The organism is Pseudomonas sp. EA_105y_Pfl2_R69, from assembly GCF_963970915.1.
Taxonomy (GTDB): Bacteria; Pseudomonadota; Gammaproteobacteria; order Pseudomonadales; family Pseudomonadaceae; genus Aquipseudomonas.
In genome coordinates this window covers 281130-337673 of the sequence record NZ_CAXAOO010000006.1, presented here as the reverse complement: position 1 = coordinate 337673, position 56544 = coordinate 281130, and the positions used below count along the sequence as shown (strand labels likewise).

The following is a 56544-nucleotide window of genomic DNA, read 5'->3' as shown; positions in this document are numbered from 1 at the left end:
TGAAGTCGGCTGCCGGAACGAAGGTCAGGCTGCCATCGGCGGCCACATTGACCACCCCGTTAGCCACCGCAATGGCCTGCACGCCGCCGATCAGGGCGGTGCCGTTGATGCTCTGAATGCTCAGGCCACCATCGGCGGCGCTGTCGTTGCCGAGCAGGTTGAGGCTGACCGAGCCATCTTCGTTGACGCTGAAGCTGTCATCGTTGGCCACGACCGGATCGTTGACGGCGTTGACGTTGGCGAAGCTTAGCTCGGCGCTGTTAGTCAGGCTGCCGTCGCTGACGGTATAGGTGGCGGTAGGTACCGCGCCGGTGTAGTTGGTGGCCGGGGTGAACGTGAAGCTGCCGTTGGCATTGATTACCAGGCTGCCGACACCGGCGATGTTGGCAGTGCTACCGGCGTTGTAGATGGTGGCATCACCAGCGACGGTGAACTGGGTGACGCTGAGGGCATCGTTTTCCGGGTCGCTGTCGTTATCTAGGACGTTTCCGGTGGCGGCAGTGTCTTCGATCACTGCGATGGGACCGTCATTGGCGGCCACGGGCGCATCGTTCACCGCCGCGACGTTGACGGTCACGGTGGCGGTGTTGGAGATCAGGGTGCCGTCGGTGACGGTGTAGCTGAAGTCGGCCACGCCATTGAAGTTGGCATTGGGGGTGAAGGTGACGGTGCCATCGGCGTTGAGGACGGCGGTGCCGCCGTTGCCGCTGGTGACGCTGGCAATGGTCAGGGTGTCGCCATCGACATCGCTGTCGTTGCCCAGCAGGTCAGTCGCCGAGTAAGTGACGGCGGTGTCTTCGCTGGCGACCAGGCTGTCATCGACGGCTACGGGCGCATCGTTCACCGCCGCGACGTTGACGGTCACGGTGGCGGTGTTGGAGATCAGGGTGCCGTCGGTGACGGTGTAGCTGAAGTCGGCCACGCCATTGAAGTTGGCATTGGGGGTGAAGGTGACGGTGCCATCGGCGTTGAGGACGGCGGTGCCGCCGTTGCCGCTGGTGACGCTGGCAATGGTCAGGGTATCGCCATCGACATCGCTGTCGTTGCCCAGCAGGTCAGTCGCCGAGTAAGTGACGGCGGTGTCTTCGCTGGCGACCAGGCTGTCGCCGACAGCCACGGGCGCATCGTTCACCGCCGCGACGTTGACGGTCACGGTGGCGGTGTTGGAGGTCAGGGTGCCGTCGGTGACGGTGTAGCTGAAGTCGGCCACGCCATTGAAGTTGGCATTGGGGGTGAAGGTGACGGTGCCATCGGCGTTGAGGACGGCGGTGCCGCCGTTGCCGCTGGTGACGCTGGCAATGGTCAGGGTGTCGCCATCGACATCGCTGTCGTTGCCCAGCAGGTCAGTCGCCGAGTAAGTGACGGCGGTGTCTTCGCTGGCGACCAGGCTGTCGCCGACAGCCACGGGCGCATCGTTCACTGACGTGACTGTGCCGGCGATGTTGGCTGTGCTGCTCGCTACGCCATCACTGATGGTGTAGGAGAAATTGGCGGGGCCGCTGTAGTTGGCGGCAGGGGTAAACACCAACTGGCCATTGGTCAGGGTGACTGTGCCATTGTTGACGCTGACCGAGATACCTTCGGCTATGGCCTGGCCGTCGACCGCAGTAATTGTCAGGGCATCACCATCCAAGTCGCTGTCGTTGCTCAGGACATCGATGCTGACCGTGCCGTCTTCGTTGAGGGTGAAGGCATCCGCTTGAGCGCTAGGTGCTGTGTTGATGCTTGGCTCGCCTGGCTCGTCAATTTCAGCGGCGGTGTCGGTAGTTGCCAGTTCGCCGAGCTCTTCGTCCAGTTCGCCAGTGGCGAAAGCCAATCCTGCAGTTTCGAACCCGACTGTCGCCTCAAGCTGCTGGCCCGTTTCATCGAGCATCACAAAGCTATGGCCGCCGCCTGCCGCTCCGCCAGTGCCGCCGCCGGTACCCGCGCCCGCCGCGGTTGCTTCGAGGTCGGTGGTGGGGTCGAAACCTGCGGCGAGGGCTTGTTCGAGATCGGATGCCGGCGCTTGCGCGGTTTCGACCGAGTTGGCCGGGCCCGCCTGCCAGTTGCTGTTCTGGGTAACGCTGAGCAGTTCGCCATTGGCCAGTTGCAGGGTGGCTTCGCCGCCCAGGCCTGTCAGTAGTTGTTCGCCCTGGAGCAGGCGCTCGCCTTCGAATATCTGCCGCTTAAGGCCGTCTAGGGAAACGGCAAATACTTGACCTACAAGGCTTTTGACGATGGCGACGATATTGCTCATAGATACTGCTCCGTGTACTCGTGCGTAAAAAAGGTGGCAAGGCGAGTAAGCATTGGGTTCAAATTTGGTAGATCTGTCCGACAATATTTTGTCGTCATTAATTTGGCTTATTCCATTTTGGAATTAGGGCTGTGCCAAACTATTGACCGCTTGCTCGCGATAATAAAGAATGCGCGCCGTGATGTCACTTTGATATTTAACCGACATCTTGCCGGGTTAGAAGCACTGGCTGGCAAGTCGTCTTTATCCTGCTCTAGCTCATCGCTAATCCGTCACCTGGCAGTCAGTCTGCCGAAAAGGAATTTTATTCAATGCGTTTTCTCGTTCTCGTTCCCCTTGCACTGGCAGTATCTGTGGCGGCCCATGGCCAAACCCTCACTGAGGCCATGCAGAGTGCCATCGAGGCGCATCCGGAAATCCAGGCCGGGATCAATTCGCGGTTGTCGGTAGAAGAACAGATGAAGGCTGCCAAAGGCGGTTACCTGCCCCAGGTCGACCTGTTGGCCGGTTATGGCCGCGAGTCCACCGACAGCCCCAGCACCCGCGGCAGCACGCACAACAGCGAGACCCTGACCCGCGGCGAATCGAGCCTGCGCCTGCAGCAGATGCTCTTCGACGGCTTCGCCACCAGCAGCGAGGTGGGCCGCCAGCGGGCCACCGTCAATGCCCGCGCCTATGAACTGCTGGGGACTTCCGAGCGCACCGGGCTGACCGTGGCCCAGGTCTATCTGGAGGTGCTCAAACGCCAGGAAATGGTGCGTCTGGCCGAAGACAACCTGCACAGCCACGAGCGCATCTATGACCAGATCAGCCTGCGCAGCCAGCGCGGCGTCGGGCGCATGGCCGACCTCGATCAGGCCGAGGCGCGTCTGGCCCAGGCCCGCAACAACCTGATTACCGAGCAGACCAACCTGGCCGATGCCCAGGTCAACTACTTCAGCGCCGTGGGCCGCGATGCCAGCGAGCTGAGCCTGCCCCAGAGCCTGCTCGCGAGCTTGCCGGAGAGCCTGCCGGCGGCCCGCGAGGAGATGCTGCAGAACAACCCCTTCCTCAGCTCGGCCGAGGCCGATGTGCAGGCCAGCGAACAGCAGTATGAAGCGTCGAAGTCGACCTTCTACCCGCGCTTCGATGCCGAGCTGTCGCGCAGCATGGACAACAATCTGGACGGCACCGCGGGCCATAGCAACGAATGGCGGGCGATGGTGAATATGCGCTACAACCTGTTCGCCGGCGGCAGCAACAAGGCCGATCTGCAGTCCAAGGCCCACCAGGTCAATCAGGCCATGGACATTCGCAACAACGCCCTGCGCGTGCTCAACGAAGATCTGGGTCTGGCCTGGAATGCCCTGCAGAACGCTCGCCAGCAGCTGCCGATTGCCCAGCAGTACGTCGACTACAGCAGCCGGGTGCGCGAGTCCTACCAGAAGCAGTTCAGCCTGGGCGACCGTACCCTGCTGGATCTGCTCGACAGTGAGAACGAACTGTTCACCGCCGCCCGCCGTCTTGAAGAGGTGCGCTTCACCGAACTGTTTACTCAATACCGGATCAAGGCCACCATGGGCTCCCTGCTCAAGAGCCAGGGTGTGGTCGCGCCAATCGCCGCTGCACCGCTGGACGAGGTCAAGGCCAACGTCAGCTTGCCCGGCCTTAACTGAGCCCAGTCGTGGATGAGTAACCCCAGTGGCAGTAGACCTTAGCCAGACCCAGACCCGTAGCGATCCCCGCGATCGCTACGACGACCCTCTGCTGGACAGCCTGCTGTCGCTGTGCAGCCTGCACCAGAAGTCGGTCAGCCGTGCCATGCTCACGGCCGGCTTGCCGCTTCCGGAGCAACGCCTGAGCCCCGAACTTCTGGCCCGCGCCGCCGCGCGCGCCGGCTTGCAGGGACGCTGGTTGCGCCGCGGGCTGGACAAGATTCCCGAGCTGGCGATGCCGGCCCTGCTGCTGCTGCGCGAGGGGCGCAGCGCCTTGCTGCTGGGCTGGGACGAGCAGGGCCGTGCCCGGGTCATGCCCAGCGAGAGCGAGGGCGGTGAGGTGCGGGTCCGTGCCGAGGTGCTGGCCAAGGACTACAGCGGCCAGGTGTTCTTTGCTCAGCCGTTGCACAAGTTCGACTTCAACCGTGGCGAGCTGATTCCGCGCGCCACGTCCTGGTTTCGCGACACCCTGAAGCGCTCGCGCTGGCTGTATATCGATGCCATCGCGGCGAGTTTCCTGATCAACCTGATCGGCCTGGCCACGCCGCTGTTCGTGATGAATGTGTACGACCGGGTGGTGCCCAATCAGGCCGAAGCCACGCTCTGGGTCATGGCCATTGGCATCACCGGGGTGTTTCTCTTCGACCTGTTGCTCAAGACCCTGCGCGGTCTGTGTTTGGATCTGGCGGGCAAGAAGACCGACCTGATCATCAGCGCCACGCTGTTCGAGCGTATCGTCGGCATGGCCATGAAGTTTCGCCCGGCGCGGGTCGGCAGCTTCGCCCAGAACATCCACGAGTTTCAGAGCCTGCGCGATTTCCTCGCCTCGCTGACCCTGGCCAGCGTGATCGACCTGCCGTTTACCCTGCTGATTCTGGCGGTGATCGCCATGATCGGTGGGCATCTGGTGTGGATCCCGATTCTCGCCTTCCCGCTGGTGGCGCTGATCGGCTGGGCCTTGCAGCGGCCCCTGGCGGAAACCATGCAGCGCAGCATGGCTCTGGCCGCCGAGCGCCAGTCCAGCCTGATCGAGAGCCTGGCCGGGCTGGATGCGGTCAAGGTCAACAACGCCGAAAGCGAGCGCCAATATATCTGGGAGCAGACCATCGGCACCCTTAGCCGCCTGGAGCTGCGCGCGCGCATGCTGTCCAGCCTGGCGATGAACTCGACCATGCTGCTGCAGCAGCTGGCCGGGGTGGTGGTCATCGTGCTCGGCGTGTACCAGATCATGGCCGGCAACCTGAGCATGGGCGGCCTGATCGCCTGCTATATGCTCAGCAGCCGCGCCCTCGGCCCGCTGACGCAGATTTCCGGCCTGCTCACCCGCTACCAGCAGGCCAAGGTGACCCTGGACTCGGTCAACCAGATGATGGAGTTGCCCCAGGAGCGCCACGAGGACGAGCGCCCGCTCAAGCGCAAGTCGCTGCAGGGCGCGGTGGAATTTCGTCAGGTGGATTTCCACTACCCCGACCAACAACAGGCCGCGCTGCAGAAGATCAGTCTGGTGGTCAGGCCCGGGGAGAAGATCGGCATTATCGGTCGTAGCGGCTCGGGCAAGAGCTCCCTGGCCAAGCTGATCGTCGGCCTGTACCAGGCCGACGGCGGCAGCCTGCTGGTGGACGGCATCGATGTGCGCCAGCTGGATGTCAGCGACCTGCGCTACAACATCGGTTACGTGCCCCAGGATATCCAGCTGTTCTCCGGCACCCTGCGCGACAACCTGGTGTCTGGTGCGCGTTACGTCGAGGACGAGCTGGTGTTGCAGGCCTCCGAACTGGCCGGCGTGCACGAGTTCGCCCGCCTGCACCCCAAAGGCTATGAGCTGCAGGTCGGCGAGCGCGGGCAGAATCTTTCCGGCGGCCAGCGGCAGAATATCGCCCTGGCCCGGGCCCTGTTGCTCGATCCGCCGATCCTGTTGCTCGACGAGCCCACCAGTGCCATGGACAACAGCGGCGAAGAGCGCCTCAAACAGCGTCTGGCGGCGGTGATCGGCAGCAAGACCCTGCTGCTGGTCACCCACCGCGCCTCGATGCTCAGCCTGGTGGATCGCCTGATCATCGTCGACCGTGGGCAGATCATCGCCGACGGTCCTAAGGGGAGCGTGATGGAAGCGCTGAAGAAGGGGCAGATCAGTGTCAGCTAAACATTCGGGCAAAGGTCTGCGACAAACCCTGGGCGCTTATTTCGGCAGCCGCGATGCCATGGGCGACGAGCCCCTGCCGGAAGTCAGCAAGGCGCTGATCGAGGATGCACCGCGGGTGGTGCGCCTGACCATCTGGAGCCTGATCGCCTTCTTCGTCTTCTGCCTGCTGTGGGCCCATTTCGCCGTGGTCGATGAAGTGACCCGTGGCGATGGCAAGGCGATTCCGTCCTCGCGTCTGCAGAAGATCCAGAACCTGGAAGGCGGCATCGTTGCCGAACTCTTCGTCCGTGAGGGGCAGATCGTCGAGGTCGGCGATCCACTGCTGCGTCTGGACGACACCCGTTTCGCGTCCAACGTTGGCGAAACCGAAGCCGATCGCCTGGCCCTGTTGCTGCGCGTCGAGCGTCTGAGCGCGGAAGTGCAGGGGCGCGAACTGCTGGTCAGCGACGAGGTGCGGGAAAAGGTACCGCGCCAGGCCGACAACGAAATCGAGCTGTTCAACAGCCGCAAGCAGCAACTGCTCAACGAGGTGGCGGGGTTGGAGGAGCAACTGATCCAGCGCCAGCAGGAGCTGCGCGAGTTCGCTTCCAAGCAGCAGCAGTTTCGCAACAGCCTCGAACTGCTGCGCCAGGAAATTCGCATGTCCGAGCCGCTGGTGGCCGATGGCGCGATTTCCCCGGTGGAGGTGTTGCGCCTCAAGCGCGCCGAGGTCGAGAGCCGCGGCCAGATGGACGCCACCACCCTGGCGATGCCCCGGGCCGAGGCGGCGATCAAGGAAGTCGAGCGCAAGATCGACGAAACCCGTGGGCGCTTTCGCAGCGACGCCCTGACCCAGCTCAACGAGGCGCGCACCGAGCTGAGCAAGATCCAGTCCACCGGCAAGGCCCTCGAGGACCGAGTCAACCGCACCCTGGTGATCTCGCCGGTACGCGGCATCGTCAAGCAGCTCCTGGTCAACACCATCGGCGGAGTGATCCAGCCCGGCAGCGATCTGGTGGAGATCGTGCCGCTGGGCGAGAACCTGCTGGTCGAGGCGCGCATCCGTCCCCAGGACATCGCCTTCCTGCACCCCGGGCAGGAGGCCATGGTCAAGTTCACCGCCTATGACTACACCATCTACGGCGGGCTCAAGGCCGAGCTGGAGCAGATCGGTGCCGACACCGTCACCGACGATGACGGCAACAGCTTCTATGTGATCAAGCTGCGTACCAACAGGAGCCACCTGGGCAGCGAGGCCAATCCGCTACTGATCATTCCCGGCATGGTCGCCTCGGTGGACATCATTACCGGCAAGAAGAGCGTGCTTAATTACCTGCTCAAGCCGATTATCCGCGCCCGCGCCGAGGCCCTGCGCGAGCGGTAGGGCGGATCTACGTAGGGTGCGCTGTGCGCACCAGGCGCTACCGAATGTTCTTGGTGCGCACGGCGCACCCTACGGCATGTCTATTCGACAAACAGTTGCTGCACCACCGAGAAGTCCTGCTTGCCCTTGCCCTGCTTGAGCAGCAGGCGGTACAGCTGCAGGGCCAGCGCGCCCATGGGCGTGCTGCTGCCGCTGACCTGGGCGGCTTCCTGGGCCAGGCCCAGGTCCTTGGCCATCAGCTCGGCCATAAAACCGCCCGAGTAGCCCCTGGAGGCCGGGGCGTTTTCCATCACCCCGGGCCAGGGGTTGTACTTTTCCAGGGTCCAGTTGCCGCCCGAGCTCTGGCGCATGATCTCGGCCAGCACGCCCGGCTCCAGGCCGCTGGCCACACCCATGGCCATGGCTTCGGCGGTGGCGATCATCTGCACCGCCAGCACCTGGTTGTTGCACACCTTGGCCACCTGGCCGGCCCCGTCGGGACCGGCATGGAAGATATTGCTGCCCATGGCGGCGAAGATGGCGTGAGCCTTGGCCAGGGTGGCGGCCGCGCCACCGACCATAAAGGTCAGGGTGCCGGCAGCGGCCCCGGCGGTGCCGCCGGAAACCGGCGCGTCGAGCATCTCGATGCCCAGTGCACTGGCGGCCTGGTGCACCCTGCGCGCGGACTCCGGGGCGATGGTCGAGCACTCCAGCACCAGGGTGCCGGGCTTGAGGGCGGTGAGCAGGCCAGCGTCGCCCAGATACAGCCCCTCCACATGGCGGCTGGCGGGCAGCATGCTGATCACCACCAGGGCGTCCTGGGTCGCCTCGACGGCGCTGGCGGCCGCTAGGGCACCCTCGGCGGCCAGCTCATCGACGGCGGCTGGGACCAGGTCGAATACCTTAAGGACGAAGCCGGCCTTGAGCAGGTTGCGGGCCATGGGCAGGCCCATGTGGCCGAGGCCGATAAAAGCGATCTGGGTCATGGTTGTTGCCCTCCTCGTAGGGTGCGCCGTGCGCACCAGGATTCCATTGTTTGGGGTGCATGGCCTAGGCGGCCCCGCGACACCCTACAGATCCGCCAATGGGTGCTCGCCTTCCCAGACCGCTTCGAAGTGCGCCTCGATCACCTCGTCGGCGATGGCCGCCACATCCGGCCAATGCCAGCGGGGCGTCTGGTCCTTGTCGATCAGCCGCGCGCGCACCCCCTCGGGGAATTCCGGATGGCGGCAGCAGTTCAGGCTGAGGGCGTATTCCATGCGGAACACCTCGGCCAGGGACAGGCGCTTGGCCCGGCGGATCTGCTCCCAGACCAGGTGCCCGGTCATCGGGCAGCCACCATTGAGGGTCTTGGCCGCGCGCGCCAGGAGCAAGTCGCTGTCGCCCTGCAGGGCGCTCAGCGCACGCCAGGCGTGGGGCAGGTCGGCCTGGTCGAGCAGGGCGTCGATGCGTGCGCGGCGCGGCAGCCACTGGGCCTCCGGTAACGCGTCGCGGGCTTCGGCCTCGAGGGCCTGAAGCAGGCTGTGCAATTGTAGTTGTGGCTGCTCCAGCCAGTTCAACTGCACCAGGCCTTCGAGCAGGGCGTCCTGCTGGTTGTCGAGCAGGAAGCGGTCGGCCAGGTCCAGGTCCAGGGCGTCGCGGCCGTTGATCCCGCTGGCGGTCAGGCCGAGGAACAGGCCGAGCTTGCCCGGCAGGCGGGCGAGGAACCAGCTGCCGCCGACATCGGGGTACAGGCCGATATTGATTTCCGGCATGCCCAGGCGGCTGCTGGGGGTGACGATGCGGATGCCCGCGCCCTGCATCAGGCCCATGCCGCCGCCCAGCACATGGCCGTGGGCCCAGCAGATAAAGGGCTTGGGGTAGCTATGGATGCGATGGTCGAGGCGGTATTCGTCGGCGAAGAAGCGCCGCGCCAGGGGCGGCACCTGTCCCGGGTGTTCGCGGCACTGTTGTACAAGCTGCACCACATCGCCGCCGGCGCAGAAGGCCTTGGGCCCGTTGCCGCGCAGCACTACACAGGCGATGCCCGGATCGGCCGCCCACTCCTGCAGCTTGGCGTCCAGCGCCTCGATCATTGGCAGCGACAGGGCGTTGAGACTGCCGGGGGCATCCAGGCTGGCGATGCCGATGCGCATGCCATGCAGGCTGGGGCGTTCGTCGAAAATCACGTTCATCATCAAGGTTCCTGGTGCGCAGGGCGCACCCTGCGGGAATAGGCTTATTTATTGCGCCACTGCGGCTCGCGTTTTTCCAGAAAGGCGTTGACCCCTTCGCGGGTGTCGTCGGCATCGAACAGGTCGACGAAGCGCTCGCGTTCCTCCGCCAGCCAGGTGTTCGGGCTGCGTTCGCGTGCGCCCTGGATCAGCGGTTTGATGGTGCGTACCGCCACCGGGCTCTGCCGCGCCACCTTGGCCGCCAGCAGCAGGGCGTGGCCGCGGGACTCGCCGGTGTCGACCACCTGCTCGACCAGGCCGATGCGCAGGGCGGTTTCCGCATCCAGGCGTTCGCCACAGAGAATCATGCGCTTGGCCCAGCCTTCGCCCACCAGCCAGCTCAGGTGCTGAGTGCCGCCGGCGCAGGGCAGCAGGCCGACGGTGGCCTCGGGCAGGGCCATTTGCGCCTGGCGCTCGGCGATGCGGATGTCGCAGGCCAGGGCACACTCCAGGCCGCCCCCCATGGCATAGCCGTTGATCGCGGCAATCGACACGCCGCGGAAATCCCGCAGCGCCTCGAAGGCTTCGCCGAAGCGCCGGGCCATCTCGCGGGCACGGGCCTTGTCGCCATCGGCGAACAGCTTGAGGTCGGCCCCAGCGCTGAAGAACTTGCCGCCCTGGCCGGTGATCACCAGGGCGTAGATGTCGTCGTCGTGGTTGAGGTGCTCGATCAGCTGCTTGAGGCCGATCAGCGAGTCGCGGTCCCAGGTGTTGGCCGGCGGCTGATTGATGGTGATTAGCGCGGTATGGCCGTGCTTTTCCACGGTGAGCTTGTGGGTCAGGTCGAACAGGCCGGGGTGGTAGGCCTCGATGGCGTGGCTCATATATATCCTCGTAGATTGTGCTCCCCTCTCCCTCTGGGAGAGGGGCTGGGGCGGCCCGCGTAGGGTGAGGGTGGTGCGTGTCCCCCTCACCCTAACCCTCTCCCCGGAGGGGCGAGGGGATAAAAGCTACAAAAGGCGATCAAGCATGCCGCCTTGGTCGAGCAGGCGGCGGGCGATGATCACCCGCATGATCTCGTTGGTGCCCTCCAGTATCTGGTGCACGCGGCTGTCGCGCAGCCAGCGTTCGAGCGGGTAGTCGTTGAGATAACCATAGCCGCCATGTAGCTGCAGGGCCTCGTTGCACAGGTTGAAACAGTGGTCGGTGGCGAAGCGCTTGGCCATGGCGCAGTACAGACTGGCTTCGCCATGCTGCTGGTCCAGCTTGTGCGCGGCCAGGCGCACCATCTGTCGGCTGGCGGTCAGATCGGTGAGCATGTCGGCCAGCTTGAACTGCAGGGCCTGGAACTCGCTGAGCGGCTTGCCGAACTGTTTGCGTTCGTCCACATAACGCAGCGATTGTTCCAGCGCCGCCTGGGCCGCGCCGAGGGAACAGCTGGCGATATTGATACGGCCGCCGTCCAGGCCCTTCATGGCGTAGACAAAGCCCTGGCCCTCGGGGCCGATGCGGTTGCCGGCGGGGATGCGCACGCCTTCGAAACTGATGGTGCGGGTCGGCTGGGCGCGCCAGCCCATCTTCAGTTCGTTACGACCGTACTTCACCCCTGGGCTGTCGGCCGGCACCAGAAAGCAGGAAATGCCCTTGGCTCCACTGTCCTCGCCGCTGCGCGCCATGACGATCAACACCTCTGTGCTGCCGGCACCGGAGATAAAACACTTGCTGCCATCGAGCACATAGTCCTCGCCGTCGCGCCGGGCGCGGGTGCGCAGGTGCGCGGCATCGGAGCCGGCGTCCGGCTCGGTCAGGCAGTAGGAGGCCAGCAGCTCGCCACTGGCCAGGCGTGGCAGCCAGGCATCCTTGAGCGCCTGTTCGGCGAAGGAGGCGAGCATCCAGATCGCCATGTTATGGATGGTGATAAAGGCGGTGGTGGCGACGCAGCCCGCCGCCAGTTGCTCGAAAATCAGCGCCGAGGACAGCCGCGACAGGCCCAGGCCGCCATCCTCCTCCTTGAGGTAGAGGGCCAGGTAGCCCTGTTCGGCGGCGCGCCTGATCACCTCCAGGGGGAAGTGGTGGTCGCGGTCCCAGTCGCCGGCATGGGGGGCCAGTTCCCGCGCGGCAAAGGCGCGGGCGCTGTCTACCAGCAGGCGTTGTTCATCGCTGAGTTCGAAATCCATAAGTCCTCATTGCAGGGTCGCGGGCTGTCCGCCGGCGCGCCGTTCGGCTTGCCAGGCGGCGAGGCTGGGTGCCGCCTGGGAGCCGTCGAGGCGGTCGACGATGCTGAAGTAGTCCTGCTTGAGCGGGTCGCGCATCACCTCGGCGCGGCTCTTGACCTGGACGACATACACCGTCTGCGCGTTCTGGTGATCGAAGGCACGCCACTCTTGCCGGTCCTTGAGTAGCTGATAGCTGTGGTTTTCCAGGGCCTTGATCAGCGTTTCGCTGTCCAGGCTCTTGCTCCGCTGCACGGCGTCGGCCCACTGATAGACGATGCTGTAGGCCGAGGCCGCGGAGCTGGAGGGGTACATCTCGTAACGCTGGCTGAAATCCTTGACGAAGGCTGCGCCGCGGGCGGATTTCTCCAGGGCCGGTACGCGCCAGGTCCAGGGTTCGGTGCCGAGCACGCCCTGCATGATCCCCGGACCGGCTTGTTCGACCATATGCTGGGTCAGGTTGGGCGCGACGATCTGCATGCGCGAGGTCAGGCCCAGGTTCTGGGCGATGCGCATGGCGCGCACCAGATCCTCGCCGAACAGTACCAGGACCAGCACCTGTGCCTGGCTGGCCGCGGCCTGGGTCAGGGCGTTCTGGTAATCGGCCATGCGCGCGCCGGGGAAGGGCACCTTGACCCCCGGGTGCTTGCCCTGGTCCGTACTGCCGGTGGTCTGGCGCAGCGAGCTTTCCGAGGTGTGACCCCAGGTGTAATCGGCGGTGACGTAGAAGTAATCCTTGTTCGGCAGGTGCTTGCTCAGGTAACCGCCGAGGGCGTGGGCGCTCATCCAGGCGTTGTTGCACTCGCGGAACATATAACGATGGCCGTCCTTGCCGGTGGTGTCGTTGGAATAGGTGAGGGTGCCGAAGTACAGCAGGCCATGCTTGGCCGCACGCTTGCCGGCGGCGATGGCCACTGCGCTGGAGGAGCCGCCAAACAGCATGGCCGCGCCTTCGGCGGCCAGTTTATCGACATTGCGCTCGGCCTTGGCCGGGCGCGAGGCGGTGTCCTTGCTGGACAGGCGCAACGGCCGACCGAGCACACCACCGCGCTCGTTGAGCTCGTCTATGGCCAGCAAGGCACCGCGCATCTGGGCCAAACCTTCTTCCTTATAAGGGCCGGTACGCGGGTAGTTGAGACCGAGGGTGATCGGTTCGGCGGCCTGGGCAACGGCAGTGATCCCGGCCCATAGGGCCAGGGTGGCAGTCAGTCGTTTCATTGCAATCCTCCATGTTCTAGTTAGGCCTGACCGACTGTGAGGCCAGGGCGAGCAGGGAGGCATTGTCTTTTGGTCTAAGGGACCGGGTATTGCAGTGCGTCAATAGAGGATCAGGTTCTCATTTCAGCTGGATGGTCATATTGCTGCCGACGATGGAGTCTTCATCGAACCAGCGGCTGGTCACTGTCTTGGTTTCGCTGAAGAAGCGCACGGCCTGTTTGCCATAGGCATGCAGGTCGCCGTAGAAGGAGCCTTTCCAGCCGGTAAAGGAAAAGAATGGCAGCGGTACCGGCACCGGCACGTTGATGCCGACCTGGCCGACTTGCACCGCGTGCTGATAATGCCGCGCCGCGCCGCCGCAACGGGTGAAGATCGAGGTGCCGTTGCCGTAGGGGCTGGCGTTGACCAGTTCGATGGCCTGTTCCAGGCTGTCGACTTCCATGCACACCAGCACCGGGCCGAAGATTTCCTCGCGGTACAGGCCCATCTTGGTGGTGACGCCGCGAAACAGCGTTGCGCCGATCCAGTTGCCGTTGGGGTAGCCCTCGACCGCACAGTGCGAGCCGTCCAGCAGGCATTCGGCACCTTCCGCCTTGCCCTCGGCGATCAGGCGCAGCACGCGCTGTTTGGCCTGTTGGCTGATCAGCGGGCCAAAGGCGGCGTGGCCGTCGGTCCAGTAACCGGGTTGCAGATCGGCCATCTGCGCCTGCAGCTCGTCGATCCACTGCTTCGATTCGCCGACGAACACCGCCACGCTGATCGCCATGCAGCGCTGCCCGGCCGCGCCGCAACTGGCCCCGACCAGGTTGCTCAGCACCTGCTGCTTGTTGGCGTCGGGCATGATCACCATATGGTTCTTGGCCCCGGCGAAGGCCTGCACGCGTTTCAGGTGGGCGGTGCCGGTGCGGTAGATATGCTGGCCCACCGGCACCGAGCCGACGAAGGAGATGGCGCGGATATCCGGGTGGGTGAGCAGGCTGTCGACCACCTCGCGCGCGCCGTGCAGCACCTGCAGCACGCCTTTGGGCGCACCGGCCTCGATAAACAGCTCGGCCAGGCGGTTGGGGGTCAGCGGGTCCTGTTCGGACGGCTTGAGAATAAAGGTGTTGCCGGCGGCGATGGCCAGGGGAAACATCCACAGCGGGATCATCGCCGGGAAGTTGAACGGGGTGATGCCCACGCACACGCCCAGCGGCTGAATCCAGCTGGCAGTGTCGATATCGCGAGCCACGTTCTCCATGGTCTCGCCCATCATCAGGCTGGCGATATTGCAGGCTTGCTCGACCACCTCGATGCCGCGCCAGACATCGCCCTTGGCATCGGCCAGGGTCTTACCGGTTTCGCCGGAGAGGATCTCCGCCAGCTCGTCGTGGTGTTCTTTGAGCAGGTGCTGGTAACGCAGCATCACCCGCGCACGGTCGGACACCGGCACTTCACGCCAGGTGAGAAAGGCCGCCTTGGCACTGGCAATCGCCGCTTCGATGTCTTCGGCGGTGGCCTTGGGTGCCAGGGCCAGAACTTCCTGGGTGGCCGGGTCGGTCACTTCGATAAATTCGCGGGTGCGGCTTTCGCGCCATTCGCCGTCGATCAACTGCGGGATTGCCTTGGCCATGGTGTTCTCCACGCTGTTGTTTTGTCAGTGTTATAGCTGCCTTGTTGGGCTTTGTGGATTGACGATCTTGGGCGATGGATGGACTATCTTGGGATTGAATGGCTAGCTTGGATGCACTCCGGGGCGATTTCTCCCGGGTGGCATCCGGGTGATCGAGGAGGCGGATGAACGCACCAGTCGATACTTCCAACTGGCCATTACCGGCTAATGGCGTGCGTTTTATCACCCCGCCCAGGCTGCGTCGCCTACTGGCTAGGCATCCCCTGGCGCAGGGCTGTTATCCCCAGGCCCTGGGGTTTTACCCCGAGGCGCTGGGCCATCGCATGCAGCGCCTGGTACCGGAGGACCATCTGCTGATCTACTGCCGCGCCGGGCAGGGCTGGCTGGCAACGAAGGATGGACGATTAGCTGTCAGTGGTGGCGATCTGCTGTTGTTGCCCAAGGGCGTCGCCCACGCTTACGGCGCGGATCCGCACAAGCCCTGGAGCCTGTACTGGGTGCATTTCGACGGCGAGCTGGTGGCGGACTTTCTCAAGCCTCTGGGCAAGGGCCCTCTATGGCGTATCGGTGTGCAGCCGCGCCTGCTGGCCGAGTTCGACGCGCTGCTCAACCTGCGCAAACAGGGCCTTAATCTGGCCCACTTTATCCATGCCGCCCACCAGTTGCAGGCGCTGCTCACCTCGCTGGCGGTGCTGCCGGCGCGGGCCACATTGAAATCCGGGCGGGTGCTGGACGTTGACGCGGTGCAGGCGGTGATGCGCGCCCACCTGCATGACTCGCTGAACCTCGATGAGCTGGCCGCGCAGTTCAAACTGTCGCGCTTCCACTTCGCCAAAACCTACCGCGCCCTGACCGGGCACGCGCCGATCCAGGATTTTATCCAGCTGAAAATGGCCCACGCCTGCCGCCTGCTCGACGAGGGCGAGCAGGGCATCCGTCAGGTGGCCGAGCAGTTGGGTTACGAGGACGTGTATTACTTTTCGCGGCTATTTCGCAAGGTGGTGGGTATGGCACCCAGTCATTACAGGGCGCTGCATCAAGGCTAAGTCAGGCGTTTTCAGGGGCAGGCGGCGCTTTCGGCCAAAAGCAGCCGGTGGACACACAACCGACAAAGCGGTAGCTTGCGATTGACTGGATCTTGCCACCTACGTCAACCTGCGATTTTAATTAGCGAGTGGAAACTAAATATGTTAACTACGGCGTATTAAAAATTGACTCTTAAAAGCTATAGCCGCAGAGGCTATGGCACCTAAAGTATAACCGTTAAAGTAATCAAGCGATTTGATGAATTTTCCAGAAACTCAAAGAACAGGAACTTTAGCTGAGTTTGACGTGGCACGGCTATTTCTATCTTGGAGCTGGAACGTAGGGCAAGATCAAATTGATATAGGATACGACCTATTCGTAACTCCAAGTCATAGTCTTTATAATGGCGGTCGATTCCTTGCCCAAATCAAGGGCACAGCAAAGACTACTGGTAAAAACTCTGTTCGCGCCCCCGTTTCGAAAAGCAGACTCCGCCAGTATGCAGAGTCTATCATTCCTGTATTTATTATTCGTGTGACACCTGAGGGCAGGTTCTACTGGCTTCACGCTCAACCTTGGACACGGGCAAATGAGCATCGACTGTTAGGTAGTGGAAATATAAGCATTGAGTTCGAAAGCACACAATCCCTCGATCATCGCTCAGAATTTGAATGCTACCTAAAATCAGTACTAACAGTTACTGGCCGCGAAGCGCAGGGCGAAGTGTTACTTCCTGAGTCGCTAAATAGTCGATCAAGTATTAATACTCAGCAGGCTCTTGGATTTCTGGCAGAGTCTGAGGTGTCAGAAGGCTTTATCAGTAAACTTACCTTCACTCCAACTCAAAATCCAGAAAATTTAGAAAAGTTCAAGGACGCGTTGTTCTTTGGCTTGCCACGAACTTTTGAGGTCGAGAAATTTAACATATCTGTACCTCCTTCTCTCAATAACCCTTATGAAGAATTTGGAAAAGGGGCTATATCAATAAATTCCATCGGCTCTACGGCCGGAAAAATTCGACTTATCCCTGGCCATAAACACTCAATCACCACGACAGAATTATCGATTGACGCCGAGCTTTTTAATGGAAGCCTTGGAGCTGCTATAACTAATGAGCAAAAGGCCAGCATTCTAGATATTTGTGTTCGCTTCAAGATCAATAAAAACAACAGCCTCACACCAAACGCTAGATTTAGCTTTCGAATGCCCCACATCTCCGATATGCCAATAAAAGATGTGGACTATCTAAGCCACGTTCATTTATGGGCAGAGCAGGCTCTAGCTCGCAAGAGCTTTACTTTAGAGGTGGAAATATCGGGACAAAGACTTCCGCTACCCTTCCCGGCGGAAATTCAAGAGTCGGCCATGGAGTTTATACATCTGGCTCACACCCTAGGGAAAATTCATTTGATAGCAAGAACCACTGGATCGAAACTCCGTGTCCCGAACGAATTTTCGATATCACGAGCAGATATTAACAATATTAATTGTGCCTTTTTATTGCTTCGAGGCGATCAACAACAAACACTTTCTTCTCTTTCGATAGAGCTTGAGCCAAGTGAAAAAATTGAATCATCCAAAAAGACTTCGCTTTTTGGCGTCAAGATCATAACGTTTAATCTTTTCGACCAAGAGCTTTGCAAAATCCCAACTAGATTCGACTTAATTGATTATCAAGTTAAAAGAATTCCGAATTCTACAAAAACGCTGGTAACTTCAGGTAAGCACGGAAAAGCACTGATGTCATTTGCGGATGATTACTCTGAAGATCTAGAGGGGGCTTGGTTCTCAACTAAAAAAACCTGATTTCCTACTCATTCTGACTGACAGCTTCTGGTCGATTCTGTTGAAAAAGTCGATGTTTGAGAAAACCGAAAACAATAGGTGGCATAAAACAATAGACCACGGTTTTCGGGAGCATTAATCGTTGTGTCTCCTGTTTTCTTCACAAGTCCGCACAACCCCATTGTTGGGCTTCGCTGCGCTCAACCACAACCTACGCGGCTAAGCGCCGTTCGCCTTGACTTGCCCCGGTGCCTTCCTTAGCGTGCCGTCTTCGTTGGTTTAAGCAGGACACAGGCATGAGTGCCGCAGATAACGTCAAACTCGAAGCCGGCTGGAAAGCGGCCCTGCAGGATGAGTTCGAGAAGCCCTATATGCGTGAGCTGGGGGATTTCCTGCGTAGCGAGAAGGCGGCGGGTAAGGAGATTTATCCAGCCGGTTCGCTGATCTTCAATGCGCTCAACTCCACCCCGCTGGCCCAGACCAAGGTGGTGGTGATCGGCCAGGACCCTTACCACGGCCCGGGTCAGGCCCATGGTCTGTGCTTCTCGGTGCAGCCGGGGGTGAAAACCCCGCCGTCGCTGGTGAATATCTATAAAGAGCTCAAGCGCGACCTGAATATCGATATCCCCGGCCACGGCAACCTGCAGCACTGGGCCGAGCAGGGCGTGCTGCTGCTCAATACCTCATTGACGGTGGAGCATGGCATTGCCGGCTCCCATGCCAAGATCGGCTGGCAGACCTTTACCGACAAGGTGATCGAGGTGGCCAGCCAGCAGCAGGAGCGCCTGGTGTTTCTGCTCTGGGGTGCCCATGCCCAGAGCAAGGAAAAACTGATCGATGTCAGCAAGCACCTGGTGCTGAAATCGGTGCACCCTTCGCCGCTGTCGGCGCACCGCGGCTTTATCGGTAACGGTCATTTCAGCCGCTGCAACAAGTTCCTCCAGCAGCATGGGCTGAGCCCGATCGACTGGCGCTTACCCGAGGCCTAACAGCCTGTTAAGTAGCGTCACACTGCTGCTCGGCAAGGTCTCTGCGCAGGTCGCGCAGGCGATGACTCAGGCGCTCGCGCTGGGCTTCGTCGCTGCTGCTTAGTAGCTGGCTGAACAGCGTGGCCAGCGCCTGGCGTGAGCGGCCATAACTGGCGCGATACTCGTCGCTGTAGAAGCGCTCGCGTTGTTGCAACAGGCGGGTCAGCTGCTCGGCAAAGTCGGCGTTGTCGCGTTCGGCGAGGGTCTTGCGCAGCTGCGTCTGCCAGCGTTGACGGTTCTCCAGCCACAGGCGGTTCTGTTCCCCTAGGCCAGTGGCCCAGTCGGCGATATGCGCTTTCTGGGCACTGTTCAGGCGGCCCAGCCAGGGCCGCAGACGTTCCTGCATGCGCTCGCCGCGTTCGCTGATCTGGATGGCCAGGGGTGGGTCGAGAAAATCCTGGCGATCTTCCAGATTGTCCTCGTCGAGGGCGGCATAGAACTCGTCGACCTGCCGCTCGCTCAAGCCCTGCAGCAGCTCGATGGTGGTGGGAGTGATCTCGACGCCGATGCGTTTCAGTGCGGCATCGAACTGAGCGAACTGTTCAAGCAGCTGGGTGCTGTCCGGCTGCGCCTGGATAAGGATGCTTTCGGTGCTGTGCAGCCAGTCGATATAACGCGGCAACTCGATGCTGCAGTGCCACTGCAGGTGCCTCTGTAAACGGGGTTTGAGCCAGGCCTGCTGCTGGCGGTCGAGGTTCAGGTAGTCGTTCAGCCGCCAGGGCAGCAGCCAGTCCAGGTTGCGATAGGCCAGGTCGATGCGGCTGCAGGCTGTGGTCAGCAGGCTCAGGCAAAGCACTAGCAGCAGGGGTTTCATGGCGGGCCAGGGCGCGACGGTCATACACTATGCCTCAAGGGTCCAGGCTCTGAGAGTACCCCCGTGGCATGTGCCTGCGTGGCTGCGGACATATCCGTTAAACAAAAACTGGCCTGGGTGCAGGCAAAAAAGAACCCGCACAAGGCGGGCTAAACGTGGTCGAAATCAAGCTGATAGTCGCGCGCCGAGAGCGATAAGCCCTCAGCGGTTAGCTGCGCTGCCAGAGCCTGAACAAGGGTTCGGCCAGGAACATCACCAGAAACAGGCGCAGCACCTGCAGGGCGGTGACCAGCGCCACCGAGAGGTGCAGGGCTTCGGCGGTCAGGCACAGTTCGGTGATGCCGCCGGGCATCATGCCCAGGCTCAGCGAGGTCTGATCCTCGCCGGCCAGCCAGCCCAGGCCTTCGGCCAGCAGCGCGGCGCTGAGCATGGCCAGCAGGGTGAACAGCACAATGCGGGCGAGAAAAACCGGCGCGCTGCGAAAGAAGGCGCGGTCGAAATGACAGCCCAGGGCGCAGCCGATCAGCCACTGGCCGACCTGGCCCAGGCCATCGGGCAGACCCAGGTGCAGGTCGAAGGCCACACTGGCCACTGCGCAGACGGTCAACGGGCCGAGCATCCAGGGGTTGGGTTGGCCCAGACGCCCCCATAACCAGGCCAGCAGCGCGCCAGCCGGCAGCAGCACTGCCAGCCAGGGCCAGCTTACTGCCGCAGGCGCTGGCGGCGCGATGGGCGGCAGGCTCCAGGTGAAGATCGCCGGAATCAGCAGCACCACCATCAGCAGGCGCAGGCTGTGGGCGGCGGCGACCTTGGCGGTATCGGCGTTATGCCGCAGGGCCAGGTTGACCATCTCGCTGGCACCGCCAGGCATGCTGGCAAAGAATGCCGTGGCGCGGTCCAGACCTGCGCGGCGCAGAATCAGGATGCCGATCAGACTGAGCAGCAGGGTACCCAGGGCTCCGGCGATGATCACGCCGAAGTGATCGAGCAGCTGGCCCATCACCTCGCTGGTGAAATGCAGGCCGATGGCGCTGGATACCAGCCACTGGCCGGTCTTGCGTCCGCCCGGCATTTCGGTCACCAGCCAGCCGCTGCAACGTACGGCGATCACCGCCAGCAGCGAGCCGATGATCCACGGCAAAGGCCAGCCGATCAGGCTGGCCAGATAGCCGCCTAACAGGCCGACCAGGGGCGTGGCCCACCAGCTTTGCCGGTGGGCCAGGGCAGGCAGCTTAGGCATTGGCCAGCTGCGTTTTACGTCGTGCACGCCACCAGCGCAGGCCCGGCAGGCCCAGCATCAGGGCGGTGAGGGCCCACAGGCAGAGGCTGATTGGGCTGTTCCAGAGAATACTCAGCTCGCCGGCGGAGATCGACAGGGCGCGGCGCAGGTTGTCTTCCATCAGCTCACCGAGGACGAAGCCGAGAATCAGCGCCGACAGCGGGAAGTCCAGCTTGCGCAGGATATAGCCGAACACACCGAGGCCGACCATCAGCACCAGGTCGAAGGTGGTGCTATGCACCGCGTAGACGCCAACCATGCTGATCGCGGTGATGGTCGGTACCAGTACCCAGTTGGGCACGCTGAGCATGCGCGAGAACAGGCCGACCAGGGGGATGTTCATCACCAGCAGGATCACGTTGCCGATAAACAGCGAGGCGATCAGGCCCCAGACCACGTCCGGCTGCTGTTCGAACAACAGCGGGCCGGGGGTGATGTTGTACAGGGTCAGGGCACCGATCATCACCGCGGTGGTACCCGAACCCGGGACGCCGAGGGTCAGCATGGGGATCAAGGAGCCGCAGGCCGAGGCGTTGTTGGCCGCTTCCGGGGCGGCCAGGCCGCGCAGGTCGCCGTCGCCGAACTTGCCGCCCGGGCCGGCCATGCGCTTCTCGCTCATATAGGTCATGGCGCTGGCGATGGTCGCGCCGGCACCGGGCAGGGTGCCGATGACGAAGCCGGCCACGGCGCTACGCACCATGGTCCAGAAGGTGAAGCAGAACTCCTTGAAGTTGAACAGCAGGCGGCCGCTGGCCTTCACCGCTTTCTGCCCGCTGTGAGTTTTTTCCAGCATCAAGAGGATCTCGCTGACGCTGAAGAAACCGATCACCACGATGATGAACTGGATGCCGTCGGACAGGCTGACGCTGCCGAAGGTGAAGCGGTACACCCCGGTGGTCGAGTCCACCCCGACCGTGGCCAGGGCCAGGCCGATCAGGGCGGCCATCAGGGTTTTCACCGGTTTGTCGCCGACCATGCCGCCCAGGCAGGCGATGGCGAAGATCATCAGCACGAAATATTCGGCAGGGCCGAAGGCCACCGCCCATTTCGCCAGCAGCGGGGCGAACAGCACCACGCCGCAGGTGGCGATGATGCTGCCGATAAAGGAACTTACGGCAGACAACGACAGGGCGATGCCGGCCTTGCCCTGACGGGCCAGCGGGTAGCCGTCGAGGGTGGTCATCACTGCCGCGGCATCGCCCGGCACGTTGAGCAGGATCGCCGAGATGCGTCCGCCGTATTCGCAGCCCAGGTATACGGCCGCCAGCAGGATCAATGCGGTTTCCGGCGGCAGGCCGAGGGCGAAGGCCAGCGGCAGCAGCAGGGCCACGCCGTTGATCGGACCCAGGCCCGGCAGCAAGCCGACGATAGTGCCGACGAAGGCACCGAACAGGGCGACCAGCAGGTTGGTCGGCCGGGTGGCGACATCGAAGCCCTGCATCAAGAAATTCAGCGTTTCCATTTTTCAGCTCTCCACAAAGGCTTCGAACAGGCCGAGGGGCAGCGGCACATCCAGCAGGTAATCGAACAGGCCATAGAGCAGCACGCCCATCAGCACGCCGCTGATGGCGCAGGGAATCAGGCGGCCGGTGAACAGCAGGCCCAGGGTGAAGGCGGCCAGGGCGGTGCTGATGATAAAACCGAGCACTTCGAACAACAGGGCGTAGGCCAGCAGGGACAGCACGCACAGCGCGGCGCGTACGGCGGCACCGGGGTTCCAGCGCTGTTCGAGCAGGCCGGGCTGGTACAGCAGCCAGAGGCTGCCAGCGGCCATCAGCGCCAGCAACAGCAGCGGATAGGCGCGCGGACCGACCGGGTCATAGGCGAAGGGTGCCTGGAAGCCCCAGGCGAGAACGGCGAGGCCGGCGCAGAACAGCAGCCAGATCGCGGCGAACAGGCGAACGTACATGGCGGATTACCTAGTCGAAGGTCAGGGAAAGACCGTGAAACCGTAGGATGGGTTGAGCATCGCGATACCCATCGCACAGCCCCTATTGATGGGTATCGCTGCGCTCAACCCATCCTACGAATTGCGGCGTGGGCGTTATTGCATCAGGCCGAATTCGCCGGCCAGAGCCTTGTATTCTTCAACCTGCTTGAAGACCAGGGCCTGCAGTTCGTCGCCGGTGACCGCCAGCGGCAGCAGGTCGCGCTGCTCGCGCAGCTTGGCGAAGTCTTCGCTGGCCAGCAGGGTGTCGAACTGCTGCTTCCACCAATTGAACTGCTCGTCACTGACTTCCGGGCCCATATAGAAGCCGCGGATCACCGGCCAGCTGATGTCGTAGCCCTGTTCCTTGGCGGTGGGGATCTGCGCCAGGCTACCCGGCAGACGCTCATCGGAGAGCACGGCGAGGATGCGTACTTTCTTCGCCGCCAGTTGCGGGGTGACTTCGCCGAGGCCGCTGGAGGTGACCTGGACATGGCCGCCGAGCATGGCGGTGAGGGTTTCGCCGCCGCCTTCGAAGGCCACGTAACGCAGGTTTTTCGGATCGATGCCGGCCAGGCGGGCGATCAGTGCGGTCTGCATCCAGTCCTGGCCACCGATGGTGGCACCAGCGCCGAAGACGATGCTCGATGGGTCTTTCTTCAACGCCTGTACCAGGTCGTCGAGGTTCTGGTAGGGCGAGTCGGCGCGCACGGTGATCGCGCCGTAGTCGGTGCCCACCGCCGCCAGCCAGCGCACGCCGGTTTCGTCGTAGCGACCGAACTTGCCCTGGGCCAGGTTGAGCAGGGAGCCGCTGGAGAAGGCGGTGATGGTGCCCGGATCATCGGCGCGCTGGGCGATCACCGCGTTATAGGCCACCGCGCCGACGCCGCCGGGCATATAGGTGACGCGCATCGGCTTTTTCAGCAGGCCTTGGTCTTTCAGGCCGCTCTGGGCCAGCTTGCAGGTCAGGTCGAAACCGCCGCCGGGCTTGGCCGGGGCGATGCATTCGGGGCGCTTGGGTTCGGCAGCCAGCAGCTGGCCGGCGAAGGCCATGCAGGCGGTGGCCAGGGCGATGCGGGTAAAGGCAGTTTTCATGCTGTATTCCTCTGAACTCTTATTGTGGTTTACCAGATCGGCAGTGTGTAGCCGACGATCACGCGGTTCTCGTCCGCATCGCGGGCGAAGTCGGAGCGGAAGCTGGCGTTGCGCAGGCGTACGTAGACATCCTTCAGCGCGCCGCTTTGCACCACGTACTTGAGCTCGATATCGCGCTCCCACTCGCCGCCGCTGGCGGCGCTGCCGGCGATCTGTGCGTCGGTGCCCTTGATATAGCGGGTGAGGAAGCTCAGACCGGGCAGCCCGAGCGCTGCGAAGTTGTAGTCGTAGCGGGCCTGCCAGGACTTCTCGTCGGGGTTGGCGAAGTCGTTGATCTGGACGAAGTTGACCAGGTAGGGGTCGCTGCCGTCGATATAGGCATAGCCGGTGTCGCCGCTCATCTTCTGGTAGGCGAGGCTGAATTTGTGGCCGCTGTGGGCGTAGCTGAGCATGCCGTTCAGGGCGCGGTTGTCGACCTTGCCGGCGTTGGCCGCGCCGCTGTCGTCGCTGAGCATCAGGCGCAGGTCGGCGGCCAGGGTGCCGCCGCCCATTGGGTAGCTGGCGAGCAGGTTGAAGAAGTTCTGCCGGTAGATGTCGTCCAGCTCGGCATGGAAGTATCGGCCTTTCAGGTTCTGGTTGAACTGGTAGTCGAGGCCGGCCAGGTCCAGGTGATCGGCAGTGGTGCCGCCGGCGAAGCGGCGATTCTTGCTGTTGAGCACCAGCTCCTCGGAGTTGGTCGAGGCGCGGTCGATGACCTTGTCCAGGCGGCCGCCGGTGAAGGTCAGGCCGTCCAGCTCGCTGGAGGTGAGCAGGCCGCCTTCGAACACCTGGGGCAGCAGGCGGCTGTCGCTGGCCTTGACCACCGGCAGCTCGGGGATGTGCGAGCCGTAGCGGAACTCGGTGGCGGAGACCTTGACCTTGGCGGTCAGGCCCAGGCGGCCGAACTGGTCGGGGGTGCCGCCATCGTCCTGTACCGGCAGCAGGTCGGTGCCGGTGCGGCCGCCACCGGAGTCGAGCTTGACGCCGAGCATGCCGAGGGCATCGAGGCCGAAGCCGACAGTACCTTCGGTGTAACCGGATTGGATGTCGAGGAGGAAACCCTGGCCCCATTCTTCGCGCTTGCTCTGGCCGTCGCCTTCGCGGAAATCACGATTCAGGTAGATATTGGTCGTGGTCAGGCTGGCCTTGCTGTCGGCCACGAAGTCGGCATGGGCGGCAGGGGCGAGCAGGGCCGTGGCTACGGCTAGACTGAGCAGATGAGCAGGCGGCAGGGCCTGGCGGGATGCGTTGAGCATCTTGTGGTCTCCATTGTTGTTTTTGTCACGACTGCGCACCACTGCGCGAGTCGTTATGGTCGGTGGATCGAGCCACCTGAAACCGATCCTAGGGGGTCAAGCTTTCGCCAGGCTTTCAGCTTGAAAGAAAGTTGGCGGGGCGTTCGTAGGGTCTGTTGCCGTTTCATCGCGAGCCGCGTTGCCGCGAGAAATGGCCCCCGGTTAGGCGTAGGACGCAGGTAATGGTTATTCCCTTGCCAAGTCCTGCAACAACAGCGGGGGCCATTTCCCGCGCAACCCAAAGGGCCGGGCCTGTTTTTGCGCGATACTGCGTTTCTCGACACTCATTTGGAACAACCAAACTTCGTGTCTCGTGCCTTGCCTCGCGCAAAAACAGGCTCCGGCGCGGCCGTGAATGAAATGGCAACAGACCCTAGGGGCCTTTGCGCCGTTACACTGGCTGCATAACAACAAGTGTGTGGAGTGCTATTACTGTGCGAATCCTGCTGGTCGAGGACCATTTGCCCCTGGCCGAAAGCGTGGCCCAGGCCCTGCGTGGTGCCGGGCTGAGCGTGGACATGCTGCATGACGGCGTGGCCGCCGACCTGGCCCTGGCCAGCGAGGACTATGCCCTGGCGATCCTCGATATCGGCCTGCCGCGCCTCGATGGCTTTCAAGTGCTGGCGCGCCTGCGCGAGCGCGGCAAGACCCTGCCGGTGCTGATGCTGACGGCCCGCGGGGAGGTCAAGGATCGGGTCCATGGCCTTAACCTGGGGGCCGACGATTACCTGGCCAAACCCTTCGAACTGAGCGAGCTGGAGGCGCGGGTCAAGGCGTTGCTGCGGCGTAGCGTGCTCGGTGGCGAGCGTCAGCAGCGCTGCGGCAGGCTGCTGTATGACCTGGATACCCGGCGCTTTACCCTGGGCGATGCGCTGCTGACTCTGACCTCGCGCGAGCAGGCCGTGCTGGAGGCGATGATCGCTCGACCCGGGCGGGTGATGAGCAAGGAACAGCTGGCCGCCCAGGTGTTTGGCCTGGACGAGGACGCCAGCAGTGACGCCATCGAGATCTACGTGCATCGTTTGCGCAAGAAACTGGAAGGCGGTGGGGTGAAGATCGTCACCTTCCGCGGTCTCGGCTATCTGCTGGAGGCGGTCGGTGAGTGAACACTGGCGGCGCTCGGCCAACGAATCGGGCAGCTTGCGCGGCCGCCTGTTGCGGCGGCTGGCGATGCTGTTGGCGCTGATCCTGATGCTTAGCAGCCTGAGCGCCTACTGGAGCGCCCGCCAGGCTGCCGACACGGCCTATGACCGCACCCTGCTGGCCTCGGCCCGAGCGATTGCCGATGGTCTGTACACCACGGCCGAACGGCTTAACGCCAATGTACCCTACGTGGCGCTGGACACCTTCGCCTACGACAGTGCCGGACGCATCTACTACCAGGTGCTGGATGTGCAGGGCGCGCTGGTTTCCGGTTATGAAGACTTGCCGCCGCCGCCGCCGGGCACCAAGCGCACCGAGGATTACCCGGCGCTGGCGCGTTTCTATGACGGTGAGTTTCGCAACCAGGGCGTGCGGGTGGTCAGCCTGCTGCAGCCGGTCAGCGAGCCGGGGGTCAATGGGGTCGCCGAGATCCGCGTGGCAGAGACCCAAGGCGCGCGCGAGCGCATGGCCCGGGAGCTGTTGCTCGGCACCCTGCTGCGCATGGGTTTGCTGGCCTTGAGCGCCTTGCTGCTGGTATGGCTGGCGGTCACCGTCGCCTTGCGCCCGCTGGAAACCCTGCGTCGCACCGTGGCGGCGCGCGCCAGCGACGATCTACGGCCGCTACCGGATACCCAGATGCCGCGGGAGTTGCGCCCGCTGATCGATGCGCTCAACCAGTTCAACGATCGCCTGCGCGGCCTGTTCGAGCGGCAATCGCAGTTTATCGCCGATGCGTCCCACGAACTGCGCACGCCGCTGGCGGCGCTCAAGGCGCGGGTCGAACTGGGCCTGCGCGCGCAGGAGGCGCACGTCTGGCGCAGCACCCTGGAGGAGGCTGCGCAGAACACCGACAAGCTCACCCAGTTGGCCAACCAGCTGCTCTCGCTGGCGCGCATCGAAAGTGGCGCGCGGGCCATCGCCGAGGGTGGCGCGCAGCGCCTGGATCTCAGCCAGCTGGCCCGCGAGCTGGGGATGGCCCTGGCTCCCCTGGCCCACGCCCGGGGCATCGCCCTGGCGTTGGAGGCCGAGCAACCGGTGTGGGTCAGCGGCGAGCCGACCCTGCTCAATGAGCTGCTGTGCAATCTGCTGGATAACGCCCTGGCCCATACCCCGGCAGGCGGTAATGTGATTCTGCGGGTCTTGCCCGCCGGATTGCTGGAAGTCGAAGATGATGGGCCGGGGATTCCGCCGCAGGAGCGCGAAAAGGTCTTCGCGCGCTTCTACCGGCGCAGCAACAAAGGCTCCGGTGCCGGCCTGGGGCTGGCCATCGTCGGCGAGATCTGCCGCGCCCACCAGGCCGTTATCAGTCTGCACGAGGCGCAGTCCGGTGGTTTGCTCGTGCGGGTCGAGTTCGTCCTGAGCCCTTCAGGGCGACAGGCTTAGGGGCTGTTGCATCTCCAGCAGATATTGGGCGACCTTGCCGCTTTCCTGCAGATGCCTGAGGCCGCGGTTGAAACGTTCGATCCGTTCGGCGTTGCCTGCAATCCGCCTGGACAGCAGCAGGTGCAGGCTGTCACTGCGCAGGGGCTTGGGGTGGAGGCTCAGCTGGGCGCGCTCGGCGGCGCTGAAGTGCTGGTGCAGCAGGTCGAAGCCGACCACCTTGTCCATCGGGAACAGGTCGATGCGGCCGGCCAGCAGCTGACGAAAGGCGGTTTCGTCGCTGGTGACGCGATTGACCCGCAACGCGCCGCTGGCCTCGGCCTGCTCAAAGGCCGCACCGTAGTCATAGCCACGGGTGCCGGCCAGGCGTCGACCATGCAGGTCGGTCACCTGTTGCCAGTCGAAGACGTAGTTCTTGCGGTGAAACAGGTAGTAGCCGCTTTCCACTACGGGGTCGCTGATAAAGAATTTGCTTTCGCGCTCGGCGCTGCTCAGCCATACGGCGCTGCCGTCGCGTTTACCCTGTTCGGCCAGTTGCAGGGAGCGCGCCCAGGGGTGGAACTCCCAGTCGACGGCGATACCCTCCAGGGCAAAGGCTTCGGCGACGATGCGCGAAGCCACGCCGCTGTGCGCCAGTTGTTCGCCCAGGTAGGGCGGCCACTCGCCGTTGGTCAAGCGAACCCTGTCTGCTAGCGCGGGGCCAGCGCAGAGCAGGGTAAGCACGAGGACAAGGAGTGGGCGCATATGCATCTGGCCTATGGCGAGCGTCAACCGAGTTTAGTGGCCTTTGTGGCGAGTTCAACTAATCAGTTTTGCTGCCGGCGGCTCGGATACTGCGCGACTGCTCCGCGCGATAGTCGACTGTGAAGCGTCGCCGCTTCTGCCTCAGAACCTCAGTCAGCCTAACCCGGGTTAACCCATACGCCGCACAGCCCACTGGCTGCATTAGGCGACATGCGGAGTCATGGCCTATTGCAGCATGCTCATGGCTGCTTCCATGGCAGCAGATAGGTCTTCATCGTCATTGAGGTTCTGGCTAGGGTCCAGGCCCAGCTTGTGGAAGGCTGGAATCTGGCTCCAGTCCAGCTGGGTATAAGGGTGCTCGCTGCCCAGGTAGCTTTGCAGGGTGGCCACCTGGACTATATCGACATAGTCGACCTTGGCGCTGTCGCGGCTGAAGTCCAGGTACTGGCTCGGAATCATGGCGATCTGCTCGGGGAATTCCCAGGTGCGCAGGATCCGGTCGCCGATAATCGGATGAATCTGCTCGATCACATGGTTGAGGCTGATTGAGTCGGCGAGCAGTTCGCTGTGGTCTTCGGCGTAAGTCAGGATCGGCAGCACGCCGATCTGGTGGACCAGGCCGGCCAGGGTCGCCTGGTCCGGTAGCAGGCGGGTGTAGTGCTTGCACAGGACGTGGCAGATGCCGGCGATTTCCGTGCTCTTGTTCCACACTTCGCGCATCTTGCGGTCGACCACATCGCTGGTGGCCTGGAACATCTGTTCCATGGCCAGGCCCGTGGCCAGGTTGCAGGTGTAGTTGATTCCCAGGCGGGCCACCGCCATCTGCAGGTCGGTGATTTCCCTGTTGGTGCGCAGCAGCGGGCTGTTGACCACCTTGACGATGCGCGCGGTCAGCGCGGCATCGTTACCGATCACCTTGCTCAGTTGGGCGATGCCGATGTCCGGATCTTCGGCGGCCTCACGAACCTTCAGGGCGACTTCCGGCAGGGTAGGCAGCACCAGGTCATCGTTGTCGATGGCCTGGATCAGTTCCTTCTGGACTTTCTCGGCAAGCTTGCTCATGGCAATTCTCTTTAAAGACTATCAATCAGTGTAGTAAGGGTCGCAGAACGTGCGCCGGGTGACGGTTAGCGCTGGATTTCGCGGTCTGTATCCAGGGTATAGGGCAGATCCAGCAGGCTCAGGGGCGGGCCCTCGGCTGAGCCGAGACGGATTCGGCCATCCTGTATGGCGTCTTCCTGCAGCACGGCGAGCAGCTCGATGCCCTTGTCACCGCGTGCGGCCAGCACCACTTCGCCGACGCTGGAGTTATGCACCGGGGAAAACAGTGCGGTGGCAGGCTCGGGCAGCTGTTCGTCGGCCAGGCTCAGGCGATACAGGCGGCGTTTGAGTTTGCCCAGGTACTGCATGCGCGCAACGATTTCCTGGCCGGTGTAGCAGCCCTTCTTGAAGCTGACGCCGCCCAGGGCCTGCAGGTTGAGCATTTGCGGAATAAACAGTTCGCGGGTGCTGCCCAGCACCTGGCCGATGCCGGCACGTACCTGTGCCAGTAACCAATCGTTGAGCGAGGCTTCGGCCAGCTGGCTGGCCAGTCGCGCCTGCAGCGCTGCGGCCTGTTCGACCGGTACCCAGAGTTCGGCGCGGCCGTCGGCCAGGCGCAGGGCCAGCAGCTGGTTGGCCTGGGTCACGCTGTCGGCCTCATGGGGGAGGTCCAGGCCCAGGTCGCGCAATGTGTCGTCTGCGCCGCTCAGGCCGAAGCGCACCCAGGCGTGGCTTTCGTCGCCGAGCTTGGATTTGCTGAATGCGGCATATTTCTGCAGGTCCGCCAGTTGCGCAGCCAGCAGCTCGCCGGCCATCGCCAGCAGGTAGCCGTCGCTGACCTGGACGATGCGAAAGCTCGATTGCATGCGGCCCTTGGGGGTGCAGCGTGCGCCCAGGCTGCAGTGCTTGTCGTGCAGATAGTTGAGGTTGCAGGTGACTTGCCCCTGCAGGAACTTGTTGGCGTCCGGGCCGCGCACGGCGAGGATGCCTTCGTGGCTGAGGGGGCAGAAAAACGCGGGGTCGGCCATGGGTAATAGTGGGTCGCTGGCTAAAAGTTAGGGGAGCATCATAAAAGCAGCCACAAGCCTCAAGCTACAAGCTTTAAGTAAAAGCCCAGAAAAAGCTCACGGCGCGGGCTGACACCTTGCCTGGGCAGCGTGCGGCGGACTGTTATACTGCGCGCCTTATTTGTCGCCCGCCATCCGTGGCGGCCACCCTTCGGGCCGTCGCTACGCGACGTTAAAAATGGTTCCATACCATTTTTTATGGCCTGCCATCCATGGCGGCCACCTTTCTGGCCGTCGCTACGCGACGTTAAAAATGGTTCCATACCATTTTTTCAAGGAGCAGTTCCATGGTCGACTCGGTTGAACTCAATCGTCTTTTTTGGCACAGCCGGCGCGGCATGCTGGAACTCGATGTGCTGCTGGTACCCTTCGTCAGGGAGGTTTACCCCAATCTGGACGCCGAGGATCGCGAGCGTTACCGCAAGCTGCTCGAGTGCGAGGATCAGGATATGTTCGGCTGGTTTATGCAGCGAGCCGAGCCCGAGGATGCCGATCTCAAACGCATGGTTCGGATGATTCTGGATCGTGTCCAGCCCAAGTGAGGCTTTCGAGTGCCGCTGGCAGCCCTCGCGGCTGTTGCTGGCCTTCTATGCCCTGATTCTGCTGCTGGCCCTGCTCAGCCTGTGGCTGGTGGATATTGCGCCATGGGCGCGCGGGGTTGGCATGGCGTGCTGCCTGGGCCACGCCGCTTGGGTCGTGCCGCGGCAGTTGCTGTTGCGTGGCCCCCATTGCCACAGCGCTTTGCGCCATGTGGCCGAGGGCTGGCAGCTGTATAGCGACGCCGCGGGTTGGCAGCCCATCCAGTTGCGCCCGGACAGCCTGGCGTTGCCGCTGATCATCGTGTTGCGTTTTCGCCTGGCCGGGCAGCGGCGGGTGCGGACGCTGTGCATTGCCCGGGACAGCTTGCCGGCCGATGCTCACCGGCGCTTGCGCGTGCGCCTGAAGTTCAGTCGCCGTAGGTGGGCGGCACCAATATAGTGTCGCGGGCTTCGGCCAGCAGCTGCGGATAGTCGAGGGTGTAATGCAGACCGCGGCTTTCGTGGCGCTGCATGGCCGAGTGGATCATCAGTTCGGCCACCTGGGCCAGGTTGCGCAACTCGATCAGGTCGCGGCTGACCTTGTAGTTGCTGTAGAACTCGTGGATCTCGTCGAGCAGCAGGCGCACGCGGTGCTCGGCACGCTGCAGGCGCTTGTTGGTGCGCACGATGCCGACGTAGTCCCACATAAAGCGCCGCAATTCGTCCCAGTTGTGCGCAATGATCACGTCTTCATCCGAGTCGGTCACCTGGCTGGCATCCCAGCAGGGCAGGTTGTCGGGCTGCTTGATCCGCTCCAGTTGCAGGAGGATGTCGGCCGCGGCCGAGCGGGCGTAGACAAAGCATTCCAGCAGCGAGTTGCTGGCCATGCGATTGGCCCCGTGCAGGCCGGTAAAGCTGGTTTCGCCTATGGCGTAGAGGCCGGGTATGTCGGTGCGTCCCTGTTGGTCGACCAGTACCCCGCCACAGGTGTAGTGGGCCGCGGGTACCACCGGAATGGCTTGCCGGGTGATGTCGATGCCGAAGGCCAGGCAGCGCTCATAGACGGTGGGGAAGTGGGTCTTGATGAATTCGGCGGGTTTGTGGCTGATGTCCAGGTAGACGCAATCCACGCCCAGGCGCTTCATTTCATGGTCGATGGCGCGGGCGACGATGTCACGTGGGGCCAGTTCGGCGCGCTCGTCGAAGCGCGGCATAAAGCGCTCGCCGTTGGGCAGTTTGAGCAGCGCACCCTCGCCGCGCAGGGCTTCGGTGACCAGGAAGCTCTTGGCCTGAGGGTGGTACAGGCAAGTGGGGTGAAACTGGTTGAACTCCAGGTTGCCGACCCTACAGCCTGCACGCCAGGCCATGGCGATACCGTCGCCACAGGCCCCGTCGGGGTTGCTGGTATACAGATAGACCTTGGCCGCGCCACCGGTGGCGAGGATTACGAAGCGTGCGCTGAAGGTGTCGACCTCGCCGCTGGCGCGGTTGAGTACATAGGCCCCCAGGCAGCGCTGGCCCTCCAGGCCGAGTTTGCGCTCAGTGATCAGGTCGACCGCCACCCGTTGCTCCAGCAGTTCGATATTGCTGCGCTGTGTGGCTTGCTCCAGCAGGGTGTTGAAAATCGCCGCACCGGTGGCGTCGGCGGCGTGAATGATGCGCCTGTGACTATGGCCGCCTTCGCGGGTCAGGTGGAATTCGAAGCCGCCGTCTTCGCGGGCGGTCTGGTCATCGCGGGTGAAGGGCACACCCTGGTCGATCAGCCATTGGATGGCCTCGCGACTATGCTCTACGGTAAAGCGCACGGCATCTTCGCGGCACAGGCCGCCGCCGGCGTTGAGGGTGTCGGCGACATGGGATTCGACCGTATCGGTGTCATCCAGCACGGCCGCCACGCCGCCTTGTGCCCAGTAGGTCGAACCGTTGGACAGGTTGCCTTTGCTGAGCACGGCAATATGCAGGTCGGCAGGCAGGGTCAGGGCCAGAGTAAGGCCGGCTGCACCGCTGCCGATGACCAGAACGTCGTGTTGGTAGTGTTGGCTCATGTCCGGATTCCGCAAGAAGCGCCCCTGGGGTCTGTTGCCGTTCTAGCGTAAGCCCCAGGGCTTCGCACGGTCGTGATGAAACGGCAGCAGGCCCTAGTATATAGAGGGGGGCGGCGGCACAATAGCCGGCTTATGACCAAGCGTGGTACTCGGGAACTTTTTTACTCTTTCAGGTTCCATTGGCGGTCGTTAGAGCGGAAGTCGCCCTGCATCGAGGCGCTTCCGTAACGGGTTTGCAGTTACATATGTGGCCTGCAGACGATTCAGACTATCCGCGCAGCAAGGGGAGGCCTCTTGCTGCGCTGTTCCGTGCAGGGCTGAAAAAGAGTCCTGCAGGACAGCTGTTTGAAGGAGAGAACTTTTGCGTAAAGCCCAGGTCTATCTTGGCAGATCGATTCGCTGGTTGGCGTTACGCTCCTTCGAACCCAACGAGGAGTATTCATGCTAGCCCAAGAAGAGGATCAGCAGCTTGTCGAGCGCGTACAACGCGGCGACAAGCGAGCATTCGATCTGTTGGTGCTGAAGTATCAGCACAAGATTCTCGGGTTGATCGTGCGTTTCGTGCATGACACCCATGAAGCACAGGATGTGGCGCAGGAGGCCTTCGTCAAGGCTTATCGGGCGCTGGGGAACTTTCGCGGGGACAGTGCTTTTTACACCTGGCTGTACCGCATCGCCATCAACACGGCGAAGAACCATCTGGTGTCGCGCGGTCGGCGGCCCCCGGATAGCGATGTAAGCGCCGAGGATGCCGAGTTCTATGATGGCGATCATGCCCTCAAGGATATCGAATCTCCGGAGCGTGCCTTGCTGCGCGATGAGATCGAGGCAACCGTGCATCGCAGTATTGAGCAGTTGCCAGAAGATTTACGTACGGCTCTAACCTTGCGTGAGTTTGATGGTCTGAGTTACGAAGACATTGCGAGCGTGATGCAGTGTCCGGTTGGTACTGTGCGATCGCGGATATTCCGTGCTCGTGAGGCCATCGACAGATCCCTGCAGCCCTTGCTGCAGGATGCCTGAGACACGGCGTCAGCCGAAGAGAGGAACCGCCATGAGTCGTGAAACCCTACAGGAATCGCTGTCCGCGGTGATGGATAACGAAGCCGACGAACTGGAAGTGCGTCGGGTCCTTGCCGCCAGTGATGATGCCGCATTGCGTGCAACCTGGTCGCGTTACCAGATTGCCCGGGCGGTCATGCACAAGGAGCTGCTTGAGCCGCGCCTTGATATTGCCGCGGCAGTTTCTGCCGCATTGGCCGACGAAGCATTGCCGACGACGGCTGCCAAACCGGCTGGCCCGTGGCGCTCCATTGGTCGCCTTGCGGTCGCTGCGTCGGTGACCCTGGCCGTACTGGCTGGCGTGCGTTTGTATAACCAGGATGAACTGACCGGTGCTCAGCTGGCGCAGCAGGCTGCGCAGCCATCGCTGGTACCACAGGTGAGCGGGGCGGCCATGCTGGCGGGCTTCAATAGTGAAGCGGATGAGGTCGCACCGGCTGCCGGTGCGGTCGGCCAGGGGCAGCCGGGCTGGCATGAACAGCGGCTGCCGGCTTATCTGCGTCAGCATGCCCAGCAGGCTGCGATGAAAAGCAGTGAAAGCGCATTGCCCTATGCGCGGGCGGCGAGCCTGGAAAGTCGTTAAGGAGGCGCATGCGCTTTGTTCCCTTTGCCGTCCTGTTGATCGTCGGCTGCCTGGCATTGCCTGCTGTTGCTGCCGATGCCCAGGTTTGGTTGCAGCGTTTGGCCGTGGCTGAGCGCAGCCAGGATTTTCAGGGATCCTTCGTCTACGAGCGCAGCGGTAGTTTTTCAACCCACAGCATCTGGCATCGGGTTGAGGAGGGCGGTGTGCTGCGTGAGCGCCTGTTGCAGCTCGATGGTTCCGCGCAAGAGGTGCTGCGGGTCGATGGGCGTGTGCGCTGTGCCAGTGGTGACCTGGCCGACCAGTTGGTCGACAGTCAGTTATGGCCGGCTCGTGCGCTGAATGCCGAGCAGTTGGGGCAGTGGTACAACCTGAGCGTGCTGGGCAAGTCCCGTGTGGCTGGCCGTGCCGCTGTGGTATTGGCGCTGGTGCCGCGGGATCAGCATCGCTACGGCATCGAGTTGCACCTCGATCAGAAAACGGCGCTGCCATTGAAGTCCTTGCTGCTGAATGACAAGGGGCAGTTGCTGGAGCGTTTTCAGTTCACCCTTTTCGATACTGCCGCACCCTCCGCCGAGATGCTTGAGCCGGGTGCCGGCTGTCGGCCGGTGCGTCTGCCCGAGGCACCGGCGGTGGCGACCGATACCTGGACGTCCGAATGGTTGCCGCCGGGTTTCAGCTTGAACTCCACCACTGTGCGGCGCAGCCCCGCCTCCGACGAGCCCGTTGCCTGTCAGGTCTATGGTGACGGTCTGGCACGCTTCTCGGTGTTTATGGAGCCGCTGCGTGGCGCGGCGGTGGGAGATCTACGCACTCAGCTTGGTCCCACCGTTGCCGTTTCGCGGCGCTTGAAAACCAGTGATGGCGATGTAATGGTTACCGTGGTGGGCGAGATCCCTCTGGGTACGGCAGAGCGTATTGCCTTGTCGATGCGTATGGCCGAGTCGCAGGCTGAACCATGATAGAAGAGCAGGGGCGGGTGGTGGCCGTGGAGGCCGGTGCGGTATGGGTGGAAACCCTGCGCAAGAGCACCTGCTCCAGTTGTGCGGTCAAGGCCGGCTGCGGTCAGGGGTTGCTTGATCAGCTTGGTGCGGGTGGTCGGCGCGGTTATGTCCGGGCATTGACCGACCTGCGCGTTGAAGTTGGCGATGCCGTGGTCATAGGGGTGCGCGAGGATCTGCTGGTGCGGGGTTCCTTGCTGGTCTATCTGGTACCTTTGTTGGGGCTGTTCGCGGCCGGGGTGTTGGCCGAGCAGTTGGGATTGAGCGAGCCGCTGGTGATTTTTAGCGCCCTGCTCGGCCTTTTCGTTGCTTGTCTGGCGGTGCGCTGGCGCAGCCGTCATACGGCGGGCGATCCGGCTTTACAGCCGGTCGTGCTGCGCGTCTTGCTGGCAGGTGCTGCCGTCGCGTCCTAGGTCCTTTGCTTGTTTTCGATGGGGAGTTGTATGTCGATGCCTGGCTTGAAAACGTCTTTTACCGCGCTTTGTGCTCTGTTGCTGATGGGGCAGGCGCTGGTCGCACAGGCGAATCTGCCTGACTTTACCGAGCTGGTTGAGCAGGCCTCGCCGGCGGTGGTCAATATCAGTACCCGGCAGAAGATGCCGGAGCGTGTGGCGACGGGCAGTGGGCAGTTGAATGTGCCTGACCTGGAAGGGCTGCCGCCGATGTTTCGCGAGTTCTTCGAGCGCAATATCCCGCAGGTTCCGCGCAGCCCCGGCGGTGGTCGTCAGCGTGAGGCTCAGTCCCTGGGCTCGGGCTTTATCATCTCTGCCGACGGCTATGTGCTGACCAATAACCACGTGATTGCCGATGCCGATGAGATCATCGTGCGTCTGTCCGATCGCAGTGAGCTGGAGGCCAAGCTGGTCGGTACCGATCCGCGCAGCGATGTGGCCTTGCTCAAGGTTGAGGGCAAGGGCTTGCCGACCGTCAAGTTGGGCAAGTCGGAAGACCTCAAGGTTGGCGAATGGGTGCTGGCGATCGGCTCGCCCTTCGGTTTTGATCACTCGGTGACGGCCGGTATCGTCAGCGCCAAAGGGCGCAGCCTGCCCAACGAAAGCTACGTGCCCTTTATCCAGACCGATGTGGCGATCAATCCGGGCAACTCCGGTGGTCCGCTGTTTAACCTGTCCGGTGAGGTGGTGGGTATCAACTCGCAGATATTCACCCGTTCCGGTGGCTTTATGGGGCTGTCTTTCGCCATTCCCATGAGTGTGGCGCTGGATGTGGCGGATCAGCTCAAGAGCGATGGCAAGGTCAGTCGCGGCTGGCTGGGGGTGGTGATTCAGGAAGTGAACAAGGATCTGGCCGAGTCCTTTGGTCTGGAGCGGCCGGCCGGTGCCCTGGTTGCTCAGGTGCTGGAAGATGGCCCAGCCGCCAAGGGCGGTCTGCAGGTGGGCGATGTGATCCTCAAGCTGGACGGCAAGCCGATCATCATGTCGGCGGATCTGCCGCACCGTGTGGGGGCCTTGAAGCCCGGCAGCGTGGCTGAGCTGGATGTGGTGCGCGATGGCGCGCGCAAGACATTGAAACTGGCCGTGGGGGCGTTGCCGGAAGATGGTGATGCCCTGGCCAGTGCTGCTGCTCCGGGAGTCGAGCGCAGCAGCAATCGCCTGGGGGTCAAGGTCGTCGAGCTGACCGCCGAGCAGAAGAAGAGCCTGGATCTGAAGGGCGGCGTGGTGATTTCCGAGGTGCAGGAGGGGCCGGCGGCCCTGATCGGCCTGCGTCCGGGGGATGTGATCACCCACCTGAACAACCAGGCCATCGACTCGGCGAAAACCTTTGCCACCGTTGCCCAGGCACTGCCAAAGAATCGCTCGGTATCGATGCGTGTGCTGCGACAGGGGCGTGCCAGCTTTATCACCTTCAAGCTGGCGGACTGATTGCCCGATCAAAACGGAAGGGGCGGCTTAGGTCGCCCCTTTTGCATGGTGGGTAAGTGTTCGCTGGGTGACCGTCAGCCGGCAATCGGGTACAATTCGCGGCTATTTTCGGCGGGCAGTCGCCTGCGGCCTTTCTGAGTGTTGACCCGTGAGTGATTTGAGTCATATCCGCAATTTCTCCATCATTGCCCACATTGACCATGGCAAGTCGACTCTGGCTGACCGTTTTATCCAGATGTGTGGTGGTCTGGCTGCCCGCGAAATGGAAGCCCAGGTGCTGGACTCCATGGATCTGGAGCGTGAGCGCGGCATCACCATCAAGGCTCATAGCGTTACGCTCTACTACAAGGCCAAAGATGGCATCACCTACCAGCTGAACTTTATCGACACCCCCGGTCACGTCGATTTCACCTACGAAGTCAGCCGCTCTCTGGCGGCCTGCGAGGGGGCGTTGCTGGTGGTCGATGCCGGTCAGGGCGTCGAGGCACAGTCGGTCGCCAACTGTTACACCGCCATCGAGCAGGGGCTCGAGGTCATGCCGGTGTTAAACAAGATCGATCTGCCCCAGGCCGACCCGGACCGGGTCAAGGAAGAAATCGAGAAGATCATCGGCATCGATGCCACCGATGCAGTGACCTGCAGTGCCAAGACCGGCCTGGGTGTCGATGAGGTGCTCGAGCGCCTGGTGCATACCATTCCGGCTCCGACCGGGAATATCGAAGACCCGCTGCAGGCCCTGATCATCGACTCCTGGTTCGACAACTACCTGGGTGTCGTGTCTCTGGTGCGGGTGCGCCACGGGCGGATCAAGAAGGGCGACAAGGTGCTGGTCAAGTCCACCGGCAAGATCCATCTGGTGGACAGCGTCGGTGTGTTCAACCCCAAGCACACCGCCACAGTCGATCTGAAGGCCGGCGAAGTGGGCTTTATCATCGCCGGCATCAAGGATATTCACGGCGCGCCAGTGGGCGACACCCTGACCCTGAGTTCGACTCCGGACGTCGACGTGCTGCCGGGCTTCAAGCGCATCCAGCCGCAGGTCTATGCCGGTCTGTTTCCGGTCAGCTCCGACGATTTCGAAGACTTTCGCGAGGCCCTGCAAAAGCTCACGCTGAACGATTCCTCGCTGCAGTACACCCCGGAAAGTTCGGACGCGCTGGGCTTCGGCTTCCGTTGCGGCTTCCTCGGCATGCTGCATATGGAGATCATCCAGGAGCGCCTGGAGCGCGAATACGACCTGGACCTGATCACCACCGCACCGACGGTGATTTTCGAACTGCTGCTCAAGACCGGCGAGACGATCTACGTCGATAACCCGTCGAAACTGCCGGATCTGTCGTCGATCGAGGATATGCGCGAACCGATCGTGCGGGCCAATATCCTGGTGCCGCAGGAGCATCTGGGCAACGTGATTACCCTGTGCATCGAGAAGCGCGGCGTGCAGCATGACATGCTGTTCCTCGGTTCCCAGGTGCAGGTGACCTACGACCTGCCGATGAACGAGGTGGTGCTGGACTTCTTCGACCGTTTGAAGTCGACCAGCCGTGGTTATGCATCGCTGGATTACCACTTCGATCGCTACCAATCGGCTAATCTGGTCAAGCTGGACGTGCTGATCAACGGTGAGAAGGTCGACGCCCTGGCGTTGATCGTGCATCGTGACAACGCGCACTACAAAGGTCGTGCGTTGACCGAGAAGATGAAAGAGCTGATTCCGCGGCAGATGTTCGATGTGGCAATTCAGGCCGCCATTGGCGGGCAGATTGTGGCGCGGACCACCGTCAAGGCGCTCAGAAAGAACGTGCTGGCCAAATGCTACGGCGGTGACGTTAGCCGTAAACGCAAGCTGCTGGAAAAGCAGAAGGCTGGTAAGAAAAGGATGAAGCAGGTCGGTAACGTGGAAATTCCACAAGAAGCCTTCCTTGCCGTGCTCAGGTTGGATAGTTAGGTCCTATGTCGCTAAATTTTCCGCTGTTGCTGGTTATCGCTGTCGCTGTCTGTGGTGCCTTGGCGCTGTTCGATCTGATCTTTCTGGCCCCGCGCCGGCGAGCAGCCATCGCGACTTATCATGGCCAGGTCAACGAGCCCGACGAGACGGTAGTGGATCGCCTGAACAAGGAGCCGCTGCTGGTCGAGTACGGCAAGTCCTTCTTCCCGGTCCTGGCCATTGTCCTGGTGTTGCGCTCCTTTCTGGTCGAGCCGTTCCAGATCCCATCCGGTTCGATGAAACCGACCCTGGAAGTGGGCGACTTTATCCTGGTCAACAAGTTCGCCTACGGTATTCGCCTGCCGGTACTCGATACCAAGGTGATCGAGGTGGGTGATCCGCAGCGCGGCGATGTGATGGTGTTCCGCTACCCCAGCGAGCCTAATATCAACTACATCAAGCGTGTGGTCGGACTGGCTGGCGACCATGTGGCCTACAGCAGCGATAAGCGCCTGTTTATCAATGGTGAACCGGTGGCCCAGCAATTACTGGGCGAGGAACCGGGCAGCCTGGGCAGCGCAGTGTTGTATAACGAAAAACTGGGCGAGGCCGAGCACCAGATCCGTAAGGAAATGAAGCGCTACCGGGTTGAGCCGGGCCGTGAGTGGGTGGTGCCGCAAGGGCATTACTTCATGATGGGCGACAATCGCGACAACTCCAATGACAGCCGTTACTGGAATGATCCGGCGATTCCCAAGGCCCTGTGGGGCATGGTGCCGGATCAGAATATCGTCGGCAAAGCCTTCGCGGTGTGGATGAGCTGGCCCGATCCCAAGTCGCGCAACCTGCCCAATTTCTCCCGTGTCGGCCTGATTCACTGACGCGTCGACAATTTTGCGACGCTGTTAAATGCAGCGTCGCAGGCTATATATAGTCTTGTCCCCAGCCTTGATGGCTACCGGATAACTCAAATACTTGGGGTTAAATATGAAATTTGCGCGTTCGCAAAAGGGTATGTCGATACTGGGCTGGTTGATGGTGCTGGCCTTGGTTGCTTTTCTAGCCAGCGCGGCATTCAAGGTATTGCCGCATTACTTCGACTATATGTCGCTGGAGAAGATCATCACCGCAGTGGAGACCGACAGTGCGTCGCAAGTCGGCTCGGTGGGGGAATTTTATAGTCACGTCGAAAAGGGCATGTCGGTTAACAGTATTCGCGACCTGAAGTTGAAGGATGCGCTTAAGGTAAAGCTGGAAAACAACGAATTTCGCGCGCACTTGAAGTACGAAAAACGTGAGCCGCTGATCCAGAATATCGACCTGGTGGTGCGCTTCGATAAAGAATTTCGTGTGCGCATGCCGTGAGTGATTCCCTGGCCCGCCTCGAGCGTCAGCTCGGCTACACGTTTAAAGACCAGGAGCTGATGGTCCTGGCCCTGACCCATCGCAGTTTTGCCGGGCGCAATAATGAGCGCCTGGAGTTCCTCGGCGATGCCATTCTCAATTTCGTCGCCGGGGAGGCGCTGTTTCAGCGTTTTCCGCTGGCCCGCGAAGGGCAGTTATCGCGTTTGCGTGCGCGCCTGGTCAAGGGCGAGACCCTGGCCATCCTGGCCCGTGGTTTCGACCTGGGCGAGTACCTGCGCCTGGGCTCCGGGGAGCTGAAGAGTGGCGGTTTTCGTCGCGAGTCGATTCTTGCCGATGCCCTGGAGGCGCTGATCGGTGCCATCTACCTGGACACCGGCATGGATGCAGCACGGGAGCGGGTGTTGGCCTGGCTGACCACCGAGCTGGACAGCCTGACCCTGGTCGATACCAACAAGGACCCGAAAACCCGCCTGCAGGAATTTCTGCAGTCGCGCGGCTGCGAGCTGCCACGTTATGAAGTGGCGGACATCCAGGGCGAGCCGCACTGTCGGACATTCGTGGTCGAATGTCAGATCACCTTACTCAATGATAAAACCCTGGGGCAGGGTGCCAGCCGGCGTATCGCCGAGCAGGTGGCGGCCGCTGCCGCGCTGATCGCCCTGGGTGTGGAGAATGGCAATGACTGATACACCTGTTACACGCTGTGGCTATGTCGCCATCGTCGGCCGGCCCAACGTGGGCAAGTCGACGTTGCTCAACCACATCCTCGGCCAGAAGCTGGCGATCACCTCGCGCAAGCCGCAGACCACCCGGCACAACATGCTCGGGATCAAGACCGAAGGCAGCGTGCAGGCGATCTATGTCGATACCCCTGGCCTGCACAAGAACAACGAGAAAGCACTCAACCGCTATATGAACAAGAACGCCTCGTCGGCGCTGAAGGATGTCGACGTGGTGATCTTCGTGGTCGATCGCACCCGCTGGACCGACGAGGATCAGATGGTGCTCGAGCGTATCCAGTACGTCGAAGGTCCGGTGATTCTGGCGATCAACAAGACCGACCGCATCGAAGATAAATCCGAGCTGATGCCGCACCTGGAGTGGCTGGCCAGCCAGTTGCCGAAGGCCGAGATCGTGCCGGTATCCGCGCAGCACGGGCACAACCTCGATACCCTGGAAAAACTGGTGGGCGAGCACTTGCCAGAAGGCGTGCATTTCTTCCCGGAAGACCAGGTCACCGACCGCTCCAGCCGTTTCTTCGCCGCTGAACTGGTGCGCGAGAAGATCATGCGCCAGCTGGGGGCCGAACTGCCGTATCAGATCACCGTGGAAATCGAGGAGTTCAAGCGCGACGGGCGCATCCTGCATATCCATGCGCTGATCCTGGTCGAACGTGACGGCCAGAAGAAGATCATCATTGGCGACAAGGGCGAGCGGATCAAACGCATCGGCCAGGAGGCGCGCAAGGACATGGAGGTGATGTTCGACTCCAAGGTCATGCTCAACCTCTGGGTCAAGGTCAAAGGCGGCTGGTCGGACGACGAGCGTGCCCTGCGCTCCCTGGGTTACGACAACATCTGAGTTGCCCACGGGCGCGCCCTTGCGCCCGTCACTTCGAGTCACCATCGGCCATGCTTGCAGACAGTCAACCTGCCTATGTTCTGCACAGCCGCGCTTACCGTGAAAGCAGCGCGCTGGTGGACTTTCTTACTCCACAGGGCCGCCTGCGTGCGGTATTGCGCGGGGCGCGGGGCAAGGCCGGCAGTCTGGCGCGGCCGTTTATTCCGCTGGAAGCCGAGTTTCGCGGGCGTGGCGAGCTGAAGAATGTCGGCCGTCTCGACCCCGCCGGTATCCCCAATCTGCTGGTGGGCGAGGCGCTGTTCAGCGGCCTGTACCTCAACGAGCTGCTGATTCGCCTGCTGCCCGCCGAAGACCCCCATCCCGCCGTGTTCGAACATTACGCCATGACCGTGCTGGCCCTGGCCGAAGGTCGTGCTCTGGAACCTTTGCTGCGTTCTTTTGAATGGCGTCTGCTCGACGAGCTGGGCTATGGTTTCGCCCTGGATCTCGACAGCGAAGGCCAGCCCATAGTCGCCAGCGGCCTGTATCGGTTGCACAGCGAAACCGGCTTGGTGCCGATTGGCCAGTTGCAGCCCGGTGCCTTTCAAGGGGCCGAGCTGTTGGCCATGGCCGAAGCGGATTGGACTGCACCCGGTGCCCTGGCCGCCGCCAAACGCCTGATGCGCCAGGCCCTAGCCCCCCATTTAGGCGGCCGACCGCTGGTCAGCCGCGAACTTTTCATGACGCTCAAGGAGCCGAACCGTGACTGATGCCAACCGAATTCTGCTGGGTGTGAACATCGACCATGTCGCCACCCTGCGCCAGGCCCGCGGGACCCGTTACCCGGATCCGGTCAAGGCCGCACTGGACGCCGAGGAGGCGGGTGCCGACGGCATCACCGTGCACCTGCGCGAGGATCGTCGGCATATCCAGGAGCGCGATGTACGCCTGCTCAAGGAGGTCATGCAGACGCGGATGAACTTCGAAATGGGCGTCACCGAGGAAATGCTCGCCTTCGCCGAAAGCATTCGCCCCGAGCACGTCTGCCTGGTACCGGAAACCCGCCAGGAGCTGACCACCGAGGGCGGTCTGGATGTGGCCGGGCAGGAAGCACGGATTCGCGCCGCGGTCGAGCGCCTGAGCAAGATCGGCTGCGAGGTGTCGCTGTTTATCGACCCGGATCCGCAGCAGATCGAGGCCTCCAAGCGCGTCGGCGCACCGGCCATCGAACTGCATACCGGCCGCTATGCCGATGCCCATAGCCCCGAGGAAGCGGCGCGCGAGCTGGCGCGGATTCGCGACGGCGTGGCCTGCGGCCTGCAGCACGGCCTGATCGTCAATGCCGGGCACGGCCTGCACTACCACAACGTCGAGCCGGTGGCGGCGATTGCCGGGATCAACGAGCTGAATATCGGCCACGCCCTGGTGGCTCATGCGCTGTTTGTCGGCTTTAAGCAGGCGGTGGCGGAGATGAAAGGGCTTATCGTCGCAGCGGCCAATCGCGGCTGATTGTTTTCGGGCGGTTTGTGGCTGCGATCTCTTATCGGTGCTGAAACCGTCCCGCACTATTACTACAGTGTTGAGTATTGCCTCTAACGCTACCCATTGAATGCCCGTATCAGTTGCGCGGCCAGTGCTTCGATTGCGTTGTCGCTGTTGCCACCGCGAAGCAGTTTGATGTGGTACTTGCCCAAGGGTAACAACCCCTGTTCCTCGCCTAGGCATTTCAGCGGTGGCTTGATCAGGCTGCGAGGGAAGGGTGCCACGGCCAGGTCGGCAATCATTGCTGCTTCCTGCCCGGCATACTGCTCGCAGGAGTATGCGATGCGGTATGTCCGCCCACTGCGGTCGAGGGCATCGAGCGCGGCTCTGCGCCAGGCGCATCCGTGATTGGACAGCGCCAGTGGCAGGGGCGAGCGCAGTACGGCCAGGCCGCCATCACGACCTGCCCAGACCAGGTCCTCGGAATGGATGACCTCGCCGAGTGAATCGTCCAGGCCTTCGTTGCCGGTTTCGATTAGGGTCAGATCGAGCTCTCCTGCATCCAGTTTCGCCACCAGATCCACGCTACGACCCACGCATACCTCAACCAGCACGGCGGGGTGGCTGCGGGCGAACATACTCAAGACGCTTGGCAGCACACGGGTGGCGAGATCGTTCGGGGTGCCAAAGCGCACCTTGCCAGCCAGTGCGGGAGTCAGGAAATGCGAGACGGCCTCTTCGTTAAGTTTGAGCAGGCGTCTGGCATAACCCAGGAGGATTTCGCCGTCTGGTGTCAGCGTGACCCGCTTGGCTTCGCGGCTGAACAGGCTGCATCCGAGGGCCTCTTCGAGGCGCTTGATCTGCATGCTGACCGCTCCCGTACTGCGATATATCTGGGCGGCCGTGCGGGTAAAGCTGCCACTTTCGGCGATACCGACAAAGGTCTTGAGTACGTCGCTTTCCAGCAGTGGCAAGGCCTGCGGTAATAGCGGAGGCGTCAGTTCACTTAATTCGTTCATTCAGTTTCGCTAAACAGTTGGTTTCGTATTAGTCGTTTGATTGAACGTTAGGGGCAATACATCCTCTTTGCAAGTCAATGCCGGGCATTGCAAAACGAGGAGTACCCAAATGAATAAGCTGAAAATCCAGTGCGACCATCGTGAGCAAAAAGTCAAGGCCGCCGATATGCCGGAATTCTATATGCCGGCAATGTGGCCATTCGATTTACAGAATGCCATTGTCGATTGGCTGTCGGCATGGCGTTGGCGTCGCCAGATGCGCAAGCTGTTGCAGCAGGACGCACAGGGTCTGGTTCGCTTGGGCAGCATCCGGGCTACGGTCGCGCAGGGTGCTGGCGAGTCGCTTCGGGTGATCGCCGCGCGTAAAAACAGACTCCGCCGAGAACGCGAAAACCCCTAGGGTTTTCGCGCGATCACGACTGCGCGGCTCGGTGCCGGCAAGCCTTCCACAGTGCGGCTATGGTCGGCCGGGTCGAGGAACTCTGGCAGCGACTGAAAGCGCATCCACTCGGTCGAGCGCTGTTCATCCACCGAGGTGGTGCTGACATCCACGCAGCGCACATCGACGAAACCGGCGCGGCGCAGCCAGAGTTCCAGCGCCGGCACCGAGGGCAGGAACCAGACGTTGCGCATCTGTGCGTAGCGATCTTCGGGCACCAGCACCTGCTGGGCATCGCCTTCGACCACCAGGGTTTCCAGCACCAGCTCGCCGTCCTTGACCAGGCAGTCCTTGAGGTCGATCAAGTGATCGATAGGCGAGCGGCGGTGATACAGCACGCCCATGGAAAACACCGTGTCGAAACCTTGCAACTTGCCGGGTAGCTCCTCGAACGCCAGCGGCAGATGCCAGGCGGGCAGGTCGGGCAGGTAGTTCTTCATCGCCAGAAACTGGCAGAGGAACAGCCAGTTGGGGTCGATGCCGACCACGCTATCGGCCCCGGCCCCGAGCATGCGCCACATGTAATAGCCGTTGCCGCAGCCCACATCCAGTACCCGTTTGCCCTCGAGCGCCAGGTGCGGGGCGACCCGCTGCCACTTCCAGTCCGAGCGCCATTCGGTATCCACCTGCACGCCGAACAGGTCGAAGGGGCCTTTGCGCCAGGGGATCAGGCCCTGCAAGGCGCTTTTCAGTGCGGCGCGGGTGGGGGCGTCGCAGGTGCCATCGAAGCTGAAGCGGTGCAGCAGCTCCAGGTGTTCGACCTGCAGTTGCGGCAGCGCCTGTACCGCGCCGTACCAGCGCGGCAGGTCACCATGGCCGACCGTCAGTTTGGCGTCGATCTGCCCGGGCACGTCGGCCGCCCAGTCCTGCAACGGGGTGCCGGCCAGTTGTGCTTGCAGGGCGTCGAGGTCGAGGCGGCCGATCATGGCAGGGCAATCAGGGAGGCGAAGTTCAGGCACTGGAACCAGGGCACCACCTGGCTGAAGCCGGCGGCCAGCAGGCGTTCGCGGTGCTGTTCCAGGCTGTCCGGCAGCATGACCTTTTCGATCGCGCTGCGTTTCTGCGCGATTTCCAGTTCGCTGTAGCCGTTGGCGCGCTTGAAGGCGATATGCAGCTCGCCGAGCAGGTCGTGCTGCGCCTGGTCCTCGAAGCGCAGCTTTTCCGAGAGGATCAGTGCGCCGCCGGGCAACAGGGCCTGGCGAATCCGCGTGAGCAGGGGCAGGCGCTGTTCGGGCTGGATAAACTGCAGGGTAAAGTTCAGCGCCACCAGCGAGGCCGGCTGGAATTCCAGGGCGAGGATGTCGGCCTCGAGCACCTCGACCGGCAACAGCTCCTGGAACATCGAGTCCTGGGCGTGCAGGTATTCGCGGCAGCGCTCGACCATGGCGCTGGAGTTGTCCACCGCGATCACCTGGCAGTCTTCGATCTGCACATGGCGGCGTAGCGCCTGGGTCACCGCGCCCAGGGAGCAGCCCAGGTCGTAGAGCACGCTATGCGGTTGGGCGAACTGGCCGGCGAGCACGCCGATATTCTCGACTATGGTCGGGTAACCCGGCACCGAGCGCTTGATCATGTCCGGGAACACCCGCACCACATCCTCGTTGAAGGCGAAGTCGGGCACCTGGGCCAGGGGTTGGGCGAAGAGGCGGTCGGGCTGTTTGGTCACGGGGCTGCGCACTGGTCGAGAAAGGCCGGCATTTTAGCCAAGTGTGGCGTTAAGCCAAACCATGATTACCTCAATTGGTCGGAAAAGAATTCGCCGGCTCCCTGCAGGGGGCCCAGTGGATTGCGCTTGACTTCGTAGCGGCGGATATTCGGCTCGCCGTTGCTGAGCTTGTGCACCAGCACCCCATCCACCAGTACGAATACCGAGCGGAAGATCCAGCCCTGCAGTTCACTCTTCTTGCGGAAATTGAAGGCGTCGGCCCAGAAGTTACCCACCCGCTGGGTGTCGGTCTTGTTGAACTCGAAGGAATAGCCGATGCAGCGGTCCTTGGCTTCCAGGCAGCGCAGCAGGCCTTCGGGCAGGTAGTCGATGGGCACATTGGGCTGCACGAACATCAGGCGGATGTCGATAAAGGAGAGCATCTTGCCATTGCCCTCCGCCAGAGGGTCGAAGCCCAGGGCGAAGAGTTCGGCGCGGGTGGTTTTCCCGGGGACGGCCTGGGCGTAACGTATTTCAGCATCCAGATAGTCGTTGAACGGGGAAAGGGCTTCTTCCTGCTCGCTGGGTAGGAGGCTGCTGCAACCCGAAAGCAAGGTCAGCATGAGGAATAGGCCAACTGCATACCCAGTGTCCGTCATGTTGGTTTTCCTGAGTGAAGGGGTGTCTCTTTTCTATAGTCGATATCTCGCCGCTCTGCCTGTTAAACCGATCACGCTGCTGAGTTTGACTGCCGGCGGCATGACCTCCACTGACGGCCTGTTGGCGCTGCGTCGCGGCCGTCCCGTGGCGGATAAGCGGCGGCGATAGTGCAAGGCGCGGCGGCAACCCGTGGGGCAATGCCGGCGCTGCCGGGTTATTTGACCGTGATGGTGCAATCGAATTGTTGTGCCGGCACCACACCCACTTCCCAGGGGCGCTGATAGGTCAGCAGCAGGCGTCCTTCGCCAGCCTGTTTGGCCTGGAAGCGCCAGGTCGAGCGCCCGGCGCTGCCGACCAGGCCGGCGTCTTCCGGGTTGCTGTAGACCTCGGGGCCAAGGCTCTGCAGGACGCTGGCGGCGGAGTCGCGGACCAGCCAGCGAAAGCCGGTGGTGGGGTTGCTCGGCATCTGCAGAATCAACTGCTGCCCGCTGTACAGGGTCAGTGGGCATTTGCTCTGCTGGTTCTGTTGCAGGGTTACGCTGCTGGGCTTGTGCGCGCAGGCGCTCAACAGGGCGAGGCCGAGTAACAACGGCAAGCGGAGGGCGGTCATGGTCAACTCCAAGCGACGGTCAATGCCTGCCAGCATAGCCGTGCAGATTGGCGGGCGTAACCCTAGGGTCTGTTGTCGTTTCATCGCTGCCGTGAATGAAATGGCAACAGACCCCCTAGCTCTAACTCTAGCCCTGGCCAAGGGCCGCGCTGGGCAGGCGCAGGCGCTGGGCGCACTCCTCGATCGCCGGGGCGAATAGCGCAAAACACTCGCCGGCTGCCAGCTGTACCTGTGGGGCCGCAATCAGGTCGTGCTCGATACGCTGCAGGAGTTGCTGCAATGGGGTCGTATTGTGCGTCTGGTCGAGCTTCTGGCAGAGCTGCCGCATCTGCTGTTGCAGCCCTGCCGGGCAGTGCTTGTAATTGGTCGCCCGCACGGCCAGGCCGCGCAGGCGCGCCAGGTCCTCGAGTACCCGGCAGGCCTGGCCGAGGCCGCCCAGTTCGCTGGTCGCGGCCAGGCACAGGCGCTCCTCGAGCTGCTCGATAACCCCCAGCAGGCCTTCGATCAGTTGGCAGTGGGCGGCAAAGTCGGCCGGGTTGCGCCGCAGTCTGGGCCAGTCTTCCTGCAGTGGGGCCAGCTGCAGGCTGGGCCCGGGCCAGTTCAGCCAGAGCTGATCGAGTTGGCGGGCGATGGCGTTACGTTGACTGACGCTGACGATATCCTGTTGCGCCCCCAGGCCGCGGTGTTTCTGCAGATGCTGTAGCAGCTCGAGGGCACGCTGCAGGGTGGTACTCTGCAGCGTCTTCAGGTGTTGGTAATGGCGCTGGCTGGCGCGCCTGTGCAGCCACTGGCCCAGTAGATAAAGGGCCAATGCCAGTGCAACGGCAATACTGAGTTCCATGGCAGGACTCCTCGAATCGGCAGGCAGCACGAAAAGCGTGCATGCCGGGTCTGCAACTCTCCTGCCAGTTGCAACAAACCGCGCTGCAGCGCGCTATTGGGGCGGCATTGCACGCTGTCGTTGCGTCATTTTCGTGCGCCGCTGCTTATGCATGGCTAATTTGGTGCGTGCTTTTCGCAGATTTGCCCCCGAACTGTGCCGCGGCGCGCACCGGTGCGCCTGCGCCTTGTTCAGGCCCGCCGTGCTGCGCCGTCGGCCCCTGCAGCCCGCTGGTCGGTGGGGGTTACGGCTGGCCGCGCAACTGGTTAAAGTGCCAGCACACCCCCGCGGATTGCCGTAGCGATGCTCAAAGCCCGTCTGCTGCGCCTGGATGATCAGGCTCACGAACATACCCACGATCACCATCAGTTGGTGCTGTCGCTGGCCGGGCGCGCGGAATTCGAGGTCAATGGCCGTGGCGGCGAGGTGTGTCGCATGCGTGCCTGTCTGGTGCCGGGCGATGCCGATCATCAGTTCGCCGGCATCGGCGATAACCGCATGCTGATCATCGACCTGAACGAGCAGGGCACCTCCAGCGAAGACCTGGAGTTTCTCACCCACCTGTTCGAAACCCCGCGTTATCCGCAACTGGATGCCGATTTCCAGAACCTGCTGAACTACGCCGGGGCCGAACTGGGGCGCTACGGTTCCGACCCCATGCTGGCCCGTGCCCTGGGTGGCGTTCTGCTGCGTGCCCTGCACCTGCGCCTGTTCGGCGAGCAGCGTGCGCGGGTGCCGGGGCCGCTGAACCTGGAGCGTCTCGACGGCTATATCGGCGAGCACCTGGCACGGCGTATCAGTGTCGCCGAACTGGCCCAGGTGGCCTGCCTCAGCCCCAGTCATTTCCATGCCCAGTTCAAGGACAGTGTGGGCCTGACGCCGCACCAGTATCTGCTGAAAACCCGACTGGACCGGGCGGCCAGGCTGTTGCGTGAAAGCGGCTTGCCGTTGATCCGCATCGCCGAGGAGTGCGGTTTTTCCAGCCAGAGCGCCCTGACCACGGCCATGCGCCGTTACCTGGGGCTGACGCCGAAGCGCCTGCGCGGCGCGCAATAGGTTTTTGCCCTGTCACAGCCATTGGCCCGGGGTTTATCGCTGCCGGGCGGGGGCATTGTGCACTTGGCTATGCTGAGGTAGTCGGCTAGTCAAGCGAGGACGTCGCCATGAGCCACAAGCACCAGAACCTGCTGCATTCGATCTTCCAAGGGGGCTTGCCCAGTAATATCCACTGGCGCGAGGTCGAGTCGCTGCTGCATCACCTGGGGGCCACCGTCGAGCCCATTCTGGGGGCGCGCTTTCGGGTGGTGCTGAACCAGCATGAGTTCTTTCTGCATCACCCGCACAACAGCAATGAGTGCAGCAAGCAGGAGATCAAGCACCTGCGCGATTGCCTCGCCCAGGCGGGTGTCACGCTGGCCGCCTACGAGGGCAAATAGTCGTGCGCGGTTGCCTGCCGTGCCGACTAATGACGCCGAGCCTTGCGGATGCGCAAGGCGATAGCGCCGATAATCAGCAGGGCCAGGGGCCCGAGCAGCATCGCGGCCAGTTGCGGCGACAGGCCGATACCCAGGCTGTGTGCGCCCTCGACGCCGAGCTTGAACAGGCTTAGCAGGTAATAGCTGATGGCGATGATCGACAGGCCTTCCACCGCCTTCTGGATCTTGATCTGGGTGTTGGCACGGCTGTTGAGGCTGCGCAGGATCGCCGAGTTCTGTTCTTCCACCTCCACCTGTACCCGGGTCTGCAGCAGTTCCCCCAGGTTGGCCACGCTCTGGCCAAGGCGCAGCAGGCGCTGTTCGGTCACCGCGCAATAGCGCACTGTGGGTTTGAACCGTCGTTCGATGAAGATGCCCAGACGCTGGCAGTCGCCGACATGGCTTTCGCGCAGTTCGCCGATGCGTTCGAAGACCAGTTGCGCATAGGCCTCGGCGGCGCTGAAGCGTTGCCGATGGACGGCTGTGGCGCGCACCAGGGTGGCCGACAGCAGGGCGATGTCGCCGAGCAGCTGCTTGGGGTTGCTGGTGTCGGGCGCGGCGTTGCGTGCGGACAGACTGGCCAGTTGCTGGTCGTAGGCCTTGAGCTGGCGGTCGACGTCCTGGGCCACCGGCAGGGTCAGCGAGGCCATCATGCGGTAGGTCTCGATCTCCAGCAGGCGGCGGATCATGCGCCCCAGGCGGTAAGCGTTCAGGCGGCGGTTGACCAGCAGGATGCGATTGAGGCCGTTTTCGCAGAGGCGGAAATCGCTCCAGACGGTTGCATCGCCGCCGCCGATCTGGGAACCAGCCGGGTCCTTGAAGCCGTAGCGGGCGCTGTGACCCTGCCACTGCTGCTCGGCCTCCACCAGGATCTGCACCGCGTTGATGATCAGCCCCCGGTGCGGCTCGATCAGCGCCTGCAGGGCCTGGGGCAGGGCGGGCCAGAACTCGCCGCCGGCCTGCTTGGGTTGGACCAGGGTCAGGGTGAAGAATTCGGCATGCCGTTCCCATTTCAGCGCGCAGCCCTGTAACTGGCTCAGGCCCTGGGCAGTGCCATTGGGCTGGGGCTGTTCGGCGCTCTGCGGCAGCGCCGCGATGATGGCGCTGCCGACCTCATCCTGATCGAGCAGGGCAATATGAAAGACATGGGCCGGCTCGTTGAAATACAGCGAGGGGCGGGCGTGCAGTTCGTTGTGCAGGGCAGTTCGTTGCGGATGCATGGCGGGTCTGTGCGGCCGGAAGGAATGCAGCAGTGACGCAGCCGGCGCGGAGGGTGTCACCAGATGGGCCTGGTTTCGCGATTATTCAAACAATCGTTCGCGATTAGTTCCCGGGCCTGGAGTATTGCGCAAAAACTCCAGAGCTTTCAGCAAGAAGCTGTCATGGCTGTGCAACTAAATTCTTCCATCCACTGGCGCAGTGCGCAGGATTTGGCCCAGTTGACATTGGTCAGACCAGCGATGTTGCGCTAGACCCATAATAAACAGTCTCCACAAGAGGATGGGCGTGATGTTTAAAGCCAGTCACGTCTTGCAGGACGAGTTCCTTAACCGGATCTCTGCCGCCAAGGCCGCCGATTTTTTCCCTGTCATCAGCGCCAACTACAGCGTTGACGAGGCAGCCTATCTCACTGAGCTCTTGCAGCTCGCCGATCCCGGTGACGCCGGCATCGAGGCTATCCGCCGCGGTGCCCGTACCCTGATTCAGGACGTACGTAGCCGGGACAACGCCGTCGATACCCTCGACGCACTGCTTCGTCAGTACAGCCTCGACACCCAGGAAGGGCTGATGCTCATGTGCCTGGCCGAGGCTTTGCTGCGTGTACCCGACGCCGCCACTGCCGATGCGCTGATCCGCGACAAGCTGAGCGCCGCCGAGTGGGAACGTCACCTCGGCCAGAGCGACAGCGTGCTGGTCAACTTCGCCGCCTGGGGCCTGGTGATGACCGGCAAGGTAGTCGATCCGGAAACCGCCGATGGCCGGCCGAAAAATGTCCTTGGCAAGCTGATCAAGCGTTCCGGCGAGCCGGTAATCCGCGCCGCCATGAATCAGGCCATGAAGCTCATGGGCAAGCAGTTCGTGCTTGGCCGCAATATCGCCGAGGCGCTGAAGAACGGCCGTGGCGAGCGCGAAAAAGGCTACACCTACTCCTTCGATATGCTCGGCGAAGCGGCGTTGACCGCCGAAGACGCCGAGAAGTACATGGCCGATTACCGCAAGGCCATCGACACCGTTGGTGCCGAAGGGCAGGTCGGCCCGGGACCGAAGCCATCGGTCTCGATCAAGCTGTCGGCCCTGCACCCGCGCTACGAAGTGGCCCAGCGCGAGCGCGTGCTCACCGAGTTGTTCGCCAATGTGCTGGAGCTGGCGGTGCGGGCGCGCAAGCTGGGCGTCGGCATCTCGGTGGACGCCGAAGAGGCCGATCGTCTCGAGCTGTCCCTGGAACTCTATGAAAAGCTATTGCGCGATCCGGCTCTCAAGGGCTGGGGCGAGTTCGGCCTGGTGGTGCAGGCCTATTCCAAGCGCTGCCTGCCGGTGCTGGTATGGCTGACCCTGCTGGGCAAGGAACTCGGCGAGAGGATGCCGTTGCGTCTGGTCAAGGGGGCCTACTGGGACACCGAGATCAAGCAGTGCCAGGTCCAGGGGCTGGACGGCTACCCGGTGTTCACCCGCAAGGAAGGCACCGACACCTCCTACCTGGCCTGTGCCCGTTACCTGCTCTCGGAGTTCACCCGCGGGGTGATCTATCCGCAGTTTGCCAGCCACAACGCCCACACCGTCAGCTGCATCCTGGCGATCGCCGCCGAGCACCAGCAGCCGCGCGAGTTCGAGTTCCAGCGCCTGCATGGCATGGGCGATGCGCTGTACGACACCGTGCTGGAAAAACACGGCAAGACCGTGCGCATCTATGCCCCGGTCGGCGCGCACAAAGATCTGCTGCCCTACTTGGTCCGCCGCCTGCTGGAAAACGGCGCGAACTCCTCGTTCGTCCACCAGTTGGTCGACCCGAGCGTGCCGGTGGAGTCCCTTCTCGATCACCCGGTGACGCAACTTCGCAAGTTCAAAACCCCGAGTAATGACAAAATCCCTCTTCCGCCTGCGCTGTTCGGCCCTGCGCGGAAAAATTCCCAAGGCCTCAATATGAATATTCACACCTCGTGGACTGAGCTGGAGCGTGCCTATCAGCCGCACCTTGCCCGTCAATGGCAGGCCGCGCCGGTCATCAACGGCCAGCGCCTGAAAGGCACCGCCAATAGCGTGCATTGCCCCTATGAGCTGAGCAAGCAGGTCGGTAGCGTCGACTTCGCTACGGCCGCCCAGGCCACCCAGGCCCTGGATGTCCTGCACGCGGCCTGGCCGCGCTGGAATGCCACCGCCATCGACGCCCGCGCCAGCATCCTCGAGCGTCTGGCCGATCTGCTTGAGGTCAACCGCGCCGAGCTGATGGCGCTGTGCACCGTGGAAGCCGGCAAGTCCATGCAGGACGGTATCGACGAAGTGCGCGAAGCGGTGGACTTCTGCCGTTACTACGCCCAGCAGGCGCGTCTGCGTCTGGGCCGCGAAGAGCTGGTGGGACCTACCGGCGAGCGCAACGAGCTGTTCCATGAAGGCCGCGGCATCTTCGCCTGCGTCAGCCCGTGGAACTTCCCCCTGGCGATCTACCTGGGGCAGATCGCTGCCGCCCTGGTCGCCGGCAACTGCGTGCTGGCCAAGCCGGCCGAGCAGACCAGCCTGATCGCCGCCCGCGCCCTGGAACTGATGTTCGAAGCCGGCCTGCCGCAGGATGTGATCGCCTTCCTGCCGGGCGACGGTGCCACCCTGGGCGGCGTGTTCTGTCGCGATGCACGGGTCGCCGGGGTGTGCTTTACCGGCTCTACCGGTACCGCGCGGATCATCAACCGTCAGCTGGCCGAGAAAGATGGCCCGATCGCCGCGCTGATCGCCGAAACCGGCGGGCAGAACGCCATGATCGTTGACTCCACCGCGTTGCCCGAGCAGGTGGTCAAGGATGCCGTGCAGTCGGCCTTTACCAGCGCCGGCCAGCGCTGCTCGGCGCTGCGCGTGCTTTATGTGCAGAACGACATCGCCGAGCGCGTGCTGGATCTGCTCAAGGGCGCGATGGCCGAACTCAAGGTTGGCCCGACCCACCTGCGTGAAAGCGACGTCGGCCCGGTGATCGACGCCGAGGCCCGCGAAGGCCTGCTGGCGCATATCGACCAGCTCAAGGCCGAGGGTAAGCTGATTGCCGAAACCGCTTTGCCGGCCGGCCTGGACGGTCACTTCGTCGCTCCGGTGGCCTTCGAGATTGGCGGCATTGATGAGCTGAAGAAGGAAAACTTCGGTCCCGTCCTCCACGTCGTGCGCTTCGAGGCGCGCGAACTGGAGCAGGTGGTGGCCGCCATCAACGGCACCGGCTTCGGTCTGACCCTCGGCGTGCACAGCCGCAACGAGGAAACCGCCCAGCGTATCGAAACACTGGCGCGGGTCGGCAATCTCTACGTCAATCGCAACCAGATCGGTGCGGTGGTCGGTGTGCAACCGTTCGGCGGTTGCGGCCTGTCCGGTACCGGGCCGAAAGCCGGCGGGCCGAGCTACCTGCCGCGCTTCGTCAACGAGCGTACCGTCTCAATCAACACTACCGCAGTGGGCGGCAACGCCTCGCTGTTGTCGCTGGGCGACGACTAACCCGTAGTTTAGGGACGGGCTTACAACGCCTGTCCCGCCGCCGGCCTGCGTGCGCTTGGCTGGTGGTTTCAAGGCAGTGGCCACATACCGTGGCCGCTTAAAACTAGAGTCACGGCCCGAGCCGTGCCAACACGAGAACAACAAGATGAACGAGCAGAACGTTTTTGTTGTAGGGGTGACCTTCGTGGTCTACCTGGTACTGATGCTATGGCTGGGCCTGGTGGCCTATAAGCGCACCAGCAACCTGTCCGACTATATCCTTGGCGGCCGCTCCATCGGCCCAACCACCGCGGCGCTGTCGGCTGGCGCTTCCGATATGAGTGGCTGGCTGCTGCTGGGTCTGCCGGGCTATGCCCTGGTGGCCGGTTTCGAAGCCACCTGGATCGCCATCGGCCTGCTGGCCGGTACCTGGCTCAACTGGTTGTTCGTAGCCCAGCGTCTGCGCGTGTATTCGCACATAGCCAACGACTCGGTAACCATGCCGTCCTACTTCGAAAACCGCTTCAACGACAAATCCCGCGCCCTGCGTGTGGTGTCGGCGATCTTTATCTTGCTGTTCTTCCTCTTCTACGCAAGCTCCGGCCTGGTGGCTGCGGGCAAGCTGTTCGAGACCGTGTTCGGCTTCAACTACCAGATCGCCGTTGTGGTCGGCACCCTGGCCGTGGTCTCCTACACCCTGTTCGGCGGCTTCCTTGCGGTGGCCTGGACCGACGTGGTGCAAGGCCTGCTGATGGCCGCGGCGCTGGTGCTGGTACCGGTATTCGCGCTCAATGCCGTGGGCGGCGTGGATGCCGCGCATATGGCCATTCAGGCGAAAAACCCGGAACTGCTGACCTTCTTCAACGATGCCAAGGGCGAGCCGCTGGGCATCATCGCGATCCTTTCGCTGCTCGGTTGGGGCCTGGGCTACTTCGGCCAGCCGCACATCCTTGCTCGTTTCAAGGCGATCTCCGACGACAAGGACATCCCGACTGCCCGCCGCATCGCGGTGAGCTGGACCGCCCTGACCCTGGTCGCCGCCCTGGCCATCGGCTGGATTGGCGTCGGCTATCTGGAAACCGACCTGGCTGACGCCGAAACCATCTTCATGGTACTGGTCAACAGCCTGTTCCACCCGGTAGTGGCCGGTATCCTGATGGCAGCCGTACTGGCGGCGATCATGTCCACCGCCGACTCGCAACTGCTGGTCAGCTCCTCGGCCCTGGCCGAAGACTTCTACAAGGCCATCCTCAAGAAGGACGCCGGCGACGCCGAACTGGTGTGGATCGGTCGTGGCGCGGTGGTGCTGATCGCCATTATCGCCCTGGTCCTGGCCCTGAACCCGGATACCACCGTACTGGGCCTGGTGTCCTACGCCTGGGCTGGCTTCGGTGCCGCCTTCGGCCCGGCCATCCTGCTGTCGCTGTACTGGAAGCGCATGAACCGTAACGGTGCCC

At 62.6% G+C, this 56544-nt stretch carries 51 protein-coding genes (1 of these 51 cut by a window edge); 27 read left to right on the top strand and 24 right to left on the bottom strand.

The features are described from left to right. The coding region (locus tag AACY13_RS18215) for a retention module-containing protein (protein ID WP_339462978.1) at positions 1–2236 on the bottom strand (2236 nt) is incomplete at its 3' end. 311 nt (positions 2237–2547) lie between these two features. On the opposite strand from AACY13_RS18215, the gene AACY13_RS18210 reads away from it, so the two are divergent. The 3 genes from AACY13_RS18210 to AACY13_RS18200 are packed head-to-tail and all read left to right on the top strand — an operon-like array spanning position 2548 to position 7436. Beyond that, positions 2548–3891, top strand: a complete 1344-nt coding sequence (locus tag AACY13_RS18210) for a TolC family outer membrane protein (RefSeq protein ID WP_339462977.1) — start codon at positions 2548–2550, stop codon at positions 3889–3891. Between the two features lie 25 nt (positions 3892–3916). Further along, on the top strand, positions 3917–6073 hold the full coding sequence (locus AACY13_RS18205; RefSeq protein ID WP_339462976.1) for a type I secretion system permease/ATPase: 2157 nt from the start codon (positions 3917–3919) through the stop codon (positions 6071–6073). A 58-nt stretch (positions 6074–6131) separates the two neighbouring features. Further along, complete coding sequence (locus AACY13_RS18200; RefSeq protein WP_339462992.1) at positions 6132–7436, top strand: HlyD family type I secretion periplasmic adaptor subunit; 1305 nt, start codon at positions 6132–6134, stop codon at positions 7434–7436. A gap of 80 nt (positions 7437–7516) precedes the next feature. Here the strand turns inward: AACY13_RS18200 and mmsB are convergent, their stop codons facing one another. The 6 genes from mmsB to AACY13_RS18170 all read right to left on the bottom strand — a co-directional run bounded on the left by mmsB (position 7517) and on the right by AACY13_RS18170 (position 14611). Further along, entirely contained in the window at positions 7517–8401 is an 885-nt protein-coding gene (gene mmsB / locus AACY13_RS18195) for a 3-hydroxyisobutyrate dehydrogenase (protein WP_339462975.1), read from the bottom strand. 84 nt (positions 8402–8485) lie between these two features. Next, the gene (locus AACY13_RS18190; RefSeq protein ID WP_339462991.1) at positions 8486–9589 is read right to left on the bottom strand and encodes an enoyl-CoA hydratase/isomerase family protein; all 1104 of its coding nucleotides are present in this window, start codon (positions 9587–9589) and stop codon (positions 8486–8488) included. Positions 9590–9633: 44 nt separating this feature from the next. Beyond that, a complete protein-coding gene (locus AACY13_RS18185) occupies positions 9634–10452 on the bottom strand; it encodes an enoyl-CoA hydratase (protein WP_339462974.1) in 819 nt (272 codons plus the stop codon). Positions 10453–10578: 126 nt separating this feature from the next. Next, positions 10579–11745 (bottom strand): acyl-CoA dehydrogenase family protein, encoded by a 1167-nt coding sequence (locus AACY13_RS18180; protein ID WP_339462973.1) that lies wholly within the window; start codon positions 11743–11745, stop codon positions 10579–10581. Positions 11746–11751: 6 nt separating this feature from the next. Continuing rightward, positions 11752–12999 carry an ABC transporter substrate-binding protein gene (locus AACY13_RS18175; RefSeq protein ID WP_339462972.1) on the bottom strand — a complete coding sequence of 416 codons (1248 nt, stop codon included), beginning with the start codon at positions 12997–12999 and terminating at the stop codon, positions 11752–11754. A 118-nt stretch (positions 13000–13117) separates the two neighbouring features. Then, positions 13118–14611, bottom strand: a complete 1494-nt coding sequence (locus tag AACY13_RS18170) for a CoA-acylating methylmalonate-semialdehyde dehydrogenase (protein ID WP_339462971.1) — start codon at positions 14609–14611, stop codon at positions 13118–13120. A gap of 164 nt (positions 14612–14775) precedes the next feature. Here AACY13_RS18170 and AACY13_RS18165 point away from each other — a divergent pair, with 164 nt between their 5' ends. The 3 genes from AACY13_RS18165 (at position 14776) to ung (ending at position 18411) form a co-directional block, all read left to right on the top strand. Further along, positions 14776–15657 (top strand): AraC family transcriptional regulator, encoded by an 882-nt coding sequence (locus AACY13_RS18165; protein ID WP_339462970.1) that lies wholly within the window; start codon positions 14776–14778, stop codon positions 15655–15657. A 238-nt stretch (positions 15658–15895) separates the two neighbouring features. Then, complete coding sequence (locus tag AACY13_RS18160) at positions 15896–17443, top strand: DUF4365 domain-containing protein (RefSeq protein WP_339462969.1); 1548 nt, start codon at positions 15896–15898, stop codon at positions 17441–17443. A gap of 275 nt (positions 17444–17718) precedes the next feature. Continuing rightward, on the top strand, positions 17719–18411 hold the full coding sequence (gene ung, locus AACY13_RS18155) for a uracil-DNA glycosylase (protein ID WP_339462968.1): 693 nt from the start codon (positions 17719–17721) through the stop codon (positions 18409–18411). Positions 18412–18418: 7 nt separating this feature from the next. On the opposite strand, the gene AACY13_RS18150 is transcribed toward ung, so the two are convergent. The 6 genes from AACY13_RS18150 to AACY13_RS18125 form a co-directional block, all read right to left on the bottom strand. Further along, positions 18419–19288, bottom strand: coding sequence for a DUF6279 family lipoprotein (locus AACY13_RS18150; RefSeq protein WP_339462967.1), 870 nt, complete (start codon positions 19286–19288; stop codon positions 18419–18421). Positions 19289–19472: 184 nt separating this feature from the next. Beyond that, positions 19473–20504, bottom strand: a complete 1032-nt coding sequence (locus AACY13_RS18145) for an AbrB family transcriptional regulator (protein WP_339462966.1) — start codon at positions 20502–20504, stop codon at positions 19473–19475. Continuing rightward, complete coding sequence (locus AACY13_RS18140; RefSeq protein ID WP_339462965.1) at positions 20497–22005, bottom strand: tripartite tricarboxylate transporter permease; 1509 nt, start codon at positions 22003–22005, stop codon at positions 20497–20499. The genes AACY13_RS18145 and AACY13_RS18140 overlap by 8 nt, the downstream gene beginning before the upstream one ends. Positions 22006–22008: 3 nt before the next feature. After that, the gene (locus AACY13_RS18135; RefSeq protein ID WP_339462964.1) at positions 22009–22452 is read right to left on the bottom strand and encodes a tripartite tricarboxylate transporter TctB family protein; all 444 of its coding nucleotides are present in this window, start codon (positions 22450–22452) and stop codon (positions 22009–22011) included. Positions 22453–22587: 135 nt separating this feature from the next. Further along, on the bottom strand, positions 22588–23565 hold the full coding sequence (locus AACY13_RS18130; protein ID WP_339462963.1) for a Bug family tripartite tricarboxylate transporter substrate binding protein: 978 nt from the start codon (positions 23563–23565) through the stop codon (positions 22588–22590). Positions 23566–23594: 29 nt separating this feature from the next. Further along, positions 23595–24860, bottom strand: coding sequence for an OprD family porin (locus AACY13_RS18125; protein WP_339462962.1), 1266 nt, complete (start codon positions 24858–24860; stop codon positions 23595–23597). 473 nt (positions 24861–25333) lie between these two features. Here AACY13_RS18125 and AACY13_RS18120 point away from each other — a divergent pair, with 473 nt between their 5' ends. Further along, positions 25334–26005 (top strand): response regulator, encoded by a 672-nt coding sequence (locus AACY13_RS18120; RefSeq protein ID WP_339462961.1) that lies wholly within the window; start codon positions 25334–25336, stop codon positions 26003–26005. A gap of 64 nt (positions 26006–26069) precedes the next feature. Beyond that, the gene (locus AACY13_RS18115) at positions 26070–27425 is read left to right on the top strand and encodes a sensor histidine kinase (protein ID WP_339462990.1); all 1356 of its coding nucleotides are present in this window, start codon (positions 26070–26072) and stop codon (positions 27423–27425) included. Here AACY13_RS18115 and AACY13_RS18110 read toward each other — a convergent pair. The 3 genes from AACY13_RS18110 to ygfZ form a co-directional block, all read right to left on the bottom strand. After that, positions 27408–28166, bottom strand: coding sequence for a substrate-binding periplasmic protein (locus tag AACY13_RS18110; protein ID WP_339462960.1), 759 nt, complete (start codon positions 28164–28166; stop codon positions 27408–27410). The two genes, AACY13_RS18115 and AACY13_RS18110, sit on opposite strands and share 18 nt — an antisense overlap. A 225-nt stretch (positions 28167–28391) precedes the next feature. Further along, positions 28392–29228, bottom strand: a complete 837-nt coding sequence (locus tag AACY13_RS18105; protein WP_339462959.1) for an HDOD domain-containing protein — start codon at positions 29226–29228, stop codon at positions 28392–28394. Positions 29229–29293: 65 nt separating this feature from the next. Continuing rightward, positions 29294–30235, bottom strand: coding sequence for a CAF17-like 4Fe-4S cluster assembly/insertion protein YgfZ (gene ygfZ / locus AACY13_RS18100; protein ID WP_339462958.1), 942 nt, complete (start codon positions 30233–30235; stop codon positions 29294–29296). 326 nt (positions 30236–30561) lie between these two features. Here ygfZ and AACY13_RS18095 point away from each other — a divergent pair, with 326 nt between their 5' ends. Both AACY13_RS18095 and AACY13_RS18090 read left to right on the top strand, forming a co-directional pair. Beyond that, positions 30562–30816, top strand: a complete 255-nt coding sequence (locus AACY13_RS18095) for an FAD assembly factor SdhE (protein ID WP_339462957.1) — start codon at positions 30562–30564, stop codon at positions 30814–30816. After that, complete coding sequence (locus AACY13_RS18090) at positions 30800–31252, top strand: protein YgfX (RefSeq protein WP_339462956.1); 453 nt, start codon at positions 30800–30802, stop codon at positions 31250–31252. The genes AACY13_RS18095 and AACY13_RS18090 overlap by 17 nt, the downstream gene beginning before the upstream one ends. Here AACY13_RS18090 and nadB read toward each other — a convergent pair. Then, complete coding sequence (gene nadB / locus AACY13_RS18085; RefSeq protein WP_339462955.1) at positions 31221–32837, bottom strand: L-aspartate oxidase; 1617 nt, start codon at positions 32835–32837, stop codon at positions 31221–31223. The genes AACY13_RS18090 and nadB overlap by 32 nt on opposite strands. A gap of 441 nt (positions 32838–33278) precedes the next feature. Here nadB and rpoE point away from each other — a divergent pair, with 441 nt between their 5' ends. From rpoE to pdxJ, 12 genes are all read left to right on the top strand, one after another. Beyond that, positions 33279–33860 carry an RNA polymerase sigma factor RpoE gene (gene rpoE, locus AACY13_RS18080; protein ID WP_325509438.1) on the top strand — a complete coding sequence of 194 codons (582 nt, stop codon included), beginning with the start codon at positions 33279–33281 and terminating at the stop codon, positions 33858–33860. A 31-nt stretch (positions 33861–33891) separates the two neighbouring features. After that, positions 33892–34482 (top strand): sigma-E factor negative regulatory protein, encoded by a 591-nt coding sequence (locus tag AACY13_RS18075; protein ID WP_339462954.1) that lies wholly within the window; start codon positions 33892–33894, stop codon positions 34480–34482. Between the two features lie 8 nt (positions 34483–34490). Continuing rightward, the gene (locus AACY13_RS18070; RefSeq protein WP_339462953.1) at positions 34491–35441 is read left to right on the top strand and encodes a MucB/RseB C-terminal domain-containing protein; all 951 of its coding nucleotides are present in this window, start codon (positions 34491–34493) and stop codon (positions 35439–35441) included. Further along, positions 35438–35893: a SoxR reducing system RseC family protein gene (locus AACY13_RS18065; RefSeq protein WP_339462952.1), complete on the top strand. Its 456-nt coding sequence runs from the start codon at positions 35438–35440 to the stop codon at positions 35891–35893. The genes AACY13_RS18070 and AACY13_RS18065 overlap by 4 nt, the downstream gene beginning before the upstream one ends. A gap of 36 nt (positions 35894–35929) precedes the next feature. Further along, entirely contained in the window at positions 35930–37360 is a 1431-nt protein-coding gene (locus AACY13_RS18060; protein WP_339462951.1) for a DegQ family serine endoprotease, read from the top strand. Between the two features lie 148 nt (positions 37361–37508). Further along, entirely contained in the window at positions 37509–39308 is a 1800-nt protein-coding gene (gene lepA, locus AACY13_RS18055) for a translation elongation factor 4 (RefSeq protein ID WP_339462950.1), read from the top strand. A 5-nt stretch (positions 39309–39313) separates the two neighbouring features. After that, positions 39314–40168: a signal peptidase I gene (gene lepB / locus AACY13_RS18050; RefSeq protein ID WP_339462949.1), complete on the top strand. Its 855-nt coding sequence runs from the start codon at positions 39314–39316 to the stop codon at positions 40166–40168. A gap of 106 nt (positions 40169–40274) precedes the next feature. Next, positions 40275–40652 (top strand): DUF4845 domain-containing protein, encoded by a 378-nt coding sequence (locus AACY13_RS18045; RefSeq protein ID WP_339462948.1) that lies wholly within the window; start codon positions 40275–40277, stop codon positions 40650–40652. Next, positions 40649–41338 carry a ribonuclease III gene (rnc, locus tag AACY13_RS18040; protein ID WP_339462947.1) on the top strand — a complete coding sequence of 230 codons (690 nt, stop codon included), beginning with the start codon at positions 40649–40651 and terminating at the stop codon, positions 41336–41338. The genes AACY13_RS18045 and rnc overlap by 4 nt, the downstream gene beginning before the upstream one ends. Beyond that, on the top strand, positions 41331–42233 hold the full coding sequence (gene era, locus AACY13_RS18035; protein WP_339462946.1) for a GTPase Era: 903 nt from the start codon (positions 41331–41333) through the stop codon (positions 42231–42233). The genes rnc and era overlap by 8 nt, the downstream gene beginning before the upstream one ends. Positions 42234–42283: 50 nt before the next feature. Continuing rightward, the gene (gene recO, locus AACY13_RS18030) at positions 42284–42982 is read left to right on the top strand and encodes a DNA repair protein RecO (protein ID WP_339462945.1); all 699 of its coding nucleotides are present in this window, start codon (positions 42284–42286) and stop codon (positions 42980–42982) included. Then, on the top strand, positions 42975–43721 hold the full coding sequence (gene pdxJ, locus AACY13_RS18025) for a pyridoxine 5'-phosphate synthase (protein WP_339462944.1): 747 nt from the start codon (positions 42975–42977) through the stop codon (positions 43719–43721). Before recO ends, pdxJ begins: the two co-directional genes overlap by 8 nt. 89 nt (positions 43722–43810) lie before the next feature. Here the strand turns inward: pdxJ and AACY13_RS18020 are convergent, their stop codons facing one another. Further along, entirely contained in the window at positions 43811–44713 is a 903-nt protein-coding gene (locus AACY13_RS18020) for a LysR substrate-binding domain-containing protein (protein WP_339462943.1), read from the bottom strand. Positions 44714–44822: 109 nt separating this feature from the next. Between AACY13_RS18020 and AACY13_RS18015 the strand changes: the two genes are divergently transcribed. Continuing rightward, on the top strand, positions 44823–45113 hold the full coding sequence (locus AACY13_RS18015; protein WP_339462942.1) for a hypothetical protein: 291 nt from the start codon (positions 44823–44825) through the stop codon (positions 45111–45113). On the opposite strand, the gene cmoB is transcribed toward AACY13_RS18015, so the two are convergent. From cmoB to AACY13_RS17990, 5 genes are all read right to left on the bottom strand, one after another. After that, complete coding sequence (gene cmoB / locus AACY13_RS18010; protein ID WP_339462941.1) at positions 45110–46078, bottom strand: tRNA 5-methoxyuridine(34)/uridine 5-oxyacetic acid(34) synthase CmoB; 969 nt, start codon at positions 46076–46078, stop codon at positions 45110–45112. The genes AACY13_RS18015 and cmoB overlap by 4 nt on opposite strands. Next, positions 46075–46818, bottom strand: coding sequence for a carboxy-S-adenosyl-L-methionine synthase CmoA (gene cmoA, locus AACY13_RS18005; protein ID WP_339462940.1), 744 nt, complete (start codon positions 46816–46818; stop codon positions 46075–46077). Before cmoA ends, cmoB begins: the two co-directional genes overlap by 4 nt. 65 nt (positions 46819–46883) lie before the next feature. Beyond that, entirely contained in the window at positions 46884–47456 is a 573-nt protein-coding gene (locus AACY13_RS18000) for a hypothetical protein (protein ID WP_339462939.1), read from the bottom strand. Between the two features lie 215 nt (positions 47457–47671). Next, positions 47672–48067, bottom strand: a complete 396-nt coding sequence (locus AACY13_RS17995; RefSeq protein WP_339462938.1) for a protease inhibitor I42 family protein — start codon at positions 48065–48067, stop codon at positions 47672–47674. 127 nt (positions 48068–48194) lie between these two features. Further along, positions 48195–48908, bottom strand: coding sequence for a hypothetical protein (locus AACY13_RS17990; RefSeq protein ID WP_339462937.1), 714 nt, complete (start codon positions 48906–48908; stop codon positions 48195–48197). 342 nt (positions 48909–49250) lie between these two features. Here AACY13_RS17990 and AACY13_RS17985 point away from each other — a divergent pair, with 342 nt between their 5' ends. Both AACY13_RS17985 and AACY13_RS17980 read left to right on the top strand, forming a co-directional pair. Further along, entirely contained in the window at positions 49251–50003 is a 753-nt protein-coding gene (locus tag AACY13_RS17985; protein WP_339462936.1) for a helix-turn-helix transcriptional regulator, read from the top strand. Between the two features lie 107 nt (positions 50004–50110). Next, the gene (locus AACY13_RS17980) at positions 50111–50383 is read left to right on the top strand and encodes a type II toxin-antitoxin system HicA family toxin (protein WP_339462935.1); all 273 of its coding nucleotides are present in this window, start codon (positions 50111–50113) and stop codon (positions 50381–50383) included. A gap of 26 nt (positions 50384–50409) precedes the next feature. On the opposite strand, the gene AACY13_RS17975 is transcribed toward AACY13_RS17980, so the two are convergent. Then, positions 50410–51642 carry a DUF3422 domain-containing protein gene (locus AACY13_RS17975; RefSeq protein ID WP_339462934.1) on the bottom strand — a complete coding sequence of 411 codons (1233 nt, stop codon included), beginning with the start codon at positions 51640–51642 and terminating at the stop codon, positions 50410–50412. A gap of 289 nt (positions 51643–51931) precedes the next feature. Here AACY13_RS17975 and putA point away from each other — a divergent pair, with 289 nt between their 5' ends. After that, positions 51932–55108 carry a bifunctional proline dehydrogenase/L-glutamate gamma-semialdehyde dehydrogenase PutA gene (gene putA, locus AACY13_RS17970; protein WP_339462933.1) on the top strand — a complete coding sequence of 1059 codons (3177 nt, stop codon included), beginning with the start codon at positions 51932–51934 and terminating at the stop codon, positions 55106–55108. Positions 55109–55253: 145 nt separating this feature from the next. Then, positions 55254–56544, top strand: the 5' portion of a protein-coding gene (gene putP, locus AACY13_RS17965; RefSeq protein WP_339462932.1) for a sodium/proline symporter PutP. 194 nt of this gene lie beyond the right edge of the window; only the first 1291 of its 1485 coding nucleotides appear in the window; its start codon is at positions 55254–55256; its stop codon lies beyond the right edge, outside the window.

Coding starts and splice junctions, on each gene's coding strand:
- AACY13_RS18210 (WP_339462977.1), top strand. CDS start 2,548: ATGCGTTTTCTCGTTCTCGTTCCCCTTGCACTGGCAGTATCTGTGGCG.
- AACY13_RS18200 (WP_339462992.1), top strand. CDS start 6,132: ATGGGCGACGAGCCCCTGCCGGAAGTCAGCAAGGCGCTGATCGAGGAT.
- mmsB (WP_339462975.1), bottom strand. CDS start 8,401: ATGACCCAGATCGCTTTTATCGGCCTCGGCCACATGGGCCTGCCCATG.
- AACY13_RS18190 (WP_339462991.1), bottom strand. CDS start 9,589: ATGAACGTGATTTTCGACGAACGCCCCAGCCTGCATGGCATGCGCATC.
- AACY13_RS18185 (WP_339462974.1), bottom strand. CDS start 10,452: ATGAGCCACGCCATCGAGGCCTACCACCCCGGCCTGTTCGACCTGACC.
- AACY13_RS18180 (WP_339462973.1), bottom strand. CDS start 11,745: ATGGATTTCGAACTCAGCGATGAACAACGCCTGCTGGTAGACAGCGCC.
- AACY13_RS18175 (WP_339462972.1), bottom strand. CDS start 12,999: ATGAAACGACTGACTGCCACCCTGGCCCTATGGGCCGGGATCACTGCC.
- AACY13_RS18170 (WP_339462971.1), bottom strand. CDS start 14,611: ATGGCCAAGGCAATCCCGCAGTTGATCGACGGCGAATGGCGCGAAAGC.
- AACY13_RS18165 (WP_339462970.1), top strand. CDS start 14,776: ATGAACGCACCAGTCGATACTTCCAACTGGCCATTACCGGCTAATGGC.
- AACY13_RS18160 (WP_339462969.1), top strand. CDS start 15,896: ATGAATTTTCCAGAAACTCAAAGAACAGGAACTTTAGCTGAGTTTGAC.
- ung (WP_339462968.1), top strand. CDS start 17,719: ATGAGTGCCGCAGATAACGTCAAACTCGAAGCCGGCTGGAAAGCGGCC.
- AACY13_RS18150 (WP_339462967.1), bottom strand. CDS start 19,288: ATGACCGTCGCGCCCTGGCCCGCCATGAAACCCCTGCTGCTAGTGCTT.
- AACY13_RS18145 (WP_339462966.1), bottom strand. CDS start 20,504: ATGCCTAAGCTGCCTGCCCTGGCCCACCGGCAAAGCTGGTGGGCCACG.
- AACY13_RS18140 (WP_339462965.1), bottom strand. CDS start 22,005: ATGGAAACGCTGAATTTCTTGATGCAGGGCTTCGATGTCGCCACCCGG.
- AACY13_RS18135 (WP_339462964.1), bottom strand. CDS start 22,452: ATGTACGTTCGCCTGTTCGCCGCGATCTGGCTGCTGTTCTGCGCCGGC.
- AACY13_RS18130 (WP_339462963.1), bottom strand. CDS start 23,565: ATGAAAACTGCCTTTACCCGCATCGCCCTGGCCACCGCCTGCATGGCC.
- AACY13_RS18125 (WP_339462962.1), bottom strand. CDS start 24,860: ATGCTCAACGCATCCCGCCAGGCCCTGCCGCCTGCTCATCTGCTCAGT.
- AACY13_RS18115 (WP_339462990.1), top strand. CDS start 26,070: ATGCTGTTGGCGCTGATCCTGATGCTTAGCAGCCTGAGCGCCTACTGG.
- AACY13_RS18110 (WP_339462960.1), bottom strand. CDS start 28,166: ATGCGCCCACTCCTTGTCCTCGTGCTTACCCTGCTCTGCGCTGGCCCC.
- AACY13_RS18105 (WP_339462959.1), bottom strand. CDS start 29,228: ATGAGCAAGCTTGCCGAGAAAGTCCAGAAGGAACTGATCCAGGCCATC.
- ygfZ (WP_339462958.1), bottom strand. CDS start 30,235: ATGGCCGACCCCGCGTTTTTCTGCCCCCTCAGCCACGAAGGCATCCTC.
- AACY13_RS18095 (WP_339462957.1), top strand. CDS start 30,562: ATGGTCGACTCGGTTGAACTCAATCGTCTTTTTTGGCACAGCCGGCGC.
- nadB (WP_339462955.1), bottom strand. CDS start 32,837: ATGAGCCAACACTACCAACACGACGTTCTGGTCATCGGCAGCGGTGCA.
- rpoE (WP_325509438.1), top strand. CDS start 33,279: ATGCTAGCCCAAGAAGAGGATCAGCAGCTTGTCGAGCGCGTACAACGC.
- AACY13_RS18075 (WP_339462954.1), top strand. CDS start 33,892: ATGAGTCGTGAAACCCTACAGGAATCGCTGTCCGCGGTGATGGATAAC.
- AACY13_RS18070 (WP_339462953.1), top strand. CDS start 34,491: ATGCGCTTTGTTCCCTTTGCCGTCCTGTTGATCGTCGGCTGCCTGGCA.
- AACY13_RS18065 (WP_339462952.1), top strand. CDS start 35,438: ATGATAGAAGAGCAGGGGCGGGTGGTGGCCGTGGAGGCCGGTGCGGTA.
- AACY13_RS18060 (WP_339462951.1), top strand. CDS start 35,930: ATGCCTGGCTTGAAAACGTCTTTTACCGCGCTTTGTGCTCTGTTGCTG.
- lepB (WP_339462949.1), top strand. CDS start 39,314: ATGTCGCTAAATTTTCCGCTGTTGCTGGTTATCGCTGTCGCTGTCTGT.
- AACY13_RS18045 (WP_339462948.1), top strand. CDS start 40,275: ATGAAATTTGCGCGTTCGCAAAAGGGTATGTCGATACTGGGCTGGTTG.
- era (WP_339462946.1), top strand. CDS start 41,331: ATGACTGATACACCTGTTACACGCTGTGGCTATGTCGCCATCGTCGGC.
- recO (WP_339462945.1), top strand. CDS start 42,284: ATGCTTGCAGACAGTCAACCTGCCTATGTTCTGCACAGCCGCGCTTAC.
- AACY13_RS18020 (WP_339462943.1), bottom strand. CDS start 44,713: ATGAACGAATTAAGTGAACTGACGCCTCCGCTATTACCGCAGGCCTTG.
- AACY13_RS18015 (WP_339462942.1), top strand. CDS start 44,823: ATGAATAAGCTGAAAATCCAGTGCGACCATCGTGAGCAAAAAGTCAAG.
- cmoB (WP_339462941.1), bottom strand. CDS start 46,078: ATGATCGGCCGCCTCGACCTCGACGCCCTGCAAGCACAACTGGCCGGC.
- AACY13_RS18000 (WP_339462939.1), bottom strand. CDS start 47,456: ATGACGGACACTGGGTATGCAGTTGGCCTATTCCTCATGCTGACCTTG.
- AACY13_RS17995 (WP_339462938.1), bottom strand. CDS start 48,067: ATGACCGCCCTCCGCTTGCCGTTGTTACTCGGCCTCGCCCTGTTGAGC.
- AACY13_RS17990 (WP_339462937.1), bottom strand. CDS start 48,908: ATGGAACTCAGTATTGCCGTTGCACTGGCATTGGCCCTTTATCTACTG.
- AACY13_RS17985 (WP_339462936.1), top strand. CDS start 49,251: ATGCTCAAAGCCCGTCTGCTGCGCCTGGATGATCAGGCTCACGAACAT.
- AACY13_RS17980 (WP_339462935.1), top strand. CDS start 50,111: ATGAGCCACAAGCACCAGAACCTGCTGCATTCGATCTTCCAAGGGGGC.
- AACY13_RS17975 (WP_339462934.1), bottom strand. CDS start 51,642: ATGCATCCGCAACGAACTGCCCTGCACAACGAACTGCACGCCCGCCCC.
- putA (WP_339462933.1), top strand. CDS start 51,932: ATGTTTAAAGCCAGTCACGTCTTGCAGGACGAGTTCCTTAACCGGATC.